The organism is Xanthomonas sp. NCPPB 1067, assembly GCF_020783795.1.
In the GTDB taxonomy this organism is placed as follows: domain Bacteria; phylum Pseudomonadota; class Gammaproteobacteria; order Xanthomonadales; family Xanthomonadaceae; genus Xanthomonas; species Xanthomonas melonis.
The window spans coordinates 57672-114671 of record NZ_JAJGQG010000008.1; the positions used below are offsets into that span (position 1 = coordinate 57672).

A 57000-nucleotide genomic window follows, 5' to 3' on the forward strand; every position below is an offset into this window, starting at 1 on the left:
GCGAGGGGCACGAGGCAGGCCTGTCGCTGCGCCGCGGCAGCGTGGGCGACAACGTGATGTATTTCGAAACCGGCCAGGGCAGCGCGCTATCGGCCAACGCGCACCATGGCGTGGATCAACAGACCTGCGAGGCGCGCGCGTATGCGGTGGCACGCCAGTTCAAGCCGCTGCTGGTCAACACCGTGGTCGGCTTCATCGGCCCGGAGTATCTCTACGACGGCAAGCAGATCATCCGCGCCGGACTGGAAGACCACTTCTGCGGCAAGCTGCTTGGCGTGCCGATGGGCTGCGACATCTGCTACACCAACCATGCCGAAGCCGACCAGGACGACATGGACACCTTGCTCACCCTGCTGGGCACTGCGGGCATCAATTTCATCATGGGCATCCCGGGCTCGGACGATGTGATGCTCAATTACCAGACCACCTCGTTCCACGACGCGCTCTATGCACGCCAGGCACTCGGGCTGCGTGCCGCGCCCGAGTTCGAGCAGTGGCTGGAGCAACAAGGCATCCTGCGTCTGCGGGATGATGGCCGTTTCGTCCTGGGCAACGAGGTACCTCCGGCGTTTCGCCGCGCGTTGTCGCAATTGCCTGCTGGAAAGATGCAGTGAGCACTCCAGTGGCACCGCCACGCGATGCCTGGTCGCAGTTGCGGCCGCTGACACCGGCACGTATCGCTCTCGGCCGCGTGGGCACCAGCCTGCCGACCGTAGCGCATCTCGATTTCCAACTGGCACATGCCCAAGCGCGCGACGCAGTACATCTGGCGTTCGATCCGGCACCGTTGCAGGCCGCGTTGAAACGGCGCGGGCGCAACAGCCTGCTGTTGCGCAGCGCAGCGCCAGATCGGCACACCTACCTGCGACGGCCAGACCTGGGTCGTCGCCTGTCCGATGAGGCTGCCACCCAATTGCGCGGCGCGGCCGCCGTGCAAGGCAGCGGATACGACGTGGCAGTGGTGGTGGCCGATGGGCTGTCTGCCCTGGCGGTGCATCGGCATGCAGCGCCGATGCTGGAACAGATCGAGGCCCTGAGCGCGCACCAGAACCGGTCGCTGGCGCCGGTCGTGCTGATCGAACAGGGGCGCGTGGCGATCGGCGACGAAGTCGGCGAACTACTCGATGCGCGCATGGTGATCGTTCTGATCGGAGAGCGCCCGGGCTTGAGTTCGCCCGATAGCCTCGGGCTGTATCTGACGTATGCACCGCGCGTCGGTCTCACAGATGCTGCGCGCAACTGCATTTCCAACATCCGCAGCGAAGGGCTCGGTTACGCGCAAGCCGCCCGCACGCTGGGCTATCTCCTGCGCGAAGCGTTCGCTCGCCGGTTGTCCGGAGTACAGCTCAAGGATCAGGCCGACCAGGCGTTGCTGGCATCGGACGAGGCAACCGGTGCTACACCGCGCAATTTTTTGCTGCCTGACGCCTGAGCTGATTCAGCAGCGCTCGCTTGCCAGAGCCCGGCATGGTCGGTTCCCCGACCAGCGATGCAGTACACCATGAGGGACGTCCTGGCCGGCTCGTGCTGCGCTGCCAGGCCGCGCTACCGTCACACCAAGCGGATGCGTCACTGCGGGTCGCTGGCTGCATCCGGGTCGGTCGGGAACACATTGTCGTGGCGGTGGCGCAAGGCCGCGCAGACGTCCTCCGGCAGTGTGTCGACATCCAGCATTACCTTGCCCGAATGCACATCGCGCACCACCGATGCAGGCAGTACGAAATCGCCGCCATTCTCGATGTAGACGATGAGTTCGGCGCCATCGTTGCGAATGTCGCGCACCGCGCCCACCCCCACCTCGCCGTCGCGCAGGAACACCATCTGACCGATCTCGATCCGTTGCATGTCGCTACTCCCGAATGCTCTATCGATACCCACAACCGCGCCGATGCCGTAATGATGACGGTGGTGCAGTTGCCTGACGGAGAATGCAGCGCGCCGCTGCGCACGCGCCACCGACCACGCAGGCACGCTCCCGCGCCTGCGTGGTGCGCCTCAACGCAGTGGTACGTCAGCCACCTTGTCCTGGTAGTCCTTTTTCGGGTCGATGCCGAGCAGCACCTTGATGCCGGCCAGCAGGCTGGACCCGTTGAGCCAGATTTGCGCGTGGTCCGCATCCAGCCGCAGCAGCGCCAGTTTCGGATCGTCCTTGCCACCCTCGTACCATGCAGCCACATGGGGGTTCCACAGGCGATCGACCACCGCGCGATCGGTGTCTTCGCGCAGGGAGCCACTGATGCTGGCAAACAGGTCATGACCCTTGCTGCTGAAAGCGCCGATCACCCGCCGCCCCTGCCCCAGCATTGCGATCAATGCATTGTCCTTGGAAGTGAAAAACCAGATCGGCCCACCGCTGTCGCCTTCGATCTGCGCGGTCATCGGACGCGCGTGACCATCTTCCACTCCGTCCAGGCCCAGCATCACCGTGCGATCGGATTTCAGGGCTTTCCAGAATTTGTCCTGCAGCTCTTTGGGATCGGTCATTTGCATTCCTGACATGCGCGTCTTACGCGGGCAATGAGTGTGGAAGGCCCAGTGCCCACGGCATGTGATGAAACGCGTGCGGCGCTGCAGACCGGGACGCGTGCACATCGCCCTGTTCGGCCTGGGTGCCAGTGCAACGATGCGTTCATTGCCTACCACACGGTGCTGCCGGATTCGCCGATCTGAGCGACGGCGTCCGACCATGCGAGCGATGCGCTTGCCGCGGCCGATCGGTGGCAGCAAGCGCATCCGCATGTACGCGACCGAGGTGTCGCCGACCCGCTCTCGCTCAGTCAGCGCCGCTTGCCGCACGCCAGCTATGCCACAACTGCTGGACCGGTGGCGCATAGGCCGGCTTGCCGGCGAGCTCGCGCTGCAGGCGCACGCGTGCCAGCCGCGACCACACCCGATGCGGGCGAGCCAACGCCGGCTTGCGTGGCCAGGCCCGCAACAGCTGGGTACGCCAGGCGAGCGTGGTCACGCCTCCAGGTGCGGCACCATCGCCACCGGCACGCTGGCGTGCATCCAGCCACTGTACCGCCACGGCGGTGGCATCACCGGCTTGCGCACGCGCGAACAGCACCGCCTCGGCACCGATCACCGCATCGGCAAAGCCTCGCAGCTGTTCCAGCGCCTGTTGCAACGATGCAGGCTGCACGCGTGCGGCCTGCATCGCCGGCAAGCTATCGGCCAACACTGCCCATGGCGCGCGCACCGGCTCCAGCACGCGTCCCAACGGATGCCGCGAACGCTGCCCGGACCAGTCGCGCAGCTCCTGCTGCCACCACGCCAGCTTGGCATCGGCCGGCAACGGATCGCCGGCGATGTTCATGATGTCTTCCCATTCCTGCAACAAGGCGAACCAGGCTGCCGCCAGGCGACGCTGCGGTTCGGGAATGAAGGGTTCGGCAACCGACCATTCCGGCCAGCGGGTTCGCCACTTGTCGAGAAAACTGTCGAGGGCGCTGGATTGGCTCATGGCGGATCCGGACAAAAACGAAGAAGTATCAGGTCTGCGGCCACGTTGCCGCATCCCACAGCTGCTGCGGCGTTTCCACCAGCACGTCGGCCTGCCAGCGCGCCGGCACATCGTCGTGCAGGCGGTAGCCCCACAACACCGCAACCGCGGGCATGGCGGCCGCACGTGCGGCAACGATGTCGCGCTCGTCGTCGCCGACGTAGACGCAGTGCGCCGGCGCAACGCCGAGTTGCTGCGCCGCGGTCAGTAGCGGCAGCGGATGCGGCTTGCGCTCGGCAAGCGTATCGCCGCCGATCAGCACCGCGCAGCGCTGCGTCCAGCCAAGCTGCGGCAGGATCAGCCGCGCCAGGTATTCGGGCTTGTTGGTGACGATGCCCCAGACGCAACCGGCATTCTCCAGCCGCGCGAGCAACTGCTCGACACCATCGAACAGCTGCGACTGCGTGCCGATCAGGGCTTCGTAACGATGCAGGAATTCCGGCACCAGTGCACCGCGTGCATCGACATCAAGGTCGGCAAATGCGACGCCGAGCATTGCGCGCGCACCTTTCGAAACCACCGGTCGCAGCGAAGCCAACGCAATCGGCGCACGCCCACGCGCGTCCAGCATCGCGTTGACCGTCGCCAGCATATCCGGCGCGCTGTCCAGCAAGGTGCCATCCAGATCGAACAATACCGCCCGCGGAAACCTCACAGCACCACCGCCACCGCTCGGTGACCCACAACCGGGCCGGCATCGGGATCCATCAAAACCCCGGAAGACCGCCGTTGCGATTCCCGATTTCCGATTTCCCACTCCCCGCCCGTCACGGCCTCACCGCGTACGCCAGATAATTGACCTCGGTACGCGAGGACAGGCGCGCGCGATTACGCCACGGTTCGTACAGCATGCCGCTGACATCTTCCAGCTGCAGCTCGGCCGCGCGCAACCACGCCGCCAGCTCGGAGGGCTTGATGAAGTCCTTGTAGTGATGCGTGCCCTTGGGCAATAAGCGCGCGATGTATTCGGCGCCCACCACCGCCAGCGCGAACGCGGCCGGAGTGCGATTGAGGGTGGACAGGAACAGCTTGCCGCCCGGCTTGAGCAGGCGGGCACAGGCGCCGATGATCGCGGTCGGATCCGGTACGTGCTCCAGCATCTCCATGCAGGTCACCGCATCGAAACTGCCGGGCTGTTCGGCCGCCAGGTCTTCGACCGACTGCACGCGGTAATCCACCTGCACGCCCGATTCCAGGCTGTGCAGGCGTGCCACCTTGACCAGCTCCGGGGCCAGATCGATCGCGGTCACCTGCGCGCCCAGGCGCGCCATCGACTCGCTGAGCAGACCGCCGCCACAACCGACATCCAGCACGCGCGCGCCGGCTAGCTCCTGGCGGGCGGACACATAGTCCAGGCGCACCGGATTGAGCGCATGCAGCGGCTTCTGCGGACCGTCGGCGTCCCACCAGCGGTTGGCCAGCGCGGCGAACTTGTCCAGTTCGGTCTGACGGAAGTTGCCGGCGGTGGTGGAAGTATCGGGATTCATGTGGAACTCCGTGAGTCGATGACGCGCGCTCAGGCGCGGACGGTGCGGATGCGGTCGCGCCATTGGCGCGCGTTGGCGACCAGGGCTGCGGTGTCCATGTCGACGAGCTCGCGCTGCACCAGCTTGGGCTTGCCGGCGATCCACACATCGGTGACCTGATGGCGACCGGCGGCGTAGATCAGCTGCGACAGCACGTGGTGCAACGGCTGGGTTTCCAGCGCCGACAGATCCACGCAGACCAGATCGGCCTGCTTGCCGACCTCGATCGAACCGATGCGGTCGCCGAAGCCCAGGGCACGCGCCCCGCCGAGGGTGGCCGCACGCAAGGTGGTGGCCGCGTCCAGTGCGGTCGCATCGTTGGCCACCGCCTTGGCCAGGATGGCGGCGGTGCGGTTCTCGCTGAACATGTCCAGGTCGTTGTTGCTGGCGCAGCCATCGGTGCCGATCGCCAGGTTCACGCCTGCACGCTGCAAGGCACAGGCCGGACAGAACCCGGAGGCCAGCTTGAGATTGGATTCGGGGCAGTGCACCACGCTCACGCCGCGCTCGGCGCACAGATGGATCTCCGCGTCGGTGAGCTGGGTCATGTGCACGGCGATCAGGCGATCGTTGACCAGGCTCAGACGATCCAGCCGCGCCAGCGGGCGCTGCCCATACTGTTTGATCGAATCGGCCACTTCCTGTGCGGTTTCGTGCGTATGCAGGTGCACCGGCAGGTCCAACTGGTCGGCCAGCATCCGCACACGTTCGAAGTTGGCATCGTTGACCGTATAGGGTGCATGCGGAGCGAATGCAGTGCCGATCAGGGGGTCGTCGCGCCACTGGTCGTGCAGCTCGCCGGCACGGGCGAAGTATTCGTCGTCCGACGACGCCCAGGCGGTGGGGAAGTCGATGATCACCGCGCCCACCAGTGCCCGGAAGCCGTGCTGCTTGTACACGGCGGCCTGCACGTCGGCGAAGAAGTAGTTCTCGTTGACGCAGGTGGTGCCGCCGCGCAGCATCTCGGCGATGGCCAGAGCGGTGCCGTCGGCCACGAATTCCGGCCCGATCACCGCCGCTTCCACCGGCCAGATGTGCTGCTGCAGCCACACCATCAAGGGCAGGTCGTCGGCCACACCGCGCAGCAGCGTCATCGGGTTATGCGTATGCGCATTGACGAGGCCCGGCATCAATGCCGCGTCCGGACGCGAGACGGTCTGCGTCGGCGCGAAGCGCGCGCGCGCTTGCGCGATCGGCAGCACCGCCACGATGGCGCCGTTGTGCACCGCCACCGCATGGTCCTCGAGGACCACCGCGTGCGGTTCGATCGGCACCACGTAACCGGCTTCGATCAACAGGTCGCAGGTTTCTGCAGGAGCATTGGTCATGAGCGAATCCATAGAAGGTTAGTTGCCGAACGGCCAGCCGTTGGCGGCGTCGGTCGCGGCGACATAGCGCTTGCCGTCATAGCGCAGCAGCTGGCGCGCGCGCCGGGCGCGTTCGGTGACAGTGTCGCCACCTGGCGCCACGTCGGACGTGACGATAGTGGCGGTCAACACGATGTCCGCATAGCCGGCATGCACCTGCCCGGCCATGGCCAGATGCATCGACGCGCGCTCGCTGATCACCCGCCCCCGCCCCCAGCTGCAGGGCTCACCCTGCACGCGCTGCCAGAGCGTGAGATCGCGTTGCAGCACCGGACGCAGCGTGCGGCCCTCGCGCACCAGCAGGGTCAGCGCATCGTTGCTGCGGAAATCCGGGCAGCTGGGTCCTCGTGCGACGCTGCGCACGACCACGCCGATCGCACGTGTGCCCGGCGCCAGATCGTAACGGGCGGTATCCAGGCGCAGGCTGTCGGCGTCCAGCTCGAGCGCGGCGTCCTCGCCCAGCTCCTGCGCGTAACCGGCCAGCACCCTGCCGCTGTCGGCCTCCAGCATGGCCACCCGCAATTGCAGGGAGCGCTCGCCCGGTTCGCCGGCACCGGTGACGAAGGCGATGGCAGCCAGGCGCTTGGTGGTATCGGAGGGCCATGTCTTGCAGGTCTGCGCCGCCACGGTCTGCACGGCGCCCGCGAACACGTCGGCCGCCGCAACCGCTGCGATACTGCCTGCATCGCAGGATGCGCCGGCCGGTCGTGCGGCGGCCGAACCGGCCGGCAGTGCGCCGCCCAGCAGGCCGCCCAGCATCAACGGAACACCGGCACCGCGTCGCGCTCGCTGCAGCCAGTGTCCCGGTCGCATGTCTTACTTGACGCGCGCGGAGTATTCGCCCGAGCGGGTATCGACCTTGATGATTTCGTCCTGGTTGACGAACAACGGCACGCGCACGACCGCACCGGTCTCCAGCGTGGCCGGCTTGCCGCCGCCGCCGGAAGTATCGCCACGCACGCCCGGGTCGGTCTCGGTGATCTTCAGTTCGACGAAGTTCGGCGGCTGCACCCAGATCGGCGCGCCGTTCCACAGCGTCACGATGCAGTCTTCCTCGCCCTTGAGCCACTTGTCCGCGCCGCCCATGCCGGCCTTGTCGGCCTGCACCTGCTCGAAGGATTCCGGATCCATGAAGTGCCAGTACTCGCCATCGCTGTACAGATAACGCATGTCGGTATCGACCACGTCGGCCAGTTCCACGTCGTCGGTGGCCTTCATGGTCATTTCCACCACGCGGCCGGACTTGATGAAGCGGTACTTCATGCGGGTGAAGGCCTGGCCCTTGCCCGGCTTGACGTATTCGGTCTCGGTGATGACCGCCGGCTCGTTGTTGACCAGGATCTTCATGCCGTTCTTGACGTCGTTCATGCCAACAGTGGCCATGGTGCAGCTCCTCGATAAGACCACGATCCGCCACAGGAGGGCGGGTCGGATTAGAATGGGGCGCCCGCCGCAACCGGCGGGCATTGTTTTGTGACCGCATATGATAACCGCAGCCCCCCTCGCCTTACAGCCGTCACCGTCCGCCGCACTGCCGCCGTCGCGCTGGCAGCAGCAGTGGCGCGACGCCGTACGCGATCCGCGTGCCCTGCTCGAGATGCTCGGGCTGGATGCGCAGGCCGCTGGGATCAGCGAGCAGGCCGCAACGCAGTTCCCGCTGCGGGTGCCGCATGCATTTGTGGCGCGGATGCGCCATGGCGAGCTCGACGATCCACTGCTGCGCCAGGTGCTGCCGCTGGATGCCGAAATGCAGCCGGTACCGGGCTATGGCCTGGATGCGGTGGGCGATGCGGCCGCCAGGACCGCCTCCGGCGTGATCCAGAAGTACCGTGGCCGCGCCTTGCTGATCGCCACCGGCAGCTGTGCGGTGCATTGCCGCTATTGCTTCCGCCGCCATTTTCCGTATGCCGAAGAAACCGCCGCCCGCGACGGCTGGCGCCAGGCCGTGGCGGCGATCGCCGCCGATCCGAGCATCGACGAGGTGCTGCTGTCCGGCGGCGACCCGCTGTCGCTGGCCACCCCCAAGCTGGTCGAGCTCACCGATGCCCTGGGCCGCATTCCGCACCTGAAGCGGTTGCGCATCCACACCCGCCTGCCGGTGGTGCTGCCGGCGCGCGTGGACGCGCCGCTGCTGGCCTGGCTGCGCAGCCTGCCATGGCCGGTGGCGTTGGTGATCCACGCCAACCACGCCAACGAATTCGACGCCGACGTGGATGCAGCGCTGCAGGCGCTGCGCGATGCCGGCGCGCAGTTGCTCAACCAGGCCGTGCTGTTGCGCGGCGTCAACGACAGCGTGGACGCACTGGCCGCGCTCAGCGAACGCAGCTTCGCTGCAGGGGTGCTGCCGTATTACCTGCACCAGCTCGATCGCGTGGCCGGGGTGGCGCATTTCGAAGTGGACGATGCCCGCGCCCGTGCGCTGCATGCGGAACTGGCCACGCGCCTGTCCGGCTACCTGGTACCGCGGCTGGTACGCGAGATTCCCGGCGACACCGGCAAGCGTCCGCTGTAACCATCGAACCCGACGCGGCGCGTCTCAGGAGCACAGCCGGGCGCGACAGGCCTCACCGGTAACGCCCCATCGCGCCCCCGGGGCGCTTCTACGGGTACTGCGCGCGGACTCAGCAGCCTGGCAGTCCCGGCGAACGCCCGTTGCGCTCACCCGCCGGCCCGCCAGACCTCCGGGTATGCGCGCGCCCGGGCGCGACGAAGCTTTCCCGGGACGACCCGTCGCGCCCTGGGGCGCTCCTGCGCTGCTTATCCCGCTGCGATCAGCTTGATCAGGTCGGCCGGGGTGAGCGGGCGGCTGAACCAGTAGCCCTGCCCCAGGTCGCAGCCGCGCTCGCGCAACAGGTTGAACTGCGCTTCCTGTTCGATCCCCTCTGCCACCACCGTGATTCCCAGCGAATGGGCCATATTGATGATGGCGGTGGTCAACGCCAGATCGTCGGGATCGCGCTGCAGGTCGGCGACGAAGCTCTTGTCGATCTTGACCCCGTCCACCGGCACCTGGCGCAGGTGGCTCAGGCCGGAGAATCCGGTGCCGAAGTCGTCCAGCCACACCTTCACGCCGGTGCGATGGAGCTGATCGAGCAGGCTGGCGGCCATCATCTCGTCGCCGATCACCGCCGTCTCGGTCAGTTCCAGGTGCAGCCGCGCCGCCGGCAGTCCGGATTCGGCCAGGCACTCGGCCACGCTGTCGATCAATGCCCCGCTGCGCAGCTGGCGCGGCGACACATTGACCGAGATGAACAGCCCCTCGCCCACGCTCGGCCATTGCGCCGCTTCCAGGCAGGCCGCACGCAGCACCTTCGGCCCGATCACTTCGATCAGCCCGCTCTGCTCGGCGATATCGATGAAGGTGGACGGCGCGATGGTCCCCAGCGCCGGATGCTGCCAGCGCAGCAGTACCTCCACGCCCACCAGCACGCGGTCGCTGGTGCGGTAGATCGGCTGATACACCAGCCGCAGCTCGTCGCGCTCCCAGGCCCCACGCAGTTCGTGCTCCATGTGCACGCGGCGCTCCACTGCGTGATCGGCGGCGCGGCTGTAGAAACGGTGGCAATTCTTGCCGGCGACCTTGGCCTGGTACATGGCGATATCGCCATTTTTCAGCAGTGCGGTGGCATCGTTGGCGTCGTCGGGGAACAGGGTGATGCCGATCGATGTCCCCAGGAACACTTCGCGGCCCTGCACATTCAGCGGACGACTCAGCTCGTGTACCAGCCGGTCGGCCAGCTGCGCAGCCAGCAGGCCGACATCGCCGCTCTGCAGCAGGATCACGAACTCGTCGCCACCGAAGCGCGCCAGGATCGCGTCCTCGCCGCCGAGCGCGGAAACCGCGCGACCGATGCGGCTGGCGAATTGCAGCAAGGCCTCGTCGCCGGCCTCATGGCCGAGGGTGTCGTTGACGCGCTTGAAGTCGTCGATATCGGCGAACAGCAAGGCCAGCTTGCTGCCGGTGCCGCGCGCGGTGTCGAGCCGGTATTCCAGCCCCTCGCGAAATCCCAGCCGGTTGGTCAGCCCGGTCAACGCATCGGTGTACGCCATGTGGCGCACCTCGCGGTCGTGGCGGGCGATGCTCTCGCTCATGCGCCCGAACGCAGAGATCAGCTCGCCGATCTCGTCGTTGCGCGGGTGAGGCGGCAACTGCACGGCATAGTCACCGCGCTCGATCTGCCGCGCAGCAGCGGCCAGCACGCGTATCGGTGCCACCAGCGTGCGCTGCACGTAGATGGCCAACAGCACGCCGAGCGCGATCAGCGCGGCCAGCAGCACCAGCAGCCAGCCCAGATCGCGCTTGCCGATCGCGTTGAGATTCTCGACCAGCGTCAGGTTGGCACTGGACTCGATCTTGCGCACCCGCTCGCGCGACATGCCTACCCGCACGCCGCCGATACGCTGGTCGCCGATCCTGATCGGCACCGTCACATCCAGCACCTCCGGCGAAGACTGCAGCAGCATCGCCCTGGCCGCGATGGCCTTGGCTGCCAGCGGATCGTCCATGCGCTGGCCGTAGCCGTGCAGGTTGGGCGTGCCGTCGTGCACCAGACGGCCACGCCTGTCGAACACCAGCACATAGCTCACCACCTGCTGCCGGGAGGCATTGCGCACCAGCGCCCCCACCGCGGCCAGATCGGAGTAGTACAGCGGATTGGCCAGGCCCGAGGCCAGCTCGGTGGCCAGCGTCTCGCCGCGGGTACGCAGGCTACGATCGAACAGCTCATGCAGGATCTGCGCGCTCAATCCGCGGACCTCGCGTTGCATCGCGCTCTGGCGCTGCAACAGCGAGGCCAGGATCGCAGCGACCAGCAGCAAGGTCAGCGCCATCACCAACAGGAAGCGAGCCTGCAGCCCGAAGCGCACCTGAGTCATTCCACCTGATCCCTCACGCGCCGCACGCCGGCACTCAGTTCGTCCAGACGTTTACGGCTGGCGCCATCCAGCGGATGGAACGCGGTGGTGCCGAAGAAACGCTTCAATGCAGGGCCGGCCTTCGGGTCGGAGGCGGCCTGCAGCAGCACCGCACGCAACCGGCGCTCCACCGCTGGATCCAGCCCGGTCCGCACCATCTCCACCGCGCGCGGTACCGGCGCGGTACGGTGCACGATGCGGAAATCGCGTTTGAACACCGGCGGCAGATGGCGTTCGTCGTTCCAGTCCAGATCGCTGAGGACGCCCATATCGACCAGGCGCTCGTGCACCAGCGCCGCGACGTTCAATTTCGACCCCACCATCAGGTATCCCACCGAACCGGGCGCCTGGGCATCGTCCGGCGAGAGCAGCAGGTCACAGGCCATGCCGTGGTGGATCAGTTCCAGCATCGGCAGCAGGTAACCGCTGGTGGAACTGGCGCTCTGCAACGCCAGGCTATGCCCGCGCAGCTGCGCCAGCGATTGGATCGGGCTGTCGCGGCGCACGAAGAACACCGAATGGAACTCGCGCACACCACCACGCTCGGTCATCAGCAGCGGATGTGCGCTGCCGCGTTGCTCCAGCAGCATCGCCGCGCCGGCGGTCTCGCTGACCCAGTCGACCCGGCCACGGCGCAGATAGCTGGCCATCTGCCGTGCATCGGGCGCCATCAGGATCTCACCACGGCGAACGCCTACTTCACGCATGCGCGGCACCACGTAATCGAGCAGCGGCTTGAGCTGATGGTACTGGGTGGCCGGATCGTCGCTGATCCGCCCCAGCACCAGGACCGAGGACGGCGCTGCCGCAGCCGTCGCGGCCAAGCCCGCCCCGGCGATCAGCCAGCAGGCAATCAGACACCATCGTAGACCGCGCAAAACGGACACTCCCCTAGAGCTGCAGACAGCCTAGCCGAATCTCGCAAGATGTGACAGACGTCAGCTTCCGGCGCGCTTGGCCAGCATCGCCATGCGTTGCGCATCGGACAGGATGCCGCGAATCAAGCGCACTTCCTGCTCGGTCATCTCCGCGCGCAGCAGCAGCCGCCGCAGCTTGCGCATCGCCGAGTCCGGGGCACGTCCCTTGTGGAAATCGATCTCCTCCAGCGTCTCGCCGAGCTGACCGAACATGCCCTCCAGCTGCGCGTGGCTGGCCGGGCCGTCGCGCAAACCGGTGGCCGCTGCCGGAGCTGGTTCGGCGTCCCCTGCCGCCAGCTGCGCCAGCCGCACCTCGTAGGCCAGCACCTGTACCGCCGCGGCCAGATTGAGCGAACTGAACTGCGGGTCGGAGGGGATGTGCACCGCCGCGTGGCAGAGCTGCAACTCGTCGTTGGTCAGGCCTGTACGTTCGCGGCCGAACACGAACGCCACCTCGGCAGGCTCGCCGGCCTTGGCCAGCGCACGCTGCGCACCCTGGTCCGGCAGCAGTTCCTCCAAGGCCACCCGGCGCGCACGCGCCGTGCAGCCGATCACCAGCGTGCAATCGGCGACCGCCTCGGCCAGCGTGTCGAACACTGGCGCATCGCCCAGCACATCCTCGGCGCCAGCCGAGCGCCGGTAGGCGTCGTCGTCGAGTGCGCGCTCCGGGGCCACCAGCACCAGACGCGAGACGCCCATGGTCTTCATCGCACGCGCGGCGGCGCCGATGTTGCCTGGATGCTGGGTGCCGACAAGGACGAAACGGATGCGCTGAGCGACGGACATGAACGGAGATCGGGGAGCGATACGGCCGTAGATGGTAAACTGCGCGGCCGGATTTCGCGCCGGACCGCTCTTTTACCTTCGTCATTGCCCACTTCTGCCTTCACGGGAGCTTTCACCATGCAGAAACCCGCCGTCACCGTCATGGTCAAAGCCGCCCGCCTCGCCGGCAATGTGCTGTTGCGCGGCATCAACAAACTCGATGCACTCAACGTAGTGCAAAAAGGGCGGATGGATTACGCCAGCGAAGTCGATGCCGATGCCGAGAAGGTCATCGTCAAGGAACTCAAGCGCGGCTATCCGGAGTACGCGGTATTCGGCGAAGAAGGCGGCGTGCAGGGTGGCAAGAGCGGCCGTTATACCTGGGTCATCGATCCGCTCGACGGCACCAGCAACTATCTGCGTGGCTTCCCGCACTATTGCGTTTCGATCGCGCTGGTGGAAAACGGCGAGCCCACCGACGCGGTGATCTTCGACCCGCTGCGCAACGAACTGTTCACCGCCAGCCGCGGTGCCGGTGCGGTACTCAACGACCGCCGCATCCGCATCGCCGAACGCAAGGATCTGGAAGGTGCGATGATCCACACCGGCTTCCCGCCGCGCGAACGCGCGCGCGCCAGCGCCCAGCTCAAGTGCGTGGACGCGCTGCTGGTGCAGGCCGAGGACGTGCGCCGCACCGGCTCGGCGGCACTGGACCTGGCCTATGTGGCCTGCGGCCGCGCCGATGCCTACTTCGAAGCAGGCGTCAAAGCCTGGGATATCGCTGCCGGCGTGCTGCTGGTACGCGAAGCCGGCGGCCGGGTGTGTGATTACAAGGGCGCCACCTCGCCGCGCATGGACAACATGGGGCCCGAAACCCAGCAGATCGTGGCCGGCAACATCAAGATCAGCGACGCGTTGCAAAAGGTCATCGTCAACACCGGCTACGCGCGCGAATTCGACGCCAAATTCTGATTCCTACGACCGACGGCAAGGTCCGCGGCGCGTGTCGCTGCGACAGGAACAGGCATACAAAAGGCCGGAATCGCTCCGGCCTTTTGCGTTGGCTAGACCTGCGGCGACGTACCTGCAACAGCATGCTTGCGCGACCAGGCACCATCGGCCAAGCCTCCCGCCTGCAGGTGCGCGACTCCGAATCATGGATATCCATCATGCCAGGACTGGCGCAGCGCCCTGCCCTGGCATCGACTGAGTCTGCGGCAACACTCCACAGTAGCGTGCTGGCCCACGATGGAGTATCACCAGGAATCTGCTGCACAGGGCGCGCCTGGACAGAAACCTGACCACCATCAAGCAGAAGGCCGGGATCTCTCCCGGCCTTCCGGCATCACCGCGTCACCGCACGATTCACGCGATGGCAGCGTGATAGCGGCGCTCGACTTCGCCCCAGTTGACCGCGTTGTAGAACGCGCCAATGTATTCCGGGCGACGGTTCTGGTACTTCAGGTAATACGCGTGTTCCCACACGTCCAGGCCCAGGATCGGGGTGTTGCCCTCGAACAGCGGGCTGTCCTGGTTGGCGGTGCTTTCCACCACCAGCTTCTTGTCCGGGGTCACGCTCAACCACGCCCAACCCGAGCCAAAGCGGCTGACGGCGGCCTTGGTGAAGGCTTCCTTGAACTTCTCGAAACCGCCGAGATCCTTGTCGATCGCCTTGGCGACCTCGCCCTTGGGTTCGCCACCACCGTTGGGCGACAGCACGGTCCAGAACAGCGAATGGTTGGCGTGGCCGCCACCGTTGTTGCGCACCGGGCCCTGCAGGTTTTCCGGCAGGCTCTTCAGCTTGGACACCAGCTCATCGATCGGCAGATCCGCGTACTCGGTCCCTTCCAGCGCGGCATTGACGTTGTTGATGTAGGTCTGGTGATGCTTGGTGTGATGGATTTCCATCGTCTGCGCATCGATGTTGGGTTCCAGCGCGTCGTAAGCGTAGGGCAGCTGCGGAAGGGTGTAAGCCATGCGTGTCTCCTGGACTTGCCGCCCGGCGAAGACCGGGCGTTGCGGGGTAGATGGTAAGGACGGCAGCAACGCTTACCAAGGGTGTCGGAAGGGAAACTTCGTCCCACCGCATGCAGCCGTCTTCTGCCACGCACCTTGCACCATGCCCCGGTTACCTGCGCGTGAACCACACCGACCTGGCCGAGCATTCAAAAACGACACAGTCGCGCATCGGCATACTCATGCTGCTGCCACCTCTTCGTCCACGGATCGCCTGCATGCGCAAGCCCGCTTTACTGATCGTCGCCATCGCCGTGCTCGTCGCCGGCCTGTGGGGCATGCGTGCGTTGCAGACGCCCAAGCCGCAGTTCGCCCCGCAACTCAGCGCTCCCGCCGCCGTCCCCGTTCCCTCGCGCCAGGTCCCCACGCTGCCCGACTTCCTGCCGATCGAGGCGATGGCCACCATCGTCCTGATCCAGCGCGGCGGGCCGTTCCCTTACCCGCAGGATGGCAGCGTGTTCGGCAATCGCGAACATCGCCTGCCCGAACGCCCGCGCGGCTATTACCGCGAGTACACCGTGGACACGCCCGGCAGCGCCGACCGCGGTGCACGCCGCATCGTCACCGGCGGCGCCCCGCCACAGACGTGGTACTACAGCGACGATCATTACCAGAGCTTCAAGCCCTTCCAGGGCCCGAGACCGGAGCAGGCGCCATGAGCGCGGGCGATTTCGCGCTGGATCTGTCCGACCCGCAGCAATCGGGCGTGTACCAGGCCGAGACCGGCGATCTGGATACCATGGCGGCATTGTCACGCGATGCCGGCCTGCGCATCCTGCGTGTGGATCTGGCCGGTTGCAGCGACAAGCGCATGCTGCTGATGCGCCTGGCCACCCAACTGGACTTTCCTGCGGGATTCGGCCGCAACTGGGACGCGCTCAGCGACGGTCTGCGCGACCTGTCCTGGCTGCCCGCGCCGCGCGGGTATGCGCTGTTGATCGATGGGGCCGATGCGCTGGCACAGTCCGCACCGGGCGACCGCGACAGCTTGCTCGACATCCTGGACGAAGCCGCCACCACCTGGGCGACGCGCGGGCAGACATTTGCGGCCTTCGTGGCGCCAGCCAGCGCCAGCGCCTGCGCGTAAGCGATCCGGCGCGCGCGATGCGCGCCACTCAGGCGTCATTGGCATGCGGGCCGGTGCATCTGCACACCGGCTTGCCAATCAATCCATCAGCTATCCAGCTCGCCCCAGCGCGCGTAGGCCGCATCCAGCTGTGCCTGCGCGTCGCTCAATGCGGCGGTATGTGCGGCCATGGCCCCTGTATCGCGCTGGTAGAAGCCCGGGTCGTTCATCGCCTCGGTCAGCGCCGCCACCTGCTGTTCCAAGCGCTCGATCAACGCCGGCAACTGCTCGAGCTCACGCGCATCCTTGTAACTGAGTTTGCGCTTTGCCGCAGTGTCGACCGGCGCCGCAGCGGCCACGGGCGTGGTGGCCGCGGCAGTGGCCGAAGCCTTGGCCACCGCCATCGCACTGGTCGCCGGACTGCGCCGCTGGCGCAGGGAATCACTGTAGCCACCGACGTAATCGCCAATCAGGCCATCGCCCTCCATCACCAGGGTGGAGGTCACCACGTTGTCGAGGAAGTCGCGGTCGTGGCTGACCAGCAGCAAGGTACCGCTGTATTCGCCCAGCAGTTCTTCCAGCAGCTCCAGCGTTTCCACGTCCAGATCGTTGGTCGGCTCGTCCATCACCAGCAGGTTGGACGGCTGCGCGAACAGGCGCGCCAGCAGCAGGCGATTGCGCTCGCCGCCGGACAGCCGCGTGATCGGCGCGCGTGCGCGCTCGGGCGTGAACAGGAAATCCTGCAGATAGGCATGCACATGCTTGCGCTTGCCGTTGATCTCCAGAAAATCGCGACCTTCGGCCACGTTCTCGATCGCGCTCCAGTCCTCGCGCAGGGTCGAGCGGTACTGATCGAAGTAGGCGATCTGCAGATTGGTGCCGATGCGGATCTCGCCCTGTTGCGGCTGCAGATCGCCCAGCAGCAGCTTGAGCAGGGTGGTCTTGCCACTGCCGTTGGGGCCGATCAGGCCGATGCGGTCGCCGCGCTGGATGATGGTGGAAAAGTCCTTGACCATCGTGCGCGCGCCAAATGCGAAACCAACCGCCTTGGCTTCGATCACCTTCTTGCCGGAGGACTCGCCCTGCGAGACTTCCATGCGCACATTGCCGGTGAGCTCGCGCCGCTGCACGCGCTCGTTGCGCATCGCCTCAAGGCGCCGCACGCGGCCTTCGTCGCGGGTGCGCCGCGCCTTGATGCCCTGCCGGATCCACACCTCTTCCTGTGCCAGCAGCTTGTCGAAGCGCGCATTCTCCTGCGCCTGCGCGTTGAGCCGCTCCTCGCGGCGGCGCTCGTAATTGGCCCAGTCGCCGGGCCAGCTGGTGACCTGACCGCGATCGATCTCGACGATGCGCGTGGCCAGCGCACGCAGAAAGCGGCGGTCGTGGGTGACGAACAGCACGCTGCCGCTCCAACCCTTCAGGAAGGTTTCCAGCCAGTCGATGGCCTCGATGTCCAGATGGTTGGTGGGCTCGTCCAACAGCAACACGTCCGGCGAAGACACCAGCGAACGCGCCAGCAGCACGCGCCGCTTCATGCCCCCGGACAGCCGCGCGAACTCCGCGTCGCCGTCGAGCTCCAGCTTGGTCAGCGTCTCGCTGACACGCTGATCCAGCGCCCAGCCGTCGGCCGCATCGATCTTGGCCTGCACCTTGCCGAACGCCTCGGCGTCGAACACCTCGGCATGGCTGAGCTGATGGAACTCCGCCAGCCAGTGACCGAGCTCGCCCAGGCCATCGGCCACCACATCGAACACGCTGCCGCCGGTGCCCTGCGGCACCTCCTGCTCCAGCCGCGCGATGCGTACACCCTGCTGCACGCGCACCTCGCCGTCGTCGGGCCTGAGCTCGCCGGCGATCAGTTTCATCAAGGTCGATTTGCCGGCGCCGTTACGGCCGATCAGAGCGATACGCTCGCCCGGCTCGATCGTGAGGTCGGTTTTTTCCAGCAACAACGGGCCGCCGACGCTGTAGTCGACGCTTTGCAGTGTGATTAAAGGCATCTGCCGATTGTACGGGATTGGGGATTTGGGATTGGCCAGAGCGAGCGCCGTTGTAGTTGCGAATCCCGAATCCCGAATCCCGGGCTAAAATACGCCATGAACGAATTCTCCGCGCTGCCGCTGTCGCCGGCACTGGCCCCCGGCATCGACGCCCTGGGTTACACCGTCCTCACGCCCATCCAGGCGCAGAGCCTGCCGCCCATCCTGCAGGGGCTGGACGTCATCGCCCAGGCGCCGACCGGCAGCGGCAAGACCGCGGCCTTCGGATTGGGGCTGCTGCAGAAACTGGATCCTGCGCTGACCCGCGCGCAGGCGCTGGTGCTGTGCCCGACGCGCGAACTGGCCGATCAGGTCGGCAAGCAATTGCGCAAGCTCGCGACCGGCATCCCCAACATGAAACTGGTGGTGCTCACCGGCGGCATGCCACTGGGCCCGCAGCTGGCCTCGCTGGAAGCGCATGACCCCCAGGTCGTCGTGGGCACGCCGGGCCGCATCCAGGAGCTGGCCCGCAAGCGCGCCCTGCATCTGGGCGGCGTGCGCACCCTGGTGCTGGACGAGGCCGACCGCATGCTCGACATGGGCTTCGAAGAACCCATCCGCGAGATCGCCAGCCGCTGCGACAAGCACCGTCAGAGCCTGTTGTTCTCGGCCACCTTTCCCGATGCGATTCGCGTATTGGCGCGCGAACTGCTGAAGGAACCGGTGGAGATCACCGTGGAAGGCGCCGACAGCGCACCGGAGATCGACCAGCAGTTCTTCGAGGTGGACCCCGGCTATCGCCAGAAGGCCGTGGCCGGCCTGCTACTGCGCTTCAACCCCGAATCCAGCGTGGTGTTCTGCAATACCCGCAAGGAAGTGGACGAGGTGGCCGGCTCGCTGCAGGAATTCGGCTTTTCCGCGCTGGCCCTGCACGGCGACATGGAGCAGCGCGACCGCGACGAAGTGCTGGTGCGCTTCGTCAACCGCAGCTGCAACGTGCTGGTCGCCAGCGACGTGGCCGCGCGCGGACTGGACGTGGAAGACCTGTCGGCGGTGGTCAATTACGAGCTGCCGACCGATACCGAGACCTACCGCCACCGCATCGGCCGCACCGCGCGCGCCGGCAAGCATGGACTGGCGCTGAGCCTGGTCGCCCCACGCGAAACCGCGCGTGCGCAGGCGCTGGAAGCCGAACAAGGCCAGCCGCTGAAATGGTCGCGCGCCCCTTTGGCCACTGCACGCCCGGCGCAGTTGCCGCAGGCGTCGATGACCACCTTGCGCATCGACGGCGGAAAGACCGACAAACTGCGTGCCGGCGACATCCTGGGCGCGCTCACCGGCGAAGCCGGGCTGTCGGGCGCAGCGATCGGCAAGATCGCCATCTACCCTACCCGCTCCTACGTCGCCATCGCGCGCGCCCAGGTCGCCAAGGCGCTGGCGCACTTGCACGCAGGCAAGATCAAGGGCCGGCGGTTTCGGGTCAGCAAGCTCTGAACGGCGCCGTGGCCGGCAGGCTGCTTGCTCAGTAGCACAACGTCGCCAGCAACGGCACGTCGTTGGCCCACTTCTCGCGGCCTTGCAGCGCCTTCAGTTCCACCAGTACCGCCGCGCCCACGACCTCCAGCTCCAGCTGCGCAGCCAGGCCCAGCGCGGCACGCAGCGTGCCGCCGGTGGCCAGCACGTCGTCGACGATCAACACGCGCGCGCCGCGCGGCAGTGCGTCCTCGTGCATCTCGATGCGGTCGGTGCCGTATTCCAGCGCGTATTCCTGGATCAAGGTCCGTCCGGGCAACTTGCCCGGCTTGCGTACCGGCACGAAGCCGGTGCGCAGTTCGCGCGCCAGGGCCGCGCCCAGAATGAAACCGCGTGCCTCGATGCCCAGTACCCCGTCCAGCGGCGTGGTCCGCCAGGGCTGCGCCATCTCGTCCAGCGCCGAAGCGAAATCCGGCCCGTCCGACAACAGCGGGGTGATGTCCTTGAAGACGATGCCCGGCTTGGGAAAGTCGACGATGTCTCGGATCCGGCCGGCCCAATGGTTGGGTCCGGAGGGCTGGGTGCCGGCGCAGCGGCTGCAGTCGGTCATGGCGGTCGTGGCATCGTGGCCGTGTGGGGGTGGCCTATTCTAGGCTGCGCAAGGCCTCGCCGCCGACTTCGCGGCATCGCGGCATCTGAGCGCGTCAGGAACTGCAGGACAGCATCGAACACCCGGCGCGATCGCGTGCCCAGTCCGGGCGGCGCGCGGCGAACGCCTCACGGCCGGGTTGCGCGTCATAAGGCCGGCGCATGACCTCCAGCAACTCCTGCACGCCGGACGGGTCGCCCTGCTCGGCTCGCTCGATGGCCTGCTGCGCCAGGTAGTTCCGCAGCACATAACGCGGGTTGGCCTGGCGCATGCGCTCCCGGCGTTCCTCCGGCGACAGCGTGTCCTGGCGCAGGCGCGCGGCATAACGCTGCAGCCATTGCTGCAATTGCGGCGCATCGGCCAGGCGCTTGTCTTCGTCGTAGAACGCATCGCGCAGCTGCGCCGGGTCGGGATGCTCGGGCGACAGGTCGATCAAGCCGAGGAAGGTCAACGTCATATCCATCTCGGATTCGCGCATCAGCGCGCGTAGCGCATCGATCAGCGCAAGGTCCTCGTCCCGACATTCGGCCAGCCCCAACTTGGCGGCGGTGTCGCGGCGGTCGCAGGCCAGATAGGTATCGCGAAACCGGTCCAGCCCCTGCTGCAACGGCGTCGCATCGGCGAACAACGGCGCCAGCGCCTGCGCAAGCCGCCCCAGATTCCAGTAAGCCACTTGCGGTTGCGTCCCGAAGCGATAACGGCGCCCCTGCGCATCGGTGGTGTTGGGCGTCCAGTCCGGGTCGTAGTCGTCGACCCAGCCATAAGGGCCGTAGTCGATGGTCAGGCCCAGGATCGACATGTTGTCGGTATTCATCACCCCATGCACGAAGCCGACGCGCATCCAGTGCGCCACCATGACGGCGGTGCGCTCGCACACCTGCGCAAACCACTGCGCGTACAACGGCTCCGCGCTGCCGGACAGCTCCGGATAGTCGCGCGCGATGGTGAATTCCACCCACTGCCGCAGCAAGGCGATATCGCCACGCGCGCTGGGCAGCTCGAAATTGCCGAAACGCACGAACGACGGCGCCACCCGGCAGACCACCGCGCCCGGCTCGTGCTGCGGCCGCCCGTCGTAGAACATGTCGCGCACCACCGTTTCGCCGCTGACCACGAGGCTGAGCGCGCGCGTGGTCGGTACGCCCAGGTGATGCATCGCTTCGCTGCAGAGGAATTCGCGGATCGACGAGCGCAGCACGGCACGACCATCGGCGCCGCGCGAATACGGGGTCGGGCCGGCGCCCTTGAGCTGCAATTCGTAGCGTCCGCCATCCACGCCGATCGCCTCGCCCAGCGAAATCGCCCGGCCATCGCCCAGCTGCCCGGCCCAGTGTCCGAATTGGTGTCCCCCGTAATTGCTCGCCCACGGCTGCATGCCCGGCATCAGCGCATTGCCGCCGAACACCTCGGCAAACTGCGCGCTGCCGATCTGTGCCGCATCCAGCCCGAGGGCCCGGGCCATGTCGGTGGAGTGCGCGATCAGGCGCGGGGCGGCGACCGGCGTCGGCAGCACCGACGACCAGGCAGCGGCCACCTCGCGCCGGCGTGGCCCCTCCTCCGGGTCGCCGGGCAGTTCCCGGCGCAGGCGATTGTCGAAATGCAGTTGCGTCATGTGGACAAGCCTAGGCCACCGCGGGTGAATGCGACATTGGAAAGCGACCGGCACGCGCAGCGCACCATGACGGACTCGTCCTGCACATGCCGGCGACAAGCGATCGCTGCTAATGGACGACCTCGCTCGGTCGCTGCGGACCTGGACATGCCTTGGTCTCCTCACGCCCGCTCCCGCACGATCCGCCGACTGTCGCCAACCGCTCGCCCTCCCGCTTTGCAGACCACATCGCCCATGTCCTCCCGCGCCCTTCGTTGGATCCGTCCCGCCATCGTGCTGCTTGGCTCGCTGAGCCTGACCGCCTGCAGCAGCCTGTTCTTCGGCGGCATCAACGCCGCCTCCAGCCGCGCAGGCATCATCGAACACCCCAACCAGGTCTTCGATGCCGCCCATGGCCTGGCGCTGGATGTCTATCAGCCGCAGGGTGCCGTCGATGCGCCGGTGGTGGTGTTCTTCTACGGCGGCACCTGGAAGCGCGGCTCGCGCGCCAACTATCGGTGGGTGGGACGCGCCCTGGCGCGCCAGGGGGTGGTGACGCTGGTCGCCGACTACCGCAAGTATCCCCAGGTCGACCTGCACGGCTTCATGGCCGATGCCGCCGGCGCGACGGCCTGGGGTTATCGGCATGCTCGGGCCTACGGCGGCGATCCAACGCGGGTGGCGGTGATGGGCCACTCGGCCGGCGCGCACCTGGCCGCCCTGCTGGGGACCGACGCGCGCTGGCTGCATGCCCAGAACCTCGCCCCCCGGCAACTGTGCGGCGTGGTGGGATTGGCCGGACCTTACGACTTCCTGCCGATGACCGATCCCGAGTTGGTCGAGATCTTCGGCGACGCCCCAGCGGCGCAACGGCAATCCCAGCCGGTGGCGCATGTCGGCGGCGACGAACCGCCGATGCTATTGCTGCATGGCGATGCCGACCGCGTGGTGGAGCTGGAAAACAGCAGCTCGCTGCAGAAGACGCTACGGCAGAAAGGCGGCAGCGCCGAGCTGAAGATCTATCCCGGCATGGGCCACATGGGCATCGTGCTGGCGTTGCGCAAGCCGCCGCAGCGCTCCGCGGTGCTGCGCGACACGCTGGACTTCCTGCGCACCTGCAAGGCACCTTGAGCGCCGATACCCGCGACTGCTCTTACGGTGCCGCCTTGTGCACCGTCGCCACCAGCTGCTGCACAGGCCCGCAGCAGCAGCCGGCAGCAGTGCTGGCGCACACGTACGCGGCCCACGACCGGATACCGGCGCTTGCGCTGCCCCGTCACTCGGCGGATTTGCCGCCCATCAGCTCGTAGGGGCCACCTTTCTTCAATGCCGCCTGGTAGGCCGGGCGCGCCTCGATCCGCTGCAGGAAGGCGCGCAGCTTCGGGTAGCGTTCCAGTCCACCACCACGTGCGGCGGCCGCTTGCACCGGGAAGCTCATCTGGATGTCGGCGGCGGTGAAGCGATCGCCGGCGAACCATTGCTGCGCCTGCAACGACTGCTCCATCCAGTCCAGGTGTAGCTTGACCTGCGGTCCGACGAAGCCGGACATCGCCTTGTCCACGATCGCGCGCGCGATCGGCTTGGCGAAGAACGGCATCGGCGCGCTGCGGATGCGGCCGAACACCAGGGTCATCAGCAGCGGCGGCATGGCCGAGCCTTCGGCGTAGTGCATCCAGTAGCGGAACTGCTGGCGCTCGGGCGAGTCGATCGGCCGCGCCGGTGGCGACAGCGCGCATTCGGTGTCGTAGCGCTCGCACAGATAGTCCAGGATCGCTCCCGATTCGGCGATGGTCAGCTCGCCGTCCACGATCACCGGCGACTTGCCCAGCGGGTGGATGGCGCGCAGCGCCGCGGGCGCGAGCATGGTCTTGGGATCGCGCTCATGGCGGACGATCTGGTACGGCAAGGCCAGCTCTTCGAGCAGCCACAGCACGCGCTGCGAACGGGAGTTATTGAGATGGTGGACAGTGATCATCGCTGGGAGCCGTGCGCGGAAAGCGCCATCCTAACCAACACGGCGTCGCCGCCGCGCACACGATGGCGCGTCCAGCGCATTGCCAGGGAAATGCGATGCTCCATGCAGGCCACGAACGCTGCCAGCAGCGGCCGGTATCGGATGCGGGTGGTGCGCAAGCAGCCGAGGCCCACGCCACGATGTCGAGAGGGTGCAACCGCCGGGCAGAACGCGGTGTCCACCGCGATCGAGCCTGGCGATCAGGCATCCGGGCCGCCCGTCGTCGCGGGGAATCGACGGCAGCACCGGCAATAAAAAACGCCGGGCGCTTGCGCGACCGGCGTTCTTGGCAACCTTGCGGTTTCAGACGGATTAGACCGCCTGCACCTGGTCAGCCTGCATGCCCTTCTGGCCCTGCACGGCGACGAAGGTGACCTTCTGGCCTTCCTGCAGCGACTTGAAGCCGGTGCCCTGGATGGCGCGGAAGTGCACGAACAGGTCCGGGCCGCTTTCCGGGGTGATGAAGCCGAAGCCCTTGGCATCGTTGAACCACTTCACGGTACCGCTCTGACGATCTGACATTTACAAACTCCTGAACTATAGATGGATAAATCGCAGCGTCCGAAAAGCCGGAGCTGAGACTGAGTTGCAGGCGTTGGTAAAGCGGAACGATGAAGCGAGATCTGTAACGATCCGGCTGCACCAGGCCACGATTCACGGTGACCCTTGCAAACACAGTGCGTGCACAGTACTCGTGTTTTCGGCAAAAAGCGACACCCCGAAACAATTCTTTTGCAGTCGGGCCGGATCCGACACCGTGTCGGGCGCCTCCCCTCGCCGGGAAGATGACTGAATAGGCATTTACTGCCAACGGGCGCACGGATTCGAGGCGATCGGCGGGTCCATCGCAACGGCGCCTGGACACCGCCCTGCTCCTTCCTGCGGTGGACCTCAGACCAGCCTTCGTCGCACTGCAGCATCGCCGACCCGAGGTGCCGGTGCGGAACCAACACCCTCGCATACGCCCACTGGAACAGGTGCGTATCATGGGCGCCCTTTGTAATCGGCATCCTGATGGCCCTCACCGCCACCGTCCGCAGAGCGGAACTCCAGATCAGCGACATGGACCGTGGCTACTACGCCAACCATTCGTTGACCCTGGCCCAGCACCCTTCCGAGACCGACGAACGCCTGATGGTGCGGCTACTGGCCTTCGCACTGTTCGCCGACGACCGCCTGGAGTTCGGTCGCGGCCTCAGCAACGACGACGAGCCCGATCTGTGGCGACGCGACTACACCGGCGACCCGGACCTGTGGATCGATCTTGGCCAACCGGACGAGAGCCGGGTCCGCAAGGCCTGCAATCGTGCGCGCGAGGTGGTGGTGATCGGCTACGGCGGCCAGGCCACCGAAACCTGGTGGAAGAAGCACGCCAGCGCCATGGGGCGGCACCGCAACCTGCGCGTGATCGAACTGGATCCCCAGGCGACCGAGGCGCTGGGCGCCTTGATCCAGCGCGGCATGCGCTTTGACGCGATCATCCAGGACGGCGAAGTGCAGATGCTGGCCGACCACGGCAGCGTCACCCTGACACCGACGGTGCGGCAAGCACCTGCCGAATGAGCATGCGCTGCGACGTTCTGGTCATCGGTGCCGGTGCTGCCGGCCTGATGGCCGCCTTCACCGCCGGCCGTCGCGGCCGCCAGGTCCTGGTGGTCGACCATGCCAACAAGGTCGGCAAGAAGATCCTGATGTCCGGCGGCGGGCGCTGCAACTTCACCAATACCGGGACTGCGCCAGGCAACTTCGTTTCGGCCAATCCCCACTTCTGCAAGTCGGCCCTGGCGCGCTACAGCCCGGCCGATTTCGTGGATATGGTCGAACGCCATGGCATCGCATATCACGAGAAGGAACTGGGCCAGCTGTTCTGCGACGTCTCTTCCAAGCAGATCGTGCGCCTGCTGCTGGACGAGTGCGAGGCGGCCGGGGTGCAGATCCGCACCCACTGCGAGCTGCAGTCGGTCCAGCGCGACAGCGATGGATTCAGCGTGCAGACCAGCGCCGGGCGTATCCAGACGCAATCGCTGATCGTCGCCACCGGCGGGCTGTCCATTCCCAGCATGGGCGCCAGCGGCTTCGGCTACGCGCTCGCCCAGCAGTTCGGCCACACCGTACTGCCCACGCGGGCCGGGCTGGTACCGCTCACCCTCAGCGGCAAGCACCAGCAACGCCTGCAGGACCTGTCCGGGCTCGCGCTGCCGGTGGAGGCGCGCTGCAACGGGGTCAGCTTCCGCAACTTCATGCTGCTGACCCATCGCGGCGTGAGTGGCCCGGCGATCCTGCAGATTTCCTCGTACTGGCAGCCGGGCGACGATTTGCGCCTGGATCTGTTGCCTGGCCACGATGCGGCGGCCTGGCTGCGCGAGCAGAAGCAACTGCGGGGCGCCACCGAGCTGCGCAACGTGCTCGCCGATGCCCTGCCACGCAGGTTTGCGCAACGCCTGTGCGAGGTGTGGCTGCCGGACAAGCCGGTGCGTCAGCTGGATCCGCCGCAACTGCAGGCCGCCGCCGATCTGCTTGGCGGGTTTGCGCTGGTCGCCAGCGGCACCGAAGGCTACCGGACCGCCGAAGTGACCCTGGGCGGCGTCGATACGCATCAGGTCTCGAGCGCCACGCTGGAATCGCGGCTGGTCGCCGGGCTGTACTTCGTCGGCGAGGTGCTGGATGTCACCGGCTGGTTGGGTGGCTACAACTTTCAATGGGCATGGGCATCCGGCCATGCTGCCGGAAGCGTGGCGTAGCTGCAGCCGGTCACGGCAGGAGCGACGGCCAAGGATGCAAGGCAAGCCGGGGCACCGCTGCAGTTGGGCGCATCGCATGCCCACTGCCGCGCTCGACAGGCGTGTCACGCGGCCTTTCGCGGCGCCTACATGGGGCGCCTTGTTTCGATGTGACACTGAGCCGGTGGCAGGCACTTCGGCCGACGTGACACACGCCAATCCTTGCGCCACGTCTCACACTGCATGCGGCACCATCCACACACATGGACGCACCAGACTCCGTTCGTGTATTAAAGCCGGTCTCCAGGAGCCTCGCATGCAAAAAGGCAAAGATCTCACCCTCCGCCTGATGATCGTCGACGACAGCGTCGAGGGCGCCGAGGCGATCGTGACAGCGCTCCGCAATGGCGGCATCGCGGTGCGGCCTTCGCGTCCGCAGACGCCGGAAGAGCTCGCCAGCATGTTGTCCGGCCAGATCGACCTGGCACTGCACGGCCAGGCGCAGCAGATCCCGATGAGCGCCCTGCATCAGCAGATCGCCGGCAGCGGCAAGGACATCCCGATCATCCTGCTGGCCGAACGGATCGAAGAGAACGTCTTGGTCGAGGCCGCCGCGCACGGCATCCGCGCCATCGTGCTGCGCCACCGCCCCGAGCATCTGCTGGCGCTGGTGCGCTCGGAGTGGGCCGACCTGCAGGCGCGCCGCGGGCTACGCCGCATCGAGGCGCAGATGCGCGAAACCGAGCGCCGCTGCGACGCCTTGATTGCCTCCTCGCGCGACCCGATCGCCTACGTCCACGAAGGCATGCACATCCGCGCCAACGAGGCGTATCTGGAGATGTTCGGCTTCGAATCGTTCGAGGACGTCGAAGGCGTGTCGCTGCTGGACATGATCGCCGCGCAGTACGTGGACGACTTCAAACAATTGCTCAAGGCGATGGCCAAGGGCGAGCCGCCGCCGGCGCAATACAAGGTGGATGCACGCCGGCTGGAAGGCGACACCTTCCCGGCCACGATGGAATTCGCCACCGCCACCTACGAGGGCGAGCCCTGCATCCAGGTGGTCTTCCGGCGTCGCGAGGAATTCGATCCGGAACTGGCGCGCGAGGTGGAAGACCTGCGCCAGCGCGACCAAGTCACCGGCCTGCTCAACCGCCCCACCTTCATGGTGGCGCTGGAACAGGCGGTGGCCCAGGCCGGCCGCAGCGAGGGCCAGTCCGGCTTCCTGCTGATCGAACCGGATCATTACGCGCGCATCCTGCCCGAAATCGGCCTGGACTCGGCCGATGCCCTGATCGCGGCCATGGCCGCGCACGTGGCCGGCGTGGTGGACGAGAGCGTGGTGGCCGCGCGCTTCGGCGAACACAGCTTCGCGCTGTTGCTGAGCGGCAACTACGCGCGCACCCATGCCCTGGCCGAAACCGTGCGCAACGCGTTCGCGCAGCACGTCTTCAGCATCGGCGCACGTTCGGCCACGGTCACGGTGAGCATCGGCGGGGTACAGATCGGCGAGAAGATCGCCAGCATCGGCCAGGTGCTCAATCGGGGCACCGAAGCGGTGCGTACCACTGCCGAACTCGGCGGCAATGCGGCCAGCATCTACGACCCGGCCGCCTCGGACCGGGCCGAGGAGGAGCGTATCGCGCGCTGGGTCGAACAGCTGCGCGAAGCGCTGGTCGGCGATGGCTTCCTGTTGCATTACCAGCCGGTGCTCAACCTGCAGGGCGAACCGCTGGAGCTGTACCAGGCCTTCCTGCGACTGGAACGCAATGGCGAAATGATGTCGCCGAACGCGTTCATGGCGATCGCCGAAGAGCACGACTTGGTCACCGAGATCGACCGCTGGGTCGTGGCGCGGGCGATCCGCCAACTCGGCGAGCGGCAGCGTGCGGGCCACAAGACCCACCTGCTGGTGCGTATCGGGCCGAACTCGTTCTCCGACCCGCAGATGATCGACACCATTCGCGAACAGCTGGCGGTCTACGGCGTTCCGGGCGAACGGCTGTGGCTGCAGACCCCGGAGTCGAAAGTCTTCACCCACCTGCGCAACGCCCAGCAGTTCCTCGCGGCGGTCTCGGCGATGGGCTGCAAGGTCGGGCTGGAGCAGTTCGGTTCGGGACTGGACTCGTTCCAGCTGCTGGCGCATTTCCAGCCGGCCTTCCTGAAACTGGACCGCGGCATCACCGGCGAGATCGCCTCCGCCCGCGAAAGCCAGGAGAAGATCCGCGAGATCACCTCGCGCGCGCAGCCGGCCGGCATCCTCACCGTGGCCGAGTTCGTGGCCGATGCGCAATCGATGAGCAGCTTCTTCAGTGCCGGGGTGGACTATGTGCAGGGCGATTTCGTCGCTCCCACCGGCCCGGCGATGAACTACGAGTTCGGCTGAGCGTACCCGACCGGGAAGTGGCGCCACAAAAAAACCCGCCGAGGCGGGTTTCTTGTTCTCGATCTGCCTGCGGCCGGCCCGACGGTTACATCGCGGTGCCGTTTGCCGCACGCAGCGCGGCGATGCGCTCTGTCAACGGCGGATGGCTCAGGAACAGCCGACGCAGCCCATCGCCCACGCCGCCTGAAATGCCGAAGGCCTGCACCTGCGAGGGCAAGGTGCTCTGGCCGTGGTTGAGCGACAGGCGCTCCAGCGCGGCGATCATCTTGCTGCGACCGGCCAGCTGCGCGCCGCCGGCATCGGCACGGAATTCGCGGCGACGCGAAAACCACATCGCGATCATGGTCGCGAACAGCCCGAACACCATCTCCAGCACGAACACGATGGCGTAGTACGCAAAGCCACGCCCGCCCTCGCGATTGCCGGCCAGGGCGCTGTCGATGATGCCGCCCACCACCCGCGCCAGCACGATCACGAAGGTGTTGAGCACGCCCTGCAGCAGCGCCATGGTCACCATGTCGCCATTGGCCACGTGCGCGATCTCGTGCCCCAGCACGGCCTCGGCCTCATCCTGGCTCATGTTCTGCAGCAGGCCGGTAGACACCGCCACCAGCGCGTTGTTGCGGTTGGCGCCGGTGGCGAACGCGTTGATCTCCGGGCCTTCGTAGACCGCCACCTCCGGCATGCCGATACCGGCAGCCTCGGCCTGCCGACGCACGGTCTGCAGCAACCAGCGCTCGGTGGGCGTGCGCGGCTCGGTGATCACCTGCGCGCCGGTGCTGCGCTTGGCCAGGAACTTGGACAGCAGCAACGAAATGAACGAGCCACCGAAGCCGAAGATGGCGGCCATGACCAGCAGCCCGCCCATCTGGGCGGAATTGACGCCCAGTACCGACATGACGATACCGGCGAGTATCAACACCGCCAGGTTGGTCAGCAGGAACAGGAAGATGCGGTTGAACATGGCGCGCGGGCTCCACTGATGCTAAGGATGAACTGCTGGCGATCTGCGGACATCGCGGCTTGAAATCAAGCGCGCACCTGACCGACGATTCAGCTGCCCATGCCCCCGTCCCCCTATCTCGGCCGCTTCGCGCCCTCCCCGACCGGCCCCCTGCACTTCGGCTCCCTCATGGCCGCCTTCGGTAGCTGGCTGCTCGCCCGCCACGCCGGTGGCCGGTGGTGCGTACGTATCGAAGATATCGACCCACCGCGCGCGCAAGCCGGTGCATCCGAGCGCCAGCTGCGCACCCTGGCCGCCTTCGGCCTGATATCGGACCTGCCGGTGATCCGGCAGTCGGAGCGCGACGCGCACTATGCCGCCGCGCTCGCCAGGCTGCTCGATGCCGGATTGGCGTTCGAATGCAGTTGCAGCCGCGCCGATCTGGTCGGCATGGGCGGTATTCACCACGCCTGCGTCGCGGCGCTGGGCGAACGCCGCGCGGTGCGCCTGCGGGTACCGCCGCAGCCGCCGGTCGCCTTCGAGGACGCATTGCAGGGGCGCGTGGTGCAGGATGTCCATGCGGAGGTGGGCGATGTGGTGCTGCGCCGCGCCGATGGCTACTGGGCCTACCAGCTGGCGGTGGTCGTGGACGATGCGGCCCAGGCGATCACCGATGTGGTCCGCGGCGCGGACCTGCTGGACTCCACTCCGCGCCAGGTACTGCTGCAACGCGCACTGGGCCTGCCGCAGCCGCGCTACCTGCACCTGCCGCTGATCCTGGATGGCGACGGCCGCAAGCTGTCCAAGTCGCACGCCGCGCCAGCGCTGGACGATGACGACCCGCTGCCCGCCTTGCGCGCGGCCTGGCAAGCATTGGGTCAGCTGCCCGCCACACTGCCGCGGCATGCGGGCGTGGATGCCCTGCTGCAGCAGGCAGTGCAGCATTTCCTGCCGGAACGGCTGCCTGCAACGCCTACGCTGGACCTGCGCATGCGCACATCGCTGCCGCTGCGTGACTAGAATTGCGCCCCAGCACCGACAGCGGGGCGAGTTGTCTGCGCCCTGCCCTGATCGCCCTCCGTCTCACCCGTTATTGGAGTCGTCATGACATCTCGCGTCGCATTGGTCACCGGCGGCACCGGCGGCATCGGCACCGCCATCTGCAAGCGGCTGGCCGACCAGGGCCATCGGGTCGCCAGCAATTTCCGCGATCAGCACAAGGCGCAGGACTGGCAACAGCGCATGCAGGCGCAGGGCTACGAGGTCGCGTTGTTCCGCGGCGATGTGGCCTCTTCCGAGCATGCGCGCAGCTTGGTCGAGGAGGTCGAAGCCACGCTGGGGCCGATCGAAATCCTGGTCAACAATGCCGGCATCACCCGCGATACCACCTTCCACCGCATGACCGCCGAACAATGGCACGACGTCATCAACACCAATCTCAACTCGGTGTTCAACGTGACCCGCCCGGTGATCGAGGGCATGCGCAAGCGCAGCTGGGGGCGGGTGATCCAGATCAGCTCCATCAACGGGCTCAAGGGCCAGTACGGGCAGGCGAACTACGCTGCGGCCAAGGCGGGCATGCACGGCTTCACCATCTCGCTCGCGCGCGAGAACGCCGCCTTCGGGGTCACCGTCAACACGGTCTCGCCCGGTTATGTAGCCACCGACATGGTCATGGCCGTGCCGGACGAGGTGCGCGCCAAGATCGTGGCCGACATCCCGACCGGCCGCCTGGGGCGTCCGGAAGAGATCGCCTATGCCGTCGCGTTCCTGGTTGCGGACGAGGCCGCCTGGATCACCGGATCGAATCTGGACATCAACGGCGGCCATCACATGGGCTGGTGACTTTGCTGCGACTTTGCGCTGCAGCATGGATTTGCTCAGAAATCCATGCTGCGCAACATTTTTTATGTGTCCGCTTAAGCAAATAAGGCGTTTTGACTGTTGCAACCGCTGCTGCGGTGCGCCATCCTGCGCGCACTATCGTTGTGAGTGAACGTTCCATGGCCGGACTTCGCATCATCAAGAAGTATCCCAATCGCCGTCTCTACGACACCGAGATTTCCAGTTACATCACGATTGAAGACGTACGCCAGCTGATCATCGACGGCGAAGAGTTCGAGGTCCGTGACGCCAAGAGCGGCGAAGACCTCAGCCGCGCCGTTCTGCTGCAGATCATCGCCGACCAGGAGCAGGACGGCGAGCCAATGCTCTCCACCCAGCTGTTGAGCCAGATCATCCGGTTCTACGGCGACTCGCTGCAAGGCTTCATGGGCAACTACCTGGAGCGCAGCATGCAGGTCTTCCTGGACCAGCAGCAGCAATTCCGTCAGCAGATGGGCAACCTGCTCGGGCAGACGCCATGGGCGATGATGAATCAGCTGACCGAGCGCAACCTGGAGCTGTGGCAGGAATTCCAGCGCAATTTCGGCGCCGGCTTCGGCCGTCCGGGCGGTCCCGGCACCCCGCCTTCCTCGCCGGGTTCCGGCAGCATGGGCAGCGGCCCGATGGGCACCGGCACGCACGGGTCCTCCGGCAGCCACGGCGGCACCGTCGGCAAGGCCCGCAACCGCGGCTGAGCGAGCGGTGAGCGTAGCGCCCAGCGGCGCTACGCGCGGACCGTCAATCGTCGGCCTGCGTCGCGCAGGCCGAACAGATCCGCTGCACCTGGTAGCCGCGTGCGCGCAGGCGCTCCACCACGCCGTCGTTGCCCAGCAGATGCAGCGCACCGACCACCACCAGCGTGGTTCCGCTGCCTTTGCCCAGTCGTTTTTCCAGGCGCGGCACCCAGCGCGCATTGCGCTCGACGTTGATGTCCTGATAGAGCGCCGGATACTGCCTGCGCATGTCCTGGGCCATCTGCGTGGTCAGCGTGTGCACGTCGCCGTTGCGCCATGCCGCGTGCAAACGGCGCAGTTGGTCGCTGCTATCGACCTCGTCCAGCGCCTCTTCCAGCAATTGCTGCTGCTCGACGGGCGTCATGCCGTCGAGCAGGCCGAGTTGTTCCTCGGCGCGTTCCAACCCGCCGGCCGGCTTGCCAGCGGATTGCGCCTGTTGCATCAGGTAACGGTCCAGGCCTGCGTCCGCGTTCATGCCTTGACGTGCCATCTCGGCCAGGCTGATCGACAGCGCCACGAACCACGGCTTGAGCGGCTGCAGCGCGTCGATGGACATGCCGTGCCGGCGCGCGTAGCTGCCCAGCGCCTGCCAGGTCGCGGCATCCAGCGCCTGCTGCAGCGTGCGCCCGTCGGTGCGCCGCGCCACCTGCAGCATGCGCGCGGCCAGCTGCGGCGATTGCGCATCCGCAGGCGGCAGCTCGAACAGCAGCCGGTCGGCCTTGGCGAACGCCTGCATCACATCCGGCGACAGCGGATAGTCGCTGGACTTGAGCACATGGAACGAACCCAGCAGGTACACCGTGCCGCCCTTGCCATCGACCTTCCATAGCAGCGGCACCGGCGGGCCGGCAGGCGCATCGGCTGCGGTGCGTGCCCAGCCCGGGGCCACCGCTCCGCTCCACAGCGACAGCACCAGCAGCGCCCGGCCGCACCAACTGGCGAGCCGCGCAGGCACGCGCGCTGTCATCGCAACCGCTGTCATCACGTTCCCCTGGCCACGTCAGTGCGGCACCTTGTAGGCCTTCTCGCCCGCCGACACCGCCAGATCGATGCGATTCTCCGGTGGCGGCAACGGGCAGGTCGCGAACGGGGTGAACGCACACGGCGGGTTGTAGGCACGATTGAAATCGACCACCACATGTCCGGAGGCGTCGGGAACGTCCAGATCCAGGAAGCGCCCTGCAGGATAGCTACCGTGCCCGCTGGTGCGATCGGCAAACACGACGAAGCCGGGGCGGCCAGGCTCGCCGATGGTCTCCAGGCGATAGGTCTTGCCATCGCGCTCGAATTCGATCGCACCGGCATTGGCCTGGGTGCTGGTGATGCCGACGATGTCCACGATCGGGATGGTCTTGCCGACATCGTTGGGCACATAGCGCGCGGTGATGCGCCAGGACGGGTCCAGCGGCCAGTACTCCAGCCCGGCGAAATTCGTGCGCGATGGCGCATCGGCATGCCTGACCCGCAGCGCGTAGCGATCGCCGCGCTGGATCAGGCTGAGCACACCCTTGCCGTCATCGAAACGGATCGTGGTCGGCTGCGGATCGCGATCGGACTGAAAGCGAATCCTGCCGCTCAACGGTTTGCCATCGACGGTGAGTGCGGCGCCGCGCTCGGGCACGAACCACACCGTCCTGCCCTCGGTGGCCACCATGCCCATCTTCGGCGGCCCGACCGCGAGCCTGATGCCGCTGTCGGCACTGCTGCCGATGTAATGCGCCTTCAGCGTCAGCCAGTGCAGGCCGACCAGGCTGGTCCAGCCATCGGGCGCGCGCAGCTCCCGCAGCCGCTCCTCGCGCCATGCAGCGTTGTCGGCCAGGAATGTCTTGTCCAGTTCGGCGGGTGCAGCCGGCGACGGCGTTTCGCGTCCGCAGCCGATCAAGGCGGCTGTCACCAGCAACCCCGGCAGCCACCGCGTTCTCCAGTGCATCCCCATCAGCGCCCCCTGAGAAACCAGCGATCGATGTCGCCCAGCGTAAACCGAGCCCAGGTGGGTCGGCCATGGTTGCACTGGCCCGAGCGTTCGGTGGCTTCCATGTCGCGCAGCAGCGCGTTCATTTCCGGCACGCTCAGACGGCGGTTCGCGCGCACCGCGCCGTGGCAGGCCATGGTCGACAACAGCTCGTCGCGCGCACTGGCGATGCGACGGCTCTGTCCATGCTCGCGCAGGTCGCCCAGCACATCGCGTAGCAAGGCCTCAGGCTCGGCATTGGCCAGCAGGGCAGGAATGCTGCGTACGTGCAGCGACTGCGGGCCGGCACGGGTGACATCGAAGCCCAGGCTGGCCAGGGTGGCCGCTTCGCGCTCGGCGGTATCGGCCTCGCGCTCGCCCACCGCCAGCGTCATCGGCACCAGCAACGGCTGCGCATGCAGACCGATGCTGTCGTGGGCGTTCTTCAGGCGTTCGTAGCCGATGCGTTCGTGCGCGGCGTGCATGTCCACCACGATCAGGCCTTCGGCGTTCTCGGCCAGGATGTAGATGCCATGCAGCTGCGCCACGGCATAGCCCAATGGCGGCACGCCGCTGTCGGCGGCGGTGGGCGGCAGGCCACTGCCGGAGGCCACCGGCACATCGCTGGAGGATTGCGCAGCGCTGCCGGGCGGTGCGTACAGCGCGCTGTAGGCCGCACGCGCCTCGTCCACGCGCAGGCCCAGCGGCGTCTGCGCCGGCCGCCAGCTGGCGTAGCCGGCCGAGCCACCACCACCTGCACCAGCGCCGTAACTGCCGCCACCACTGCCGACACTGCCCAGCGCACCCGGTACAGCCAGCGCTTCCCCCGCCACATCGCTGCCGATGCTGTTGGGCGTGGCACCGGCGCGTGTCTGCGCCAGCGCGTCCTGCAAGGTGCGGTAGACGAAATCGTGGATCAGCCGCGCCTCGCGGAAACGGACTTCATGCTTGGCCGGATGCACGTTGACATCCACTCGCGCCGGATCCAGTTCCAGGAACAGCACATAGGCCGGCTGGCGGCCATGGAACAGCACATCGCCATAGGCCATCTTGACCGCATGTGCCACGCTGCGATCGCGTACCGAGCGGCCGTTGACATAGAGGTATTGCTGGTCGGTGCTGGCGCGCGAGTAATGCGGCTGCGCCACCCAGCCGTGCAGGCGCAGGCCGGCACCGCTGTGGTCGACCCGCAGCGCCTGTCGTGCGAAATCCTCGCCCAGGGTTTCGCCCAGCCGCGCATCCGAGTAAAGATCGCCCGGCTTGTAGCGGCGCGACGGCTTGCCGTTGTGCGAGACGCGCAATTCCACGTCAGGCCGCGCCAGCGCCAACGAGCGCAGCCACTCTTCGATATGCCCAAGCTCAGTGCGTTCGGCGCGCAGGAACTTGCGCCGTGCCGGCACGTTGAAGAACAGCTCGCGCACTTCCACGGTGGTGCCGGGCGCGTGTGCATGGGGTGTCACCTCGCCCAGGCGCCCGCCGTCGATCTGCAGCGCAGATCCATGCTCGGCATCGTGGCGACGCGAGATCAGGCTGAAGCGGCTGACCGAGGCGATCGACGGCAGCGCTTCGCCACGGAATCCGAGCGTGGCGACGGTTTCCAGGTCGTCCAGCGAGGCGATCTTGCTGGTGGCGTGCCGCGATACTGCCAGCGGCAGTTCCTCCGGCGTGATGCCGCCGCCGTTGTCGCGGATGCGGATCAGACGTACGCCGCCCTCTTCCAGATCAATGTCCACGCGGGTGGCACCGGCGTCGAGCGCGTTCTCGACCAGCTCCTTGACCACCGAGGCAGGCCGCTCGACCACTTCGCCGGCGGCAATCTGGTTGATCAGGATCTCGGGCAGCTGACGGATCGCCATCAGCGCACGCCCGGGCGCCAGGGGCGCGGCATGCACAACATCGGGGGTGACACGGACAAGACGGACCTCGGCACGGCGACCGGTCGGCGCACAGGCGCCGATCTCACGGGAATCGGTGTCGAATGATAGCCGAGCGCGTCAGCGGCTGCCGCCGGCCACGGTGCCTGCGGCGGCATCGGCCTCGGCCTGCGCACGCGCGGCGAACAGCGTGCCCGGCGGCGGCTGGCGGGTGAAGAAGGTATCGATGCCATCCAGCACGGCGGAGGCGATCTTGCGCTGGTAGGCCGGGTCGATCAGGCGACGCTCTTCGTCCGGATTGGAGATGAAGGCCGTCTCCACCAGCATGGCCGGCATGTCCGAGGTACGCAGCACCGCGAAATTCGCGCGTTCCAGCTGCGGCTTGTGATTGTTGCCGATGCGCTTGAGCCCCCCAAGCACATGACCGGCGGCATCTTCGGAGGCCTTCATATGGCCGCTCTGGGCAAGGTCCAGCAACACGTTGGCCAGAGTGGATTCGGTCTGCTGCAGGCGCACGCCGCCGACCAGATCGGCGGCGTTTTCCTTGTCGGCCAGCCAGCGCGCGCGTTGCGAGGACGCGCCCTTGGTCGACAGCACATACACCGACGAGCCGGTGGCACTGCGATTTTCGGCAGCGTCTGCGTGTATGGAGATGAAGATGTCGGCCTTGGCGGCACGAGCCTTCTGCGCACGCATCGGCAAGGGAATGAAGACGTCGGTATCGCGGGTGAGGTAGGCCTTCATACCCTGCGTGGCGTTGATCTGCCGGGCCAGCTCGCGCCCGATCGCCAATGTGACGTCCTTCTCGCGCTTGCCGGTCGGGCCCATGGCGCCCGGATCCTGACCGCCATGGCCAGGATCGATGGCCACGATCAGCGGCCGCATGCCCGCTGCCATCTTGACCCGCGCCGCTTCGCTGGGCAGCACCGGGCGCGGCGGTGGTTCGTTATCTGGCGCCGTTGCGGCCACGCCTGGCGCGGCTGCGCCAGCAACGGCAGCGCCCAGCGGTGCGCTGCCGCCGTTGAGAATGGCTGCCGCCGTCGCGCCACCGGCGCCGCTCGCCTGACCAGCCGGACCGACCGCACGCACGACGCCGGATGCGGACGTCGCCGCAGGACTACCGGTGGAGCCCGCCGCAGCCGTGCCCGGACGCGGCGTGGGCACACCGGTGGCCACCGTGGTGGGAACTGCGGCCGGGGTGACGGTGGGCATGGCAGATGCAGGAACCGGCACCGGAGCAGCGGTGGGCGCGGGTGTCGGAGCCGGCGACGGCGCGGACGAGGCACGCTGGGCGGAGGCGGCCAGAGCCGCAGTGGCGCGCGCGGCTTCGGCCTGCGCATTGAGTGGGCGGGGCGGTGGCACGGCGCCGACCGTCGAGGCGGCCCCCGCCACGGCGACCGGCATTGGATCGCCCGGCCATTCGATCACCAGCGTCGAGGCGCTGCCCAGGGTCTGCATCTGCGGCTTCAGCGCGGTGACCGGGCTTGCCAGTTCGAACACCACCCGGAACGTGCCCGGCACCGGCTGCCCGGTGCGGACCGAGGTCACCAGGCCGGCGGCGGCCGGCAGTTTGAGCCCGCGTGCCGCAGCTGAATCGGGAAAGTCCACCACCAGGCGATGGGGATTGGCCAACGACAAGGTCTTGAAACCGCCACTGCCGGCGAGCTGGATTTCGGCGCGCGTGCCCGTGGCACCGGTGGTCACGCCGACGCCCTTGATTTCGCCGGCCCAGGCAGCAAAAACCGCCAGGCTAAGGCTGGCGGTCAGGGCTGCAAGACAGAGTTGGCGGGTCCCCGGTGTCATGGCGCTGGATTCAATCATCCATGCATGTGAATTGCAAGGTGATTTCCCTTAATAATCCGTAACCTGGCGTTCATTCCTCCTGTTCGCCAGCAAAAAGAGGCCGCAACTCGCCCTGCTGGGTCAGTGCCTGCAGCCATGCATGGCCGATCCGGCTGCGGCCGGTCAGGCAGGCACGTCGTCCATCCCCATCGACTGCCAGCTCGACGTCCAGATCCACCGGCGGCAGGGCACCCGCACCCCGCTCGGGCCATTCGATCAGCCACAGGCTGGCGCTGCCCTCGTCCAGGCCGAGGAAATCCAGTTCGCCAGCGTTGCCGATGCGGTACAGATCCAGATGCCAGGCTTCATCGCCGGTAGCGAGTGGATAGCGCTCGATCAGGGTATAGGTCGGGCTACGAATCGGACCGGTGACACCGAGTGCCCGCAACAAGGCGCGCGCCAGGGTGGATTTGCCGGCGCCAAGGTCGCCGTGCAGCTGGACCACCGCGTTGGCTGGCCGCACCGCAGCCAGCGCGCGGCCCAGGGTCTCGGTGGCATCGGCATCCACCAGGTGGGCGTCGAGCTGGGTCATGAAAGGGTTCCGGAGTTGGCAAGGCGGCGCAGGTGCGGCAGCAGGTCGGTTGGCAGCAGCCCGCGCTCGCCATCGCGCGCGGCCGCATCGCCGGCGCAGCCATGCAGCAAGGCGCCCAGGCTGGCGGCATCGAAGGGCGACCAGCCCTGCCCCAGCAGGGCCGCGATCACACCGGTCAGCAGATCGCCCATGCCACCGACCGCCATGCCGGGGTTACCGGCACCGATGATGCGCGGCGTCGCGTGCGGCGCGGCGACCACGCTGCCGGCGCCCTTGAGCACCACCACCGCGTCGTAGCGCTGCGCCAGCGCGGCCGCGGCCGCCTGGCGGTCGTTCTGCACCTGCGCGGTGGACAGGCCGAGCAGGCGCCCGGCCTCGCCTGGATGGGGGGTGAGCACGCGCGGACCGCGCTTGGGCAGCGCATCGCTGGCCAGCAGGTTCAAGGCATCGGCATCGATGACCACCGGCGTCCCGGTCGCCAGGACCGCCTGCCACAACGCCTGCGCCCAGGCGTCCTGGCCCAGCCCCGGCCCGAGCGCGACCACATCGGCGGCATCGGCCAGTGCAGCGATATCCTCGCCGGCCTCCACTGCGCGCACCATCGCTTCGGGGCAGCGTGCCAGCAGCGGCGCGACATGCTCGGCGCGCGTGGCCACCTGCACCAGCCCGGCACCGCTGCGCAGCGCCGCCTCGGCGGTCAGCAGGATGGCGCCGCCGCTGCCGAGATTGCCGCCCACGCACAGCACGCGCCCAGACTCGCCCTTGTGGGTATTGCGCCGTCGCGGGCGCAGCTGCGCCGCCAGGGCCCCGCGTTCCCAGCCATGCGCGACAGCCGCCAGCCCATCGAATGCAGCAGGCGGCACGTCCAGCGCTGCGAGGCCGCACTCGCCGGCATATTCCAGCGCGTCGCCGGTGTGCAGGCCAACGTGTGCCACGATGAATTGCAAGGTCGCATCCGCGCGGACGGCGGCCCCGAACGCCACGCCGCGATCGGCATCGATACCGCTGGGCACATCCAGCGCCAGTACCGGGCTGCCTGCGGCATCGATGGCCTCGATCATCGCGGCGGTCGGCGCATCCGGCGCGCGGTTCAGCCCGATACCGAACAGCGCATCGACGATGACATCGGCCTGCGCCAGCGCACACGGAAACAGGTCGATACTCCCGCCCACCGCCAGATACTCGGTGCAGGCGCGCTGCGCCAGCTCCGATGCCGGGCCCTGCCCGGGCAGATGCACCACCCGCACCTGGCGCCCGGCGCGCTGCGCCAACCGCGCCAGCACATAGCCATCGCCACCATTGTTGCCGGTGCCGCACACCACCACGATGCGGCGCGCCTGCGGCCAGCGTTCCTGCAACCACTGCCAGGCGGCCTGGCCGGCGCGTTGCATCAGCAGGTAGCCATCGCCGCCAAGCAGCGCGGTGGCCTGCGCATCGAGCGTGCGCGCGGCAGCGGTGTCGTACAGGGCGAGCGGTGCGTACATGCCGGGAATTCTATACTTGTCGCCATGTCAGCCGTCCTCGCCCGCCCCGACCCTGCCGATGCCGCCGCGCGCATCCGCGTGCTCGCACGCGAAGCCGGCTTCCAACGCTGCGGCATCGCCGGCATCGAGCTGGGCGAAGACGAGGCGCATCTGCGCAGTTGGCTGGCAGAAGGCCTGTACGGCACCATGCACTGGATGGCCCAGCACGGCGACAAGCGTGCGCGCCCGCAGGAGCTGGTACCGGGCACCTTGCGGGTGCTGTCGGTCGGCATGGACTACGGCCGCAAGGACGACACCGAGGCCTGGAACACCTTGCACGACGGCAAGCGTGCCTATGTGGCGCGTTACGCGCTGGGGCGCGATTATCACAAGCTGATGCGCAACCGGCTGCAGAAGCTGGCCGGGCGCATCCAGGGCGAGATCGGCGCGTTCGGCTATCGCGTCTTCGTCGACTCCGCACCGGTCCTGGAACGTGCGCTGGCGCGCAACGCCGGGCTGGGCTGGATCGGCAAACACACCTGTCTGATCGACCGCAATGGCGGCTCGTGGTTCTTCCTGGGCGAGATCTACCTGGATCTGCCGCTGCCGATCGATACCCCGGCTACCGCGCATTGCGGCAGCTGTACGCGCTGCATCGACATCTGCCCGACCCAGGCCATCATCGCCCCGTACCGGCTGGATGCGCGCCGCTGCATCGCTTACCTCACCATCGAACACGAAGGTGCCATCCCCGAACAGATGCGCAGGCCGATCGGCAACCGCATCTTCGGCTGTGACGACTGCCAGCTGGTCTGCCCCTGGAACAAATTCGCCAAGCGCAGCGACGAGGCCGACTTCCGCGCGCGCAACGACCTGGATGTGGCGACGCTGCCGCAGCTGTTCGCCTGGGACCAGGCCGAATTCCTGCAACGCACCGAAGGCAGCCCGATCCGCCGCAGCGGACACGAACGCTGGCTGCGCAATATCGCCGTCGGCCTGGGCAACGCACCCGGCACGCCGGAGGTGGTGTCTGCATTGGAAGCGCGCCGCCACCACGACTCGGCGCTGGTGCGCGAACACGTGGGCTGGGCGCTGGCGCAGCACGGTCTCTGAACCGGCGGTCGCCGGCCAATCGCAGCGCGCTCCATCGCCGCTTGCGGTCCTGCGTCGCGGCAGCCGATCACCCAGGATCTTCGCCGCTGCAGGATAATGCGGCGATGGCCGAACGCACCCAACAGATCCTCACTCCCAGCCAGCTCAACACGCTGGCGCGCGACCTGCTCGAAGGCAGCTTCCCGTTGGTCTGGGTGGAAGCCGAACTGAGCAGCGTCACCCGTCCGGCGTCGGGGCATCTGTACTTCACGCTCAAGGATGCGCGCGCGCAGATCCGCTGCGCGATGTTCAAGCCCAAGAGCACCTGGCTGAAGTTCCAGCCGCGCGAAGGCCTGCGCGTGCTCGCGCGCGGACGGCTCACCCTGTATGAAGCACGCGGCGACTATCAGCTGGTGCTCGACCACATGGAAGAGGCCGGCGAGGGGGCACTGCGCCGTGCCTTCGACGCGCTGCGTGCGCGCCTGGCCGCCGAAGGCCTGTTCGATGCCGAGCGCAAGCGCGCCCTGCCCGCGCATGTGCGCCGGCTGGCGGTGATCACCTCGCCCAGCGGTGCGGCGGTACGCGATGTCCTCAGCGTGCTGGCACGGCGGTTTCCGTTGCTGGAAGTGGACCTGCTCCCGTCGCTGGTACAGGGCGAGTCCGCTGCGGCGCAGATCACTGCGCTGCTGCAGCGCGCCGACGCGTGCGGGCGCTACGACGTCATCCTGATCACCCGCGGTGGCGGCTCGCTGGAAGATCTCTGGGCCTTCAACGACGAACGCCTGGCGCGCGCGATCGCCGCCGCGCAGACGCCGGTGGTGTCGGCGGTCGGCCATGAGACCGACTTCAGCCTGAGCGATTTCGTCGCCGACGTACGCGCGCCCACCCCGTCGGTGGCGGCCGAGTTGCTGGTGCCCGATCAGCGCGAGCTGGCAGCGCGCGTCCAGCGCGCGCGCGCGCGCCTTGCGCAGCTGCAGCAGCACGCCCTGGGCAACGCGATGCAGCGGGCCGACCGGCTGGCCCTTCGGCTGCGTGCACAGAGCCCGCAGGCGCGACTGCACCTGCTGCAGCGCCGCCAGGAAGAGGCCGCACGTCGGTTGCGCGGGCGCATGACCCATGTGCTGGAACGCCTGCAGGCGCGCCTGCAACGCGGGCAGACGCGCCTGCAGGCACACACGCCACAACGCAACCTGGCCAACCTGCAGCAGCGCCTGCGTGCCCTGCATCCGCAGGCCGCCATGCAACGACGCCTGCAGCACGATCAACTCCGGTTGCGCAGCGTGGCGCGTTCGCTGGAGGCGGTGAGCCCGCTGGCCACCGTGGCACGCGGCTATGCCATCGTCACCCGCCCCGCCGACGGACAGGTGATCCGCAGTGCCACCGACGTAACGCCGGGGGAACGTCTGCGTGCACAGCTGGCCGATGGCAGCATCGAGGTGCGTGTGGAACCCGGCGAGCGCTAGCGGTGTTCACGCGTATCGCCGAGCCCAAGGGCGTCGGGCAGCTGCGTTGCCCGGTTGCCGCTGCTTCCGACCCGCTCTGCGCGGCTTTCGGTTCGCTTCGGGCTCAGCCCCGCGCTGGCAGCTGTGCGGCCCGCTGCCAGCCCTGCATCAGCAGGTGGGTCAGCACCACCGGATCGTGATCGAAGTGGTGCCCGCCCGGCCGTGCCACCACCTCCACACCGCGTGCGCGCAGCTCGGGGCACAAGGTGTCCTTCTCTTCGGTGCCGTAGATGCACTGCACACGCCGCAGGTCCAATGCCTGCAGTGCGGGCGCCACATCGCGCTCGGCGTCGTTGTGCCAGCCCAGCCAGCCACCGACGCGCACCTTGAAATCGGCCTGGTGACCAAGACCGAGCAGGCTGACGAACTGCACCGCGGCGCGTTGCTGCGGCGATAGATCGGGATAGGCGAACGGCAGCACGTCGGCCCCGAACGAATAGCCCACCAGCGCCACATGCCGGATATGCCAGCGCTGCCGGTAGGCGGCGATGACCCGGTCCAGATCCACGCCGATCTGCTGTGGCGTGCGGCTGGCCCAGAAGTAGCGCAGGCTGTTCCAGCCCACCACCGACACGCCCTGCTGCTGCAGCTGCGCGGCAATGCCCTTGTCCAGTTCGCGCCAGCCGCCATCGCCGGACAGCATCACCACCAGGCGATCGCTGCCGGGCGCATGCAGTTCCACCAGCGGCAGATCGCCCAGGCCTTGTGCCTGCGCGGCCTGGAAATGGCCGCGCGTGGCGGCGGCGATCTGCATCGGGCTGGCGTCATCGACCAGATCGTCCAGGAACCCCTGGTTGGCATCGGGCACATCCCGCGCGCAGTTCAGCCCCGGATCCCTGCTGCCGGCATCGGCCACCACTGCGCCGCCGAGCACATCGGGCGCCGCCGATGCCAGCGCCTGCCGCGCCAGCACCGCACCATCGCCCTGCCCCACCAGCACCGGCGGCAGGAAGGCATCCACGTGCTCGGCACGCAGCAGTTTCTTGCCCAGCCGTTCGGCGTCGTCGGCCAATGCGCTGCAGTCCGTCTGGCGCGCGCGCAGCTGTGCGCGATAACGCGCGGTATCCACCACGGCCACCAGTGCGCCGTCGTCGCTCAGCATGTCGGCTAGCCGTTGGCCCTGCTGCGGGTTGGTGCTATCCGGTAGCACCACCACCATCGCCTTGGGTGTGCCCTCGGGCCGGATCACCTCTACCGAACGGTAATGGCCAGCGGTATTGCCGTCCTGCAGGTGCCGCGCCACGGCGTAACCGCTGCCACCGATCAGCAGGATCGCCATGGCCCAACGAAACATCTTGATCCCCGTGCTCATTGCCACAGTCCTTCAGGAGCGCTGCGGCTTGGACCGGCCATATCCCAGCCAGTTCCGCCGCCTGCACGCCGTGTTCACTGCGGTTAAGCCAGAGCCCGGCACTGGTGACCGCCTGGCGATACGCCCACTCCCGCCGCAACCCGCTGCCTACTCCACAGGGGTATTGCGCGCACACCACGCACGGAGCATGCCGCTCACGATGCAAGCCCGAGCCCGCCGATGCCGCTGGCGCAGGCTTGGAGCGGGCGCGCTCAGATCCCGCGCGCGAGCCGGAAACCGATGCGGGCGCTGGTGGTATCGGAGTCCTGCGATTGCCGCCACGCCGCACGTGTCTGCTGCGGCGAGTTGGCCCAACTGCCGCCGCGGATCATGCGCTGCCGGCACCCCGGATTGAACCACGCGGCGCCATCGGCCGGTGCGCGGCGATAGCTGGCATGCCAGCAGTCGGCCACCCACTCGCTCAGGTTGCCGCCCATGTCGTGCAGTCCCCAGGCATTGGCGCGAAAGCTGCCCACCGGTGCCGGCCCCCAGAAGCCGTCGCCATAGCCGACGAAGCCGTTGTTCCAGTGCCGGCCGCTGCGCGAGATGTCGTTGCCGCCAGTGAAGTTTCCCGCATCCGCCGGTGGCGAGCCCGCATTGCCCCAGGGATAGCGCCCGGTGGTACCGGCACGTACCGCGTATTCGAACTCGGCCTCGCTGGGCACGTGATAGTGCCGGCCGGTCTGCTCCGACAGCCAGGCGGCATAGGCTTCGGCGTCGCGAATGCTGACGTGCATCACCGGGCTGTTGGGCGCGGCCCGGGCGCCGTTGTAGTCCGACTGCCAGTCCACGCCGCTGCGGCGGATGAAATTGCCACTGCGCTCGTCGTACACCACCGAATGCCCGCGCCGGGTGGCGCGTGGACGGGCGCCGGTGGCCTCGACGAACTGGCGGAATTCGGCCACCGTCACCTCGGTGATCGATAACGCGAACCCCCGTGCAAAGCGCACGTAGTGAGCAGGACGTTCGTTGTCGGAGGCGCCCGGCTCGGCGTCGCCGGCGCCCATCTGAAAGGCGCCATGCGGTACCACGATCATCTGCGGCCCGCGGCCGCCGAGCTTGAGCCCATCGGTGAACACCTGCCCGGGACGGAAGCTGCCGTAATGGGTGGCCAGCTCCAGCCGGCGGCGCAGATCGCCCGCCATCGGGTCGCCCGGATCGGCGATGCGCAGCACCTCGGCCAGTTTTTCGCCGGCCGCCTTGAGCCCTCGGGGCGAGGTCAGCTCGTGCAGACCGGCATCGTGCAAGCCGGCGATCTGCGCACGCCGCACGCGCTCGATACGCGCACGCGCGTCGGCGACGGCAGGCGCACGGTCGCGGACCTGTGCGGCCATCTGCAGCCAGTAACGCGCGCCGATGAAGTCGCTTGCGTCGGCCGCGCGTTCGGCACGCTCCAGCAAGGCGCTCTCCACCGCCGCCAGACCCTGGCGGGTGCGTGGATCGTCCGGATCCAGGTGTTGGGCATCGCGGAAGTTCGCCAGCGCGCCATTGCCGTCTTCGCCCAGGCGTCCGGCGCGCAGATCGTCTTCGCCGGCGCGGTTGAAACCCAGGACCCGTTCGGCGGTTTCCACTTCGCGCTGCAGACTGCGCACGTTCGGATCCTGCGGCGCCAATGTCATCGCCACCGCGGCCAGTTCGCGCGCCTGCTCCAGCGCGTCGTGCTGGCGATCGCTCTGCGCGAGCAGCGCGTGGCCGCGTTCGAGCAGCCGCGCGCGCGCGCGCGCCAGACCGCGACGGCTCACCGCATCCTCGCCGCCGGCACGCTGCTCGATGGCCAGATACAACGGAATCGCAGCGTCGGCGTCGCGGTACAGGCGATCGTCCTGCAGCGCCTGCGCAGCGCGTTTGCGCGCCTGCGCCAGCGGCTCGTCGCCAAGATCCACCGCCGGTGGCTGCCATTGCGCGATGGTTTCGGCGGATTCTTCGCCGCCAATGGAGACATTGGGTTGGCTCGGCGTCGCGGCGGCAGTCGGTTGCGGTGTCGCGGCCGGCGCCGGTGCGCGCGAACAGCCGCACAGGCCCAGCGCGACCAGTGCCCACACCGCGATCCACTTGCCACACTTGCCCACCACCTGCTCCCTTCCAGTGCTCTGCCGCACGACAGGCGATCGCGACGTTAGGCTATTCTGCGCGTTCTGCGCAAACCCTTGCGGTCGACGGAAATCACGTGCCCCACTGGATCACCCACCCCTCCGAGTTGAGCGAGCGCCTGCAGTCGGCGCGCCCATCGCGTATCGGCCTGGATACCGAGTTCATTCGCGAACGCACCTATTGGCCACAACTGGCGCTGGTGCAGATGGCCATCGGCGAGGAGATCCTGCTGATCGACCCGTTGATTCCAGGCATGACCGCAGCGCTCGCGCCATGGCTGACCGCGCCGGACATCGTCAAGGTCATGCACAGCGCCAGCGAGGATCTGGTCACCTTCAAATGTGCCTGCGGCGCATTGCCGCGTCCGCTGTTCGATACCCAGATCGCCGCAGCGCTGGCCGGTGTGGGCGGCGGCATGGGCTACCAGAAGCTGGTGCAGGAAATCACCGGCACCCTGCTGGCCAAGGGCGAGACGCGCTCGGACTGGATGCGCCGGCCGCTGTCGCCCGCGCAGCTGGAATACGCCGCCGACGATGTACGTTACCTGTTCGCCCTGCACGATGCGCTCAACGATCGCCTGGCGGCACAGGGCCGGCTGGACTGGCTGGCCGAAGACGCCGAGCGCCTGCTCGCCACGGTCGAACACGACGACAGTGAACGCTGGCCGCACGTGAGCCTGCGCACCGCACAGTTTCTGGAGCCGGCCGCGCAGCGGCGCCTGCTGCGCCTGTTGCGGTGGCGCGACCTGCAGGCGCGCCAGAGCGATCGCCCACGCAGCTGGATCCTGGACAACGAGCTGGCCAGCCAGCTGGCACGCTTTCCGCCCGCGGACCTGGACGCGCTGCTGCAGCAGTTCGACAAGTTCCCCAAGGCACCGCGCAAGCTCGCCAACGCGGTGTGGGAAGCGCTGGTGACGCCACTGCCCGACGAGGCGCATGCACCGCTGGCCCAGGCCGCCACCGACGGCAACAAGGCCTTACTCAAGCGGCTGCAGGAAGCGGTGGCCCAGCGCAGCGGCGAACTCGGCGTGCCCGATGGCCTGCTGGCCTCGCGCCGCCATCTGGAAAGCCTGATCGACCAGCGCAGTTGGCCCCCCGCCCTCGGACAGTGGCGCCGCGACCTGCTGGAGGCACAGCTGCTGCCGTTGCTGGACGCCAGCCCGGCGCGCTGATCGGCCCGCACGCCTGCGTGGGGCGGCATGGCGATGACGCAAGTCCGCTGCGGCCGCGCTACTCCCGCACCGCCCAGCGCGCCAGATTCTGCCGGATCCGATCGATCTCGGCCCACGGGTCCTTGCGCCTGCGCCGCAGCCGGTCCGGCACATCGCGCAGGCTGAAGGCATCGGCGCGCTGCAGCCTGGACAGCTCCGACCAGGCCAGCGGCAGGGCGACCGGCGCACCCGGACGGCCGCGCAGCGAATACGACGCCACCGCCGTGGCGCCGCGCCCGTTGCGCAGATAGTCCACGAAGATCCGTTGGTTGCGAAAGCGCTTGGTCGCGGTGGCGATGAAGCGGTGCGGCTCCGACTGCGCCAGGGCGTCGGCAAAGCCCTTGGCGAAGCGCTTGGTCAGCGCCCAGTCGCAACCAGGGTTGAGCGGCACTACCACATGCAGCCCCTTGCCGCCGGACACGCGCAGGAACGAGTCCAGTTCCAGCTGCGCGAGCAGCCGGCGAATGTCGGCGGCCGCGCGCTTGACCTCGGCGAACGCCACGTCCGGCCCCGGGTCCAGGTCGAACACCACCCGGTCGGCGATCCCGGCATGTGCGGCCCGCGCGCCCCAGGGGTGGAACTCCAGCGCATTGAACTGCACCAGCTCCAGCAGACCCGGGGCATCCTCGACCACCAGATAGTCGCCATTGCCGCCGGAATCCTCTTTCAGTCTGACCGCGCTCACCCGCTCCAGCCCTGCAGTGTGGTGTTTCTGGAAGAAGCACGGTTTTTCTGCGCCGTTCGGGCAGCGGATGATCGACAGCGGCCGCCCGGCGATCTGCGGCAGCAGATGCTCCATCACCGCCTGGTAGTAGTCCCAGACATCGCCCTTGGTGGCACGGATGTCCGGGTAGATGAGCTTGGCAGGGCTGGAGAGCGCCGGCGCCGCAGCAGGTGTTGCGCGCGCCGCCGGTGCCCGCGCGCCGTCTCTGGCGGACCTGGCATGCGCCGGCTTGGCCGTGCCCGCACTGGGGTGCCTCGCTGCATCCGGATCGCTCAGGTCCGCGACCCGCTTGTCCGGCCGCAGCGCCTTGAACGACGCCTGGCGCAACAGCTGCTGGCCGCCGGTGCCGCGGTGGAACACTTCCACCACGAAACGCGGCGCGAACCAGGTGGCGCTGCGCAGATCGGTCTCGTGCGTCGGAACATGCGCCGTCGGTGTGCGGCCGCCGCCGTCCAGTTGCCGCATCACCACGCGCATCAGCTCGTCGGAGAAACCAGACCCCACCCGCCCGACGTACAACCAGCCATGCACCGGGTCGGGCGTGGCCAGCAACAGCGCGCCGAAGCCCGCCCGGCTGCCCTTAGGCGCGGTATAGCCCACCACGGCATACTCCTGGCTGGCCAGTTGCTTGGTCTTGCGCCAGTCATCGCTGCGCCCGGCGCGATACGGACGATCCGCGCGCTTGGAGACGATGCCTTCGAACTGCTGTTCGGCCGCGACGCGAAATGCCTGCAGTCCATCGCCTTCCACATGCGAGCTGTAGGCCAGATGCGTATTCGGCACGGCGGCAAGCAGCCGCTGCAGCAACTGTTTGCGCGCGCGCAGTGGCGCCTGGCCGATATCCACGCCATCCAGATGCAGCAGGTCGAACACCGCCAGCGCCAACGGCAATTGCCGTTCGCCGGACAGGGTGGCCTGCAGCAGGTTGAAGTCCTGCCGGGTCCCTCGGCCGGCGATCAACTCGCCATCCAGCTGCGCGCAGCGCACCCCCAGCGCCTGGATCGCAGCGCAGACCTCCGGCGCCCGGTCGGTCCATTCCAGCGCATTGCGCGACCACAACCTGACCTGCCCTTCGGTCACCGTGGCGAGGATGCGGTAGCCGTCCCATTTGATCTCGTGCAGCCATTGCGCACCGCTCGGCGGCGTCTGGCTCAGTTGCGCAAGCTGCGGTGGGTGCGGCGTGTCCGGCACTGCGCCGCGGCGCGCGCCGTCCAGCGCCAGCGCCTGCGCCGCCCAGTTCCTGCGCTTGCCGGCGCCGGGCGACGGTACCGTGGTCAGCTTCCTGCGCTTGGCCTTGCCCGCGCCGGCACGCTGCGTATCGGCCGCCGGCGCGGCGGCGACGTCGGCCAGCAGGTCGTCGGCCTCCAGCGTGCCGGCATAGGCATCGTCGTCCTTGAACAGCAGCCACTGCGGCTGGCGTGCCGGCTTGCCGGAACGCACCAGGTGCCAGCCGCCCTTGAGTTTGCTGCCGAACAGTTCGAAACGCAGATGCCCCTTGACCAGCTGCGCCTCGGCATCGCCATCGGTGGCCCAGACCCCGTGGTCGAACCGCGCCACGTGGCCGCCGCCGTATTCGCCCTTGGGAATCTCGCCTTCGAAGTCGGCGTAGTCCACCGGGTGATCCTCCACCTCCACGGCCATGCGCTTGACCTTGGGGTCGTAGCTCGGCCCCTTCGGCACTGCCCAGCTTTTGAGGGCATCGCCGATCTGCAGGCGGAAGTCGTAGTGCCGACGGCTGGCATGGTGCAGTTGCACCACGAAGATCGCACGCTGGCCGGCCGGCGCTGCCTCGCCCGGCTCCGGCTCGCTCGTCCTGTCGAAGCGGCGCTTGCGGCGGTATGCGCTCAGGCTCACCCGCCTACCCCGGGCTTGGCGTACATCGTGCAGGTCGGCTCCGGGCCGAGCTGCCGCTGCGGATGGACCGCGTGCACGTTCATGTGCCAGCTCCGACGACGGAAGACAACCGCAGCCATGCGGCCGTTGGCGTGGTCGCGCAAGCCATGCCGGCATGCTGCATCGTGTCCTCCTGGCGTCCTGGATGGTCGGGCTCGCTGCCCAGGCGTACACGCCGGGCAGGCACACGACCAAGGTGCGAAAGTCGCCGAACAGAAGCCGTGAAGAACTGCAGACGTCACCGCCGTGCCGGCCAGCGGCCGCGGCCGCCCGCAGGACTGCGTGTCATAATGGCGTGCGCCCTAGGGCGGCGTCTCCCCTCTTATTCCGAGGCCATACCTCTGTGAGCAATACCTCTTCAAAACTGGATTCCATCGCGCAAGCCAAGGCCAAACTGCTGGACGAGCTGCAGAAGCTGGAGGAGCAGGAGAAAACCGAGCGTGCGAGCGAAGCCTCTTCGGCCCATGCCACCATCGTGTCGCTGCTCGAGCAGTTCGCCGACCACTTCAATACCAAGCAACGCAACGACATCGCCGCGTACCTGGGAACCGCTCCCGCACGCAAGGAAGTGGTCAAGAGCGGCCGCAGCGAAGTGAAGCCGAAGTACCAGCTGCCGCATACCGGCGAAACCTGGTCGGGCCGTGGCCGTACCCCCAAGGCCTTCGCTGCCTGGGAAGGCTCGGTGTCGTACAAGGAGTGGAAGGCCAAGCACCCGGACCTCAAGTTCCCGCTGGTCGGCGAGTGATGCCGGCACGATCGCGCTCCGCGGCGCGCTCGGTCGCAGTCTCTCGCTTGGCGAAGCCGCCGGCATGTGGGTAGAATCGCAGTACGTGGGGCGGTAGCTCAGCTGGGAGAGCGTCGCGTTCGCATCGCGAAGGTCGAGGGTTCGATCCCCTTCCGCTCCACCACCGCATCAAGCCAAGGGCCTCGAACGCTTGCGTTCGGGGCCTTTTGCTGTGGCAGCTTGATGTGGAACGCGACGTCCGCCGCAGGCAGTGCGGCGTTTGATGCGGCGCCGCCATGGCACGGAGATCACGCCAGGCGCGCTACCGTGGCAGCCACCGTCACGCAGGACCCAAGCCATGAGCAAGCATCCACGCCAGCCAGACGATGTTGCCGACGATGCCAACGGCGTCGCCGAAAGCCGCGAATCGCGCAAGCAGGATGATGCTGCCAAACAGCGCCCCGGGCAGGAAGACCTGAAGGTACACGACGAACAGAGCCGGCGCCCCACCCGGCAGCACGACCAGGACGAGTAATCGGCAAGACCTGAAGGACGATCTTGCAGGCTCGGCCGCTTCGCCGGTGCCGCCGCTATGGCAAGATCCGGTCGTGCCTCGGCCGCTGGGGTGGCCGGCATCCGCTCCCCGACGATGGCGTGTGCGCTGAGCTCATCGCCCCCGCGCCGCCACGCCGCCTGTGGCGCTAAGCCGCTTCGTTTCGAAGGCCTTGCATGCAGACTCCCGATGCACCTGCGTTGACCCTGATCCAGACGACGCCATTGGTCAGCGAGCTCGCGCCTTACCGGGGTGCGCCGATGCCCGCCAACGAGGACGAACGTGTGGCGGCCCTGCACGCGACTGCGCTGCTGGATACTGCGCCGGAGCCGCGCTACGACGCGCTGACCGCCAGCGCTGCGGCGGCATGCGGCACACCGATGGCCTTGATTTCGCTGGTCGACACGCAGCGGCAGTGGTTCAAGTCCAGGCGTGGCATGCAGGCCAGCGAGACGCCGCGTACCTTGTCCTTCTGCGCGCATGCCATCCTTGCACCGGATCAGCTGATGGAGGTCGCCGACACGCAGTTGGACGCGCGCTTCGTCGACAATGCCCTGGTCACCGGCGAGCCGCGGATCCGCTTCTATGCCGGTGCGCCGCTGCTGAATTCCGACGGCATCGCGCTGGGCACGCTGTGCGTGCTGGATCATGCGCCGCGACGGCTGTCCGATGCCGAGCGCGCTGCGCTGCGCACGCTGGCCCGGCAAGTGGTGCACACCATCGAACTGCAGGAGGCGGCCAGCCTGGTGGCGCTGGATGCCCTGCGCGACCACTCCACCGGGCTATGGAATCGCGCCGGTCTGGAGCAGGCCGTGCAAGCGCTGCTGCACGATGCCGATGCGCCACCCACGCAGGCGCTGGGCTTGGTGCTGATCGACCTGGACGGATTCAAGCGGCAGAAGCTGCAGGCCGGCGCGGCCGCCGCACAGGCCACCGTGATGCAGGCTGCCCGACTGCTGGAAGCCCGCCTGCCGCCGAGGGCCATCGTGGCGCAGCTGAGCGGCGATCGTTTCTGCGTGGTGCTGCCGGCCACCCCGGCCGGGGATGTCCTGGGCGCCGTCGAAGATCTTCGTCAAACGATCCAGGACGCCCACTGGCCCACCGGCGCCCTGACCATCAGCGCAGGCATGGTCGCCGCAACGCTGGGCGATGCCGGGGAAACCAACACGTTACTGGCACGTGCACGGCACGCCTTGCAGAAGGCGATCGCGGCTGGGCGCAACCGCGTGCATTGCTTCAGCGGATGGCAGTTGCACGACTGATGCAGGCATCCGCCGGGCGGGTTGCAACGTAAAACGCGCAGCCGCCGCCGTAGAAGCGCACCTGGGCGCGAACGCTTTATCGGTGACGCCCGTCGCGCCCGGGTGGGCTTCTACCGATCGTCGCGATCGGCCTGGGTGTGGTGACGGCGCCCCGATGCATCACATCCGGTTCGCTTGCACTGCACAGGCCCGCAACGCGAGAGCGCTTAGTTCAGTCCGGATGCGAAGCCATTTTCTTTGGACGCGGATGTGATGTCTGGCCGCGTCGCGGAGGCGGCGTTCAGGCCGCCAGTACGTCCGTATTGCCGGCGATTTCGTCCACCTGCAACACCTGCTCCATGTCCAGCAGCACCACGAAGCGTTCGCCGACCTTGCCCATGCCCCGCAGCAGATCGCGGCGGATATGCGTGCCGAACGCCGGGGCCGCCTCGATATCGTGATCGGCCAGCTCGATGACCGCGTTGACCGCGTCCACCAGCACACCGATCACCTGCGTGCCCTGCGCCTGCTCGGTGGACAGGATCACGATGCAGCTGCGCTTGTTGATGGCGCTGTCGGCGCGGCCCAGCCGTGCCTGCAGGTCCACCACCGGCACCACCGCACCGCGCAGGTTGATCACCCCGCGTACGCAGGCCGGCATCGACGGAACCGGCGTGGGCGTGCGGTACTGGATGATTTCGCGGATGCCGAGAATGCTGGTGGCGAAGGTTTCGCCATCCAGCTGGAAGGTCAGGTACTGGGCGGCCACGTCGGCGTCGCCGGGCATCGCATCGGACGTCTGTGCAGTCATCGGTGATCCCTCAGAAGCGAGCGAACTGGCCTTCGTCCGGGCCTTCGGACATCGCATACGCCGGCGCGGCATTGCTGCGCCAGCCGCGTGTGCCGGCGGCGCGCACCGGTCGTGCGGCAACCTGCTGGCCGCGCTTGGGCGGTGTGGTCGCCGGCCCCTGCCCGCCCAGCCGGAAGAACGCCATGCTCTGCTGCAACTGCTCGGCCTGCGCGCTCATTTCCTCGGCGGTGGCCGCCAGTTCTTCGGATGCGCTGGCGTTTTGCTGGGTGGTCTGACTCAACTGCACCACCGCCGAATTGATCTGACTGACACCGGACGATTGTTCTTCCGACGCAGCGGAAATCTCCTGCACCAGATCCGAGGTGCGCTTGATGCTGGGCACGATGGTGTCGAGCAGTCGCCCGGCGCGATCGGCCAGTTCCACGCTGGAGCTGGCCACTTCGCCGATCTCCTGCGCAGCCACCTGGCTGCGCTCGGCGAGCTTGCGCACTTCGGCGGCGACCACGGCAAACCCCTTGCCATGCTCGCCGGCCCGCGCCGCCTCGATCGCGGCATTGAGCGCGAGCAGATTGGTCTGGTAGGCGATGTCGTCGATGATGCCGATCTTCTGCGCGATCTGCTTCATCGCCTGGGTGGTGGCCACCACCGCTTCGCCGCCTTCGATGGTTTCCTTGGCGGCCTGGGTGGCCATGCCGTCGGTGATGCGCGCGTTCTCGGTGTTCTGGCTGATCGAGGCGGTCATCTGTTCCAGCGAAGCGCTGGTTTCTTCCACCCCGGCGGCCTGCTCGCTGGCCGCCTGCGACAAGGACTGCGCGGTGGCGCTGACTTCTTCGGAGGCGCTGGCCAGGGTCTCGGCGCTGGTGTTCACCTCGCCCACCACCTGCGACAGCTTCTGCACCATGGTGCGCATGGCTTCGAGCAGCTGCGCGGTTTCGTCGCGGCCGTGCACCTCGATCTGCATGGTCAGATCGCCTTCTGACAGCCCGTTGGCGACCGAAACGGCACGACGGATCGGGCCGGTGACGCTACGGCTGATCACCAGCCCCAGGATCGCGCCGAGCAGCACGCCGCTGCAGATGATGGCGATCAACAGCTTGGAGCTGCGCGCATGGATGGCGCCGGTTTCGGCGTTGGCCGAGGCCGCACTGCGCTCGCGCAGGCCGCTCAGATCGGTCATCAAGGCATCCACTTCGTCCGAACTGGCGCGCACCGCTCGCGAGAGCGCGGCGAGTTCGGGGTTGGCTTCGCGCAGCGCTTCGCGGTTGGCCGCTTCGATGAAGCGACCGCGCTCGTCCAGATAGGTCTGCCAGGCACGGTCGAACTGCGCCAGCTTGGCCTTGCCCTCTTCGGTCTGGAAACTGCCGCGCGCGCGCGTCATGTAGTCCACCACCTTGGCGGTGTACTTGTCGATGTTCTGCACGTGCGACTGGCGCTCTTCCGCACTGCTGGCCAACAGCAGGTTGGCGCGCGCGCGCCCGGCGTAGATCAGGTTGATGTTGGCTTCCTTGACATGGGAAAGGCCCAGCAATTCGCGCTCGTACAGCGAAGTCGACAGTTCGCTGATGCGACCGGAGTTGGAATAACCTACCCATCCGATGCATGCGCCGATCGCCGAAACGATCAGAAACGCCACGATCAGCCTGGTTCCGATTTTGAAGTTGCCTAACATTGGGAGTTCTCGTGAGAAGGGTGCGCGGGCGGCAGGCATTGCCTGGAGGATCGACGGGCTGCACGTGCCGATCGCGACGGTTCGGCTGATCTAATCAATCGTTGATAGCTATCGGCGAGGGCAAAACGCGCTTGAGACGCCGCCCACTGTTATGTGCCCATTCATCCATTTGGATCTGCGCTTTTGTGACAGAGCAGACGCTCCGAGACCACCGCGTTCGGAAAATCCCTACCCGATCGAAGGCGTGTCCGGATCAGCCCGCAGGACTGTCACGGCAATTCCCTTACGCTGGCGGCATGCCGATCGCCCTGCTCCCTCGCACGTTCTATGCCTGCGACGCCCGCGAGGTGGCGCCGCGCCTGCTCAACAAGGTGCTGGTCAGCGCCGATGGCCGCCGTGGCCGCATCACCGAGGTGGAAGCCTATTGCGGCAGCGAGGATCCGGCTGCGCATTCGTTCCGTGGCATGACGCCACGCACCCGGGTGATGTTCGGCACCCATGGGCATCTGTACGTGTATTTCATCTACGGCATGCATTGGGCGATCAACGCCGTCTGCGGCGGCGCGCCCGGGCATGCGGTGCTGATCCGCGCGCTGGAGCCGCTGGCAGGCCTCCAGACCATGCAGGCCGCGCGCGGCGCGGCGCCGACCGCGCTATTAACCACCGGTCCCGGCCGCCTGGCACAGGCGTTCGGAGTGACCGCGGCCGACAACGGGCTGGATCTGACCGATGCCGCAGCGCGGCTGCGGATCGAAGACGACGGCATGCCGCCGCCGAGCGCGCCGCTGGCGACGCCCCGCATCGGCATCCGCAAGGCGATGGAAGCGCCGTGGCGTTGGGTGGTACCGGGCAGCCGCTACCTGTCGCGGCCGTTTCCACGGCTCAGCGTCATGCCCGCGGCTGTGCCTGGCGACTGAGCCAGCCATTGTTCCAAGGCACTGGGTTCGGCTGCAGCGGGCCCCCGCTGCAGCAAGCGCGCTGCCTGTTCGCCCTGCAAAGCGGTCAGTTCCTGCAGCGGCTGGAAACGCTCTCCCACCCATGCCGCCATCGGCAGGCCATCCAGATAGGCCACCCGGTTTCCGGGCACCCGCGCGATGCGCTCGCCGGGCAGCAGGCTGCCCAGCAGGTTGGCCGGGTCACTCGCACTCACGCACACCCACTGCTGCTGCGGCGCCTGCGCTCGCACCCGACGCAAGGCCGCGATCGCCTCCGGCAGCGCGAACTGCTCGCCGGACAGACCGGAGATGAAGCGGCCGCCGCGGATCTCGCCGCGCGCTTCCAGGCGTTGATACACGCGCAACAGCTCGCGCCAGGGCGGCAGCCATGCGGCTTCGCGCTCCAGTAGCCGCCAGCACACCACGCCGTACCGTCGCAGCACGCTGCGCGCCACGTGCTCCAGCGTCTCCTGGTGACGCTCGCCGGCTTCCGCCGGCGGCAGCTCGGGCAAGGCGCGCACCGGTGCCCAGCGTCCCGCATCGCGAATGCCCAGGGCGGTGGCGCGGCGCCGATGACGCGACAACGCCGACGGTCGCTTGGACGCCGGCACCAGCAGCGCGCGCAGGCCCGCATAACTGTCGCAGTGCACGCGGCCGCGCATGACCAGTTCGCTCAGGGCGTCTTCCAGTTCGGTGCCCATCAGCCGGGCGGTATCTGCGATCTCGTCGAAAAATAGCGCGCCGTGTTGCTGCAACACCTCCATCACGCGTTGCGCGCGCGAGCCCAGCGGGTCTTCGTCAGCGCTGCGTGCCAGAGCGCTCCAGCGCTGCGCATCGCGTCGCGGCAGCAGCACGATCGGAGTCGACCGCAGCGCGGCACCGCTGCGCCCGCCACCGGGGCGCAGCCGCGCCCATACGATGCGACCGGCGGTGCATAGCTCGTCCAGCCATGCCGGTTGGTAGTCGCGTACGCGCGCCGGCAGCAATTCGCTTTCCCACACTGCCGCAGGCGCTTCGAACGCCTCCAGCTGACCGACCACGCCGGCCAGCGCATCGGGCCCGGCAACCCGGCCGGCGTTGTCCAGATGCTGCCACT

The 57000-nt window shown here is 67.7% G+C and carries 51 protein-coding genes and 1 tRNA gene (2 of these 52 running past the window's edge); 22 read left to right on the forward strand and 30 right to left on the reverse strand.

Annotation, left to right across the window (positions count from 1 at the left end):
- Positions 1–614, forward strand: the end of a protein-coding gene (locus LL962_RS08580) for an ethanolamine ammonia-lyase subunit EutB (protein WP_228316595.1). It extends 799 nt beyond the left edge of the window; 614 of the gene's 1413 nt are visible here — the last part of the coding sequence; its start codon lies off the left edge, out of view; its stop codon occupies positions 612–614.
- Positions 611–1432 carry an ethanolamine ammonia-lyase subunit EutC gene (gene eutC, locus LL962_RS08585; protein WP_228316596.1) on the forward strand — a complete coding sequence of 274 codons (822 nt, stop codon included), beginning with the start codon at positions 611–613 and terminating at the stop codon, positions 1430–1432. Before LL962_RS08580 ends, eutC begins: the two co-directional genes overlap by 4 nt.
- Positions 1433–1569: 137 nt before the next feature.
- On the opposite strand, the gene LL962_RS08590 is transcribed toward eutC, so the two are convergent.
- The 8 genes from LL962_RS08590 to efp form a co-directional block, all read right to left on the reverse strand.
- Positions 1570–1845 (reverse strand): hypothetical protein, encoded by a 276-nt coding sequence (locus LL962_RS08590; RefSeq protein ID WP_228316597.1) that lies wholly within the window; start codon positions 1843–1845, stop codon positions 1570–1572.
- Positions 1846–1995: 150 nt separating this feature from the next.
- Positions 1996–2499, reverse strand: a complete 504-nt coding sequence (locus LL962_RS08595; protein WP_208621426.1) for a pyridoxamine 5'-phosphate oxidase family protein — start codon at positions 2497–2499, stop codon at positions 1996–1998.
- 274 nt (positions 2500–2773) lie between these two features.
- Positions 2774–3463 (reverse strand): squalene/phytoene synthase family protein, encoded by a 690-nt coding sequence (locus tag LL962_RS08600; protein ID WP_104586944.1) that lies wholly within the window; start codon positions 3461–3463, stop codon positions 2774–2776.
- Between the two features lie 28 nt (positions 3464–3491).
- Entirely contained in the window at positions 3492–4157 is a 666-nt protein-coding gene (locus tag LL962_RS08605; protein WP_228316598.1) for a phosphoglycolate phosphatase, read from the reverse strand.
- 112 nt (positions 4158–4269) lie between these two features.
- Entirely contained in the window at positions 4270–4989 is a 720-nt protein-coding gene (gene ubiG, locus LL962_RS08610; protein WP_228316599.1) for a bifunctional 2-polyprenyl-6-hydroxyphenol methylase/3-demethylubiquinol 3-O-methyltransferase UbiG, read from the reverse strand.
- A gap of 29 nt (positions 4990–5018) precedes the next feature.
- Positions 5019–6356 (reverse strand): TRZ/ATZ family hydrolase, encoded by a 1338-nt coding sequence (locus LL962_RS08615; protein WP_228316600.1) that lies wholly within the window; start codon positions 6354–6356, stop codon positions 5019–5021.
- An 18-nt stretch (positions 6357–6374) separates the two neighbouring features.
- Positions 6375–7154 carry a hypothetical protein gene (locus LL962_RS08620; protein WP_228316662.1) on the reverse strand — a complete coding sequence of 260 codons (780 nt, stop codon included), beginning with the start codon at positions 7152–7154 and terminating at the stop codon, positions 6375–6377.
- 57 nt (positions 7155–7211) lie between these two features.
- Entirely contained in the window at positions 7212–7778 is a 567-nt protein-coding gene (gene efp / locus LL962_RS08625) for an elongation factor P (protein WP_104586941.1), read from the reverse strand.
- A gap of 100 nt (positions 7779–7878) precedes the next feature.
- Here efp and epmB point away from each other — a divergent pair, with 100 nt between their 5' ends.
- Positions 7879–8907, forward strand: coding sequence for an EF-P beta-lysylation protein EpmB (gene epmB / locus LL962_RS08630; RefSeq protein ID WP_228316601.1), 1029 nt, complete (start codon positions 7879–7881; stop codon positions 8905–8907).
- A gap of 245 nt (positions 8908–9152) precedes the next feature.
- Here epmB and LL962_RS08635 read toward each other — a convergent pair whose 3' ends face one another.
- Genes LL962_RS08635 through LL962_RS08645 form a run of 3 tightly spaced genes read right to left on the reverse strand, consistent with a single transcriptional unit; the run spans position 9153 to position 13012 of the window.
- Complete coding sequence (locus LL962_RS08635; RefSeq protein ID WP_228316602.1) at positions 9153–11270, reverse strand: putative bifunctional diguanylate cyclase/phosphodiesterase; 2118 nt, start codon at positions 11268–11270, stop codon at positions 9153–9155.
- Positions 11267–12196, reverse strand: coding sequence for a phosphate/phosphite/phosphonate ABC transporter substrate-binding protein (locus tag LL962_RS08640; RefSeq protein WP_167395280.1), 930 nt, complete (start codon positions 12194–12196; stop codon positions 11267–11269). Before LL962_RS08640 ends, LL962_RS08635 begins: the two co-directional genes overlap by 4 nt.
- 51 nt (positions 12197–12247) lie before the next feature.
- The gene (locus LL962_RS08645; protein WP_228316603.1) at positions 12248–13012 is read right to left on the reverse strand and encodes an RNA methyltransferase; all 765 of its coding nucleotides are present in this window, start codon (positions 13010–13012) and stop codon (positions 12248–12250) included.
- 117 nt (positions 13013–13129) lie between these two features.
- On the opposite strand from LL962_RS08645, the gene LL962_RS08650 reads away from it, so the two are divergent.
- Positions 13130–13963, forward strand: coding sequence for an inositol monophosphatase family protein (locus LL962_RS08650; protein WP_228316604.1), 834 nt, complete (start codon positions 13130–13132; stop codon positions 13961–13963).
- Positions 13964–14356: 393 nt separating this feature from the next.
- On the opposite strand, the gene LL962_RS08655 is transcribed toward LL962_RS08650, so the two are convergent.
- Positions 14357–14968, reverse strand: a complete 612-nt coding sequence (locus tag LL962_RS08655) for a superoxide dismutase (RefSeq protein ID WP_228316605.1) — start codon at positions 14966–14968, stop codon at positions 14357–14359.
- Between the two features lie 257 nt (positions 14969–15225).
- Here LL962_RS08655 and LL962_RS08660 point away from each other — a divergent pair, with 257 nt between their 5' ends.
- Positions 15226–15666 carry a ribonuclease gene (locus tag LL962_RS08660; RefSeq protein ID WP_228316606.1) on the forward strand — a complete coding sequence of 147 codons (441 nt, stop codon included), beginning with the start codon at positions 15226–15228 and terminating at the stop codon, positions 15664–15666.
- On the forward strand, positions 15663–16094 hold the full coding sequence (locus LL962_RS08665) for a barstar family protein (protein WP_228316607.1): 432 nt from the start codon (positions 15663–15665) through the stop codon (positions 16092–16094). The genes LL962_RS08660 and LL962_RS08665 overlap by 4 nt, the downstream gene beginning before the upstream one ends.
- 86 nt (positions 16095–16180) lie before the next feature.
- Here LL962_RS08665 and LL962_RS08670 read toward each other — a convergent pair whose 3' ends face one another.
- Positions 16181–18073 (reverse strand): ATP-binding cassette domain-containing protein, encoded by a 1893-nt coding sequence (locus tag LL962_RS08670; protein WP_228316608.1) that lies wholly within the window; start codon positions 18071–18073, stop codon positions 16181–16183.
- Between the two features lie 96 nt (positions 18074–18169).
- Between LL962_RS08670 and dbpA the strand changes: the two genes are divergently transcribed.
- Positions 18170–19546: an ATP-dependent RNA helicase DbpA gene (gene dbpA / locus LL962_RS08675; RefSeq protein ID WP_104586931.1), complete on the forward strand. Its 1377-nt coding sequence runs from the start codon at positions 18170–18172 to the stop codon at positions 19544–19546.
- 28 nt (positions 19547–19574) lie between these two features.
- Here dbpA and LL962_RS08680 read toward each other — a convergent pair whose 3' ends face one another.
- Positions 19575–20135: an adenine phosphoribosyltransferase gene (locus LL962_RS08680; RefSeq protein WP_228316609.1), complete on the reverse strand. Its 561-nt coding sequence runs from the start codon at positions 20133–20135 to the stop codon at positions 19575–19577.
- A 94-nt stretch (positions 20136–20229) separates the two neighbouring features.
- The gene (locus tag LL962_RS08685; RefSeq protein ID WP_228316610.1) at positions 20230–21786 is read right to left on the reverse strand and encodes a protein adenylyltransferase SelO; all 1557 of its coding nucleotides are present in this window, start codon (positions 21784–21786) and stop codon (positions 20230–20232) included.
- Positions 21787–22020: 234 nt separating this feature from the next.
- Here LL962_RS08685 and LL962_RS08690 point away from each other — a divergent pair, with 234 nt between their 5' ends.
- A complete protein-coding gene (locus tag LL962_RS08690; RefSeq protein WP_104586928.1) occupies positions 22021–22896 on the forward strand; it encodes an alpha/beta hydrolase in 876 nt (291 codons plus the stop codon).
- Between the two features lie 145 nt (positions 22897–23041).
- On the opposite strand, the gene LL962_RS08695 is transcribed toward LL962_RS08690, so the two are convergent.
- Together LL962_RS08695 and LL962_RS08700 are read right to left on the reverse strand one after the other, a co-directional pair.
- Positions 23042–23740 carry a glutathione S-transferase gene (locus tag LL962_RS08695; RefSeq protein ID WP_228316611.1) on the reverse strand — a complete coding sequence of 233 codons (699 nt, stop codon included), beginning with the start codon at positions 23738–23740 and terminating at the stop codon, positions 23042–23044.
- A gap of 351 nt (positions 23741–24091) precedes the next feature.
- A complete protein-coding gene (locus tag LL962_RS08700; protein WP_006451993.1) occupies positions 24092–24301 on the reverse strand; it encodes a cold-shock protein in 210 nt (69 codons plus the stop codon).
- 492 nt (positions 24302–24793) lie between these two features.
- On the opposite strand from LL962_RS08700, the gene LL962_RS08705 reads away from it, so the two are divergent.
- The 3 genes from LL962_RS08705 (at position 24794) to LL962_RS08715 (ending at position 28885) form a co-directional block, all read left to right on the forward strand.
- The gene (locus LL962_RS08705) at positions 24794–25342 is read left to right on the forward strand and encodes a YaeQ family protein (protein ID WP_228316612.1); all 549 of its coding nucleotides are present in this window, start codon (positions 24794–24796) and stop codon (positions 25340–25342) included.
- Positions 25339–26520, forward strand: a complete 1182-nt coding sequence (locus tag LL962_RS08710; protein ID WP_228316613.1) for an NAD(P)/FAD-dependent oxidoreductase — start codon at positions 25339–25341, stop codon at positions 26518–26520. Before LL962_RS08705 ends, LL962_RS08710 begins: the two co-directional genes overlap by 4 nt.
- Positions 26521–26815: 295 nt before the next feature.
- Entirely contained in the window at positions 26816–28885 is a 2070-nt protein-coding gene (locus LL962_RS08715) for a GGDEF/EAL domain-containing response regulator (protein WP_228316614.1), read from the forward strand.
- Positions 28886–28970: 85 nt separating this feature from the next.
- On the opposite strand, the gene htpX is transcribed toward LL962_RS08715, so the two are convergent.
- Positions 28971–29849, reverse strand: a complete 879-nt coding sequence (htpX, locus tag LL962_RS08720; protein WP_228316615.1) for a protease HtpX — start codon at positions 29847–29849, stop codon at positions 28971–28973.
- Between the two features lie 99 nt (positions 29850–29948).
- Between htpX and gluQRS the strand changes: the two genes are divergently transcribed.
- From gluQRS to phaR, 3 genes are all read left to right on the forward strand, one after another.
- A complete protein-coding gene (gluQRS, locus tag LL962_RS08725) occupies positions 29949–30848 on the forward strand; it encodes a tRNA glutamyl-Q(34) synthetase GluQRS (protein WP_228316616.1) in 900 nt (299 codons plus the stop codon).
- Positions 30849–30932: 84 nt separating this feature from the next.
- A complete protein-coding gene (locus LL962_RS08730; protein ID WP_104586921.1) occupies positions 30933–31673 on the forward strand; it encodes a beta-ketoacyl-ACP reductase in 741 nt (246 codons plus the stop codon).
- Between the two features lie 158 nt (positions 31674–31831).
- Positions 31832–32407, forward strand: coding sequence for a polyhydroxyalkanoate synthesis repressor PhaR (phaR, locus tag LL962_RS08735; protein ID WP_104586920.1), 576 nt, complete (start codon positions 31832–31834; stop codon positions 32405–32407).
- Positions 32408–32450: 43 nt separating this feature from the next.
- Here the strand turns inward: phaR and LL962_RS08740 are convergent, their stop codons facing one another.
- The 6 genes from LL962_RS08740 to LL962_RS08765 form a co-directional block, all read right to left on the reverse strand.
- Positions 32451–33413 carry a TraB/GumN family protein gene (locus LL962_RS08740; RefSeq protein ID WP_228316663.1) on the reverse strand — a complete coding sequence of 321 codons (963 nt, stop codon included), beginning with the start codon at positions 33411–33413 and terminating at the stop codon, positions 32451–32453.
- A gap of 33 nt (positions 33414–33446) precedes the next feature.
- Positions 33447–34382 (reverse strand): DUF1684 domain-containing protein, encoded by a 936-nt coding sequence (locus tag LL962_RS08745; protein WP_228316617.1) that lies wholly within the window; start codon positions 34380–34382, stop codon positions 33447–33449.
- Entirely contained in the window at positions 34382–36253 is a 1872-nt protein-coding gene (mutL, locus tag LL962_RS08750) for a DNA mismatch repair endonuclease MutL (protein WP_228316618.1), read from the reverse strand. Before mutL ends, LL962_RS08745 begins: the two co-directional genes overlap by 1 nt.
- Positions 36254–36391: 138 nt before the next feature.
- Positions 36392–38074, reverse strand: a complete 1683-nt coding sequence (locus LL962_RS08755; RefSeq protein ID WP_228316619.1) for an N-acetylmuramoyl-L-alanine amidase — start codon at positions 38072–38074, stop codon at positions 36392–36394.
- 70 nt (positions 38075–38144) lie between these two features.
- Positions 38145–38645 carry a tRNA (adenosine(37)-N6)-threonylcarbamoyltransferase complex ATPase subunit type 1 TsaE gene (gene tsaE, locus LL962_RS08760; protein WP_228316620.1) on the reverse strand — a complete coding sequence of 167 codons (501 nt, stop codon included), beginning with the start codon at positions 38643–38645 and terminating at the stop codon, positions 38145–38147.
- Complete coding sequence (locus LL962_RS08765; RefSeq protein ID WP_228316621.1) at positions 38642–40129, reverse strand: NAD(P)H-hydrate dehydratase; 1488 nt, start codon at positions 40127–40129, stop codon at positions 38642–38644. Before LL962_RS08765 ends, tsaE begins: the two co-directional genes overlap by 4 nt.
- A gap of 24 nt (positions 40130–40153) precedes the next feature.
- On the opposite strand from LL962_RS08765, the gene queG reads away from it, so the two are divergent.
- A complete protein-coding gene (gene queG, locus LL962_RS08770) occupies positions 40154–41221 on the forward strand; it encodes a tRNA epoxyqueuosine(34) reductase QueG (protein ID WP_228316622.1) in 1068 nt (355 codons plus the stop codon).
- A 104-nt stretch (positions 41222–41325) separates the two neighbouring features.
- Positions 41326–42663 (forward strand): exodeoxyribonuclease VII large subunit, encoded by a 1338-nt coding sequence (gene xseA, locus LL962_RS08775; RefSeq protein WP_228316623.1) that lies wholly within the window; start codon positions 41326–41328, stop codon positions 42661–42663.
- A 103-nt stretch (positions 42664–42766) separates the two neighbouring features.
- Here the strand turns inward: xseA and LL962_RS08780 are convergent, their stop codons facing one another.
- The gene (locus tag LL962_RS08780) at positions 42767–44014 is read right to left on the reverse strand and encodes a virulence factor (RefSeq protein WP_228316624.1); all 1248 of its coding nucleotides are present in this window, start codon (positions 44012–44014) and stop codon (positions 42767–42769) included.
- Between the two features lie 251 nt (positions 44015–44265).
- A complete protein-coding gene (locus tag LL962_RS08785) occupies positions 44266–46122 on the reverse strand; it encodes a formylglycine-generating enzyme family protein (protein WP_146092353.1) in 1857 nt (618 codons plus the stop codon).
- A gap of 98 nt (positions 46123–46220) precedes the next feature.
- Between LL962_RS08785 and rnd the strand changes: the two genes are divergently transcribed.
- Entirely contained in the window at positions 46221–47315 is a 1095-nt protein-coding gene (rnd, locus tag LL962_RS08790; RefSeq protein WP_228316625.1) for a ribonuclease D, read from the forward strand.
- 58 nt (positions 47316–47373) lie between these two features.
- Here rnd and ligD read toward each other — a convergent pair whose 3' ends face one another.
- The gene (gene ligD, locus LL962_RS08795) at positions 47374–49932 is read right to left on the reverse strand and encodes a DNA ligase D (protein ID WP_228316626.1); all 2559 of its coding nucleotides are present in this window, start codon (positions 49930–49932) and stop codon (positions 47374–47376) included.
- Positions 49933–50314: 382 nt separating this feature from the next.
- Here ligD and LL962_RS08800 point away from each other — a divergent pair, with 382 nt between their 5' ends.
- From LL962_RS08800 to LL962_RS08815, 4 genes are all read left to right on the forward strand, one after another.
- Complete coding sequence (locus LL962_RS08800; protein WP_104586909.1) at positions 50315–50716, forward strand: H-NS histone family protein; 402 nt, start codon at positions 50315–50317, stop codon at positions 50714–50716.
- Positions 50717–50803: 87 nt separating this feature from the next.
- Positions 50804–50879 (forward strand) — tRNA-Ala (locus tag LL962_RS08805).
- Positions 50880–51053: 174 nt separating this feature from the next.
- Positions 51054–51230 (forward strand): hypothetical protein, encoded by a 177-nt coding sequence (locus LL962_RS08810; protein WP_228316627.1) that lies wholly within the window; start codon positions 51054–51056, stop codon positions 51228–51230.
- A gap of 194 nt (positions 51231–51424) precedes the next feature.
- Positions 51425–52510, forward strand: a complete 1086-nt coding sequence (locus LL962_RS08815) for a GGDEF domain-containing protein (RefSeq protein ID WP_228316628.1) — start codon at positions 51425–51427, stop codon at positions 52508–52510.
- Positions 52511–52790: 280 nt separating this feature from the next.
- Here the strand turns inward: LL962_RS08815 and LL962_RS08820 are convergent, their stop codons facing one another.
- Both LL962_RS08820 and LL962_RS08825 read right to left on the reverse strand, forming a co-directional pair.
- Entirely contained in the window at positions 52791–53300 is a 510-nt protein-coding gene (locus LL962_RS08820) for a chemotaxis protein CheW (protein WP_104586907.1), read from the reverse strand.
- A gap of 10 nt (positions 53301–53310) precedes the next feature.
- Positions 53311–54969 (reverse strand): methyl-accepting chemotaxis protein, encoded by a 1659-nt coding sequence (locus LL962_RS08825; protein WP_228316629.1) that lies wholly within the window; start codon positions 54967–54969, stop codon positions 53311–53313.
- A 296-nt stretch (positions 54970–55265) separates the two neighbouring features.
- Between LL962_RS08825 and LL962_RS08830 the strand changes: the two genes are divergently transcribed.
- Positions 55266–55886 carry a DNA-3-methyladenine glycosylase gene (locus LL962_RS08830; RefSeq protein WP_228316630.1) on the forward strand — a complete coding sequence of 207 codons (621 nt, stop codon included), beginning with the start codon at positions 55266–55268 and terminating at the stop codon, positions 55884–55886.
- Here the strand turns inward: LL962_RS08830 and LL962_RS08835 are convergent.
- Positions 55826–57000 carry the final stretch of a DEAD/DEAH box helicase gene (locus LL962_RS08835; protein WP_228316631.1) on the reverse strand. Its footprint extends 3220 nt past the window's final position, so 1175 of the gene's 4395 nt are visible here — the last part of the coding sequence; its start codon lies beyond the right edge, outside the window; its stop codon occupies positions 55826–55828. The two genes, LL962_RS08830 and LL962_RS08835, sit on opposite strands and share 61 nt — an antisense overlap.

Coding starts and splice junctions, on each gene's coding strand:
- LL962_RS08695 (WP_228316611.1), bottom strand. CDS start 23,740: ATGATCACTGTCCACCATCTCAATAACTCCCGTTCGCAGCGCGTGCTG.
- xseA (WP_228316623.1), top strand. CDS start 41,326: ATGGCCGAACGCACCCAACAGATCCTCACTCCCAGCCAGCTCAACACG.
- LL962_RS08700 (WP_006451993.1), bottom strand. CDS start 24,301: ATGTCAGATCGTCAGAGCGGTACCGTGAAGTGGTTCAACGATGCCAAG.
- LL962_RS08680 (WP_228316609.1), bottom strand. CDS start 20,135: ATGACCGACTGCAGCCGCTGCGCCGGCACCCAGCCCTCCGGACCCAAC.
- LL962_RS08825 (WP_228316629.1), bottom strand. CDS start 54,969: ATGTTAGGCAACTTCAAAATCGGAACCAGGCTGATCGTGGCGTTTCTG.
- LL962_RS08780 (WP_228316624.1), bottom strand. CDS start 44,014: ATGAGCACGGGGATCAAGATGTTTCGTTGGGCCATGGCGATCCTGCTG.
- LL962_RS08765 (WP_228316621.1), bottom strand. CDS start 40,129: ATGTACGCACCGCTCGCCCTGTACGACACCGCTGCCGCGCGCACGCTC.
- LL962_RS08830 (WP_228316630.1), top strand. CDS start 55,266: ATGCCGATCGCCCTGCTCCCTCGCACGTTCTATGCCTGCGACGCCCGC.
- LL962_RS08685 (WP_228316610.1), bottom strand. CDS start 21,786: ATGACGCAACTGCATTTCGACAATCGCCTGCGCCGGGAACTGCCCGGC.
- epmB (WP_228316601.1), top strand. CDS start 7,879: ATGATAACCGCAGCCCCCCTCGCCTTACAGCCGTCACCGTCCGCCGCA.
- LL962_RS08705 (WP_228316612.1), top strand. CDS start 24,794: ATGGCCCTCACCGCCACCGTCCGCAGAGCGGAACTCCAGATCAGCGAC.
- LL962_RS08615 (WP_228316600.1), bottom strand. CDS start 6,356: ATGACCAATGCTCCTGCAGAAACCTGCGACCTGTTGATCGAAGCCGGT.
- LL962_RS08665 (WP_228316607.1), top strand. CDS start 15,663: ATGAGCGCGGGCGATTTCGCGCTGGATCTGTCCGACCCGCAGCAATCG.
- LL962_RS08655 (WP_228316605.1), bottom strand. CDS start 14,968: ATGGCTTACACCCTTCCGCAGCTGCCCTACGCTTACGACGCGCTGGAA.
- ubiG (WP_228316599.1), bottom strand. CDS start 4,989: ATGAATCCCGATACTTCCACCACCGCCGGCAACTTCCGTCAGACCGAA.
- LL962_RS08730 (WP_104586921.1), top strand. CDS start 30,933: ATGACATCTCGCGTCGCATTGGTCACCGGCGGCACCGGCGGCATCGGC.
- LL962_RS08755 (WP_228316619.1), bottom strand. CDS start 38,074: ATGACACCGGGGACCCGCCAACTCTGTCTTGCAGCCCTGACCGCCAGC.
- LL962_RS08810 (WP_228316627.1), top strand. CDS start 51,054: ATGAGCAAGCATCCACGCCAGCCAGACGATGTTGCCGACGATGCCAAC.
- LL962_RS08690 (WP_104586928.1), top strand. CDS start 22,021: ATGTCCTCCCGCGCCCTTCGTTGGATCCGTCCCGCCATCGTGCTGCTT.
- LL962_RS08590 (WP_228316597.1), bottom strand. CDS start 1,845: ATGCAACGGATCGAGATCGGTCAGATGGTGTTCCTGCGCGACGGCGAG.
- gluQRS (WP_228316616.1), top strand. CDS start 29,949: ATGCCCCCGTCCCCCTATCTCGGCCGCTTCGCGCCCTCCCCGACCGGC.
- queG (WP_228316622.1), top strand. CDS start 40,154: ATGTCAGCCGTCCTCGCCCGCCCCGACCCTGCCGATGCCGCCGCGCGC.
- mutL (WP_228316618.1), bottom strand. CDS start 36,253: ATGGCGATCCGTCAGCTGCCCGAGATCCTGATCAACCAGATTGCCGCC.
- LL962_RS08740 (WP_228316663.1), bottom strand. CDS start 33,413: ATGACAGCGCGCGTGCCTGCGCGGCTCGCCAGTTGGTGCGGCCGGGCG.
- LL962_RS08715 (WP_228316614.1), top strand. CDS start 26,816: ATGCAAAAAGGCAAAGATCTCACCCTCCGCCTGATGATCGTCGACGAC.
- LL962_RS08620 (WP_228316662.1), bottom strand. CDS start 7,154: ATGCTGGGCGGCCTGCTGGGCGGCGCACTGCCGGCCGGTTCGGCCGCC.
- LL962_RS08650 (WP_228316604.1), top strand. CDS start 13,130: ATGCAGAAACCCGCCGTCACCGTCATGGTCAAAGCCGCCCGCCTCGCC.
- tsaE (WP_228316620.1), bottom strand. CDS start 38,645: ATGACCCAGCTCGACGCCCACCTGGTGGATGCCGATGCCACCGAGACC.
- efp (WP_104586941.1), bottom strand. CDS start 7,778: ATGGCCACTGTTGGCATGAACGACGTCAAGAACGGCATGAAGATCCTG.
- LL962_RS08745 (WP_228316617.1), bottom strand. CDS start 34,382: ATGGGGATGCACTGGAGAACGCGGTGGCTGCCGGGGTTGCTGGTGACA.
- LL962_RS08635 (WP_228316602.1), bottom strand. CDS start 11,270: ATGACTCAGGTGCGCTTCGGGCTGCAGGCTCGCTTCCTGTTGGTGATG.
- LL962_RS08670 (WP_228316608.1), bottom strand. CDS start 18,073: ATGCCTTTAATCACACTGCAAAGCGTCGACTACAGCGTCGGCGGCCCG.
- htpX (WP_228316615.1), bottom strand. CDS start 29,849: ATGTTCAACCGCATCTTCCTGTTCCTGCTGACCAACCTGGCGGTGTTG.
- LL962_RS08660 (WP_228316606.1), top strand. CDS start 15,226: ATGCGCAAGCCCGCTTTACTGATCGTCGCCATCGCCGTGCTCGTCGCC.
- LL962_RS08595 (WP_208621426.1), bottom strand. CDS start 2,499: ATGTCAGGAATGCAAATGACCGATCCCAAAGAGCTGCAGGACAAATTC.
- LL962_RS08600 (WP_104586944.1), bottom strand. CDS start 3,463: ATGAGCCAATCCAGCGCCCTCGACAGTTTTCTCGACAAGTGGCGAACC.
- LL962_RS08815 (WP_228316628.1), top strand. CDS start 51,425: ATGCAGACTCCCGATGCACCTGCGTTGACCCTGATCCAGACGACGCCA.
- LL962_RS08710 (WP_228316613.1), top strand. CDS start 25,339: ATGAGCATGCGCTGCGACGTTCTGGTCATCGGTGCCGGTGCTGCCGGC.
- dbpA (WP_104586931.1), top strand. CDS start 18,170: ATGAACGAATTCTCCGCGCTGCCGCTGTCGCCGGCACTGGCCCCCGGC.
- phaR (WP_104586920.1), top strand. CDS start 31,832: ATGGCCGGACTTCGCATCATCAAGAAGTATCCCAATCGCCGTCTCTAC.
- LL962_RS08820 (WP_104586907.1), bottom strand. CDS start 53,300: ATGACTGCACAGACGTCCGATGCGATGCCCGGCGACGCCGACGTGGCC.
- LL962_RS08645 (WP_228316603.1), bottom strand. CDS start 13,012: ATGTCCGTCGCTCAGCGCATCCGTTTCGTCCTTGTCGGCACCCAGCAT.